Raw genomic sequence first — 57,671 nt, 5'->3', positions numbered from 1 at the left:
TGTACATAGTCGATAAAGTCTTGGCTACTTTTAAATTCTTTGCCATTGACAGCGGTGACGGTATCTCCAACGGATATTTTCCCCGCAAAACTGGAATTTGGATCGATCCCCATGACATAGACCCCTTTATAGGTCATTTCATAAGGCAAGTCTGCCAGCTTTAATGCTTGCTCAATCGCACTATTTTGCGAGGATTCCATATAATAGCGCTGGATGCGATTGTACTCCTCATCTGTCGCACCGCCTAAAAGTTCTTCCTCACTGATCAAGTCTTGAAATTCATTGAATTTCGTTCCAATCGCCGTAAACACGGTAGCCTGTCGAATCCCGACACTGGTTAAAGAAAAGGAGCCGGCTGAGGTGTCTTCTTTTTGATTGACGGTAATCAATTCTTTTAAATCGATCGTTGCACCAGGTTGCTCGATATAATAAGGAATCGGCAAAAAGGCACAGGCTGCGATGATCAGTGCTAAAACAAACAAGAGAACATATTTGATCGTTGATTTAAGATTCATTGGTATCACGCTTCTTTACTATAGCATCGTAGATATTTTGTGGTAAATATTCCGCAACATCGCCGTTAAAGGTTAAGATTTCTTTCAACAAACTGGAGCTGATGAAACTATGCTTTGCATCTGCTAAAAGAAAGACGGTCTCTAGGGAAGGTTCTAAGTGATGATTCATTTCCATGATGTCCCGCTCATACTCATAATCTTTCACACTGCGAATGCCTCTAAGCAGAAACTGTGCGCCTAGTTTTTTCGCGATCGTGACCGTCAGCTCCGTTTCTTGCGCCAGAATCTTGACGTTTGGAATATGAGCGAGGGCTTCTTCAATTAGATGAACTTTTTCTTCACTTGTAAAAAAACTTTTTTTATTGGTATTTGTAAAAACACCCACGATCAGTTCATCAAAAAGCGTTGCGCCTCGCTCAATCAGATCCACATGACCTGACGTCAGCGGATCAAAACTTCCTGGAAATAAAGCAATCTTTTTCATGTTATCCCTCATTTCTATAGATCGTCACCGCAGATATGCCATAGGTTTGGGCGCGCATCAAATGCAAAGAACCAATCTTTTCTGGCAAGACGATGGACTTATCTGTTTCGCAAACTACATAAGCAAACGGACGAATCAATTCATCCTTCAGCATAGCTTCTAGCTGTTGCAGGATCTCTTGCTTTGCGTAAGGTGGATCTAAAAATAGATAGTCAAAGCTTTGTCCCTCAGCTGCAAACTGGCGTAAAGCTTGATTGGCATCCATTTTTAGTACCGTGAACTTTTCTGGTTCTTTGGTTATTGCAATATTTTCACGGATCACTTTGATAGCTGGAAAACTACGGTCGACACAAACGGCATGCTCCGCACCACGAGAGACCGCTTCGATCGCTAAGCCCCCGCTCCCACTAAACAGATCCAGTACAACTCCTCCATCTAAATATTGCCCTAACATGTTAAAGATCGCCCCTTTTACTTTGTCTGTCGTGGGGCGAGTGTTATCTCCAGCAAGACTTTTTAATCTGCGGCCACCATATTCTCCGGCTACTACACGCATGCGTTTTTCCCTCCAAGATCTTCGTAAATACAAATATAGCACTGTTTCTATAAATAGCAATAAAAAAATGGCGGTGACTCAAGGCACCCCCACTTTTCTATTACACGTTTTCTGCCAATCGAATCATCGTATTTTTTTCTTCGATATCAAACCCTTCATCTTTCACTGGATAGGCTGCTGATGTACCAATTTTTTCAGCAAAATCCATTTCGACATCTGGTCGATAGGAAGCTTCAACTTGTCGAACAAAGTGAAACTGCTCGATTTTTGTTTTTTTGCTTTCGTATTCTTCTTCGTTCAAATACATGACCACGTATTTCATTTTGCGTGACACATAATGAACGAAGCCAAAACGACGCAAATTTTTTAGTTGACGTAGGCTGTAGACCCATACGATCAATCCTCGACGCTTCTGCATCGTAAAAGGCGTTTTATCCTCGTGCATGACAATTTCCTCCACAACTTGATTTTGATTGAAAAAAAGGACTTCCAGCATCCACTTTGACAGTTGGTGAAAAACACGTAGAAATCGCTACGGTCAGTTCATCCAGCAAACGCTGCAGCTGCGTTTCACTCCAGCGGTACTCGCTCACTTGCTCATTGAGATCCAGCTGTCGCTTAGCTGTGCGCATCGCACGCTTTTTCTCTTTGAAATCAGGGGCATATGCGCCGTACGCTTCAATTCTTTCAAAATCCAGCTTTTTTTCTAAAAACGTTCGCATCAATTCCTGAGCAACAGGATCTTGATGCATGGTTTGTTTCGCTATTTGATAGTTTCTACACGTTTCACTCGCTTTGATTGCCGTTACAAGTGAATCGATTTGATCTTCAATCTCAAAAAAGGCTTCATCGTAAATCATCTGATGTACTATCCTCGGTCCCTTCTACATCTTCTTGCACTAAGACTACCATATTTGCTTCAGAAAAAGCAATTCCTATCTTTTCTGATTGTTCATGGGTCAAACGTTCAGTAAATCTTGGGTTACTGAACCAAGATAAAATAGTAAAGGTTGGATCATAGACAGGCGCTTCAAAAATCGAAGCAGAAGCCTCTAACTCCTTCGCTGCTAATAACTCCTGCCACTCATCGTTCGTCAAAACAAAATTACTCGTTTTTTCCGAAGAAAGAGCACGTTGATAGGAATGGATGCGTTGAGAGGTCAAATGATCCGATAGATTATTCGTCAAATCCGCTAAAAGTCCGACAGCATCTTGATGCGTCTGGGTATCTTGTACAAAGCTTTCCAAACCGATTTGATTACGAAGCTTATCAATAATGACAAAGGCTAACGTCTCTTTTTCAAGATCAGCTTGTGCTTGGTCAATCGTTTGCGAAACTTGAAACAGCGGTCGTTCTCCTTCTGTCAAGGGATAGGGCGCTAACTTAAGCAGGGTCGTCTGATCCAAATAAGTGATCGCCTGCAGTTGAGCCGTCTCTTGATCAAAGAATAAAACAGCAAATGTCCCATTATCAAACGCTACTAAGGGTCGGTAGTTCATATCTTCTTCCATCAATTCAAAACTGATGGTGCGATCATTTTGTGTCAAGGTAAAATTTGGATAAATCATGGTCAGCTCAGTCAAGTCAGTCAAGGTCATGCCCATTGCAAAGGGCGCTAGGGAAGATCCCCCGGCGCCGATCACTTTGATTGCCTGCACACTCTCACCATCAGTATTGATCTCAACATATTGCTGATCGTCTAATTGATTGTAGACCCGAATTTCAAACTCGTAGCCCGAGCGATACGTTTGAACTGGAAGCCCGTAGATTTCTTCAAAATCAGAAACAGGCTCCCCAATCAATTCAGCTAATCCTTGGGCTGCGATTGGTTCATAATTCATGGTCGTTGGTGCTTTGATTGGGTTCTCGATCGTCATTCTTGAATCTGAAGCGTTTTGCATGAATACTGGCTGCAAATACACGATTATCAGGGCTAGGACAAATAAGCCGCAAAATAATAATCCCCTTCGCTTCATCTGCTGATCGACTCCTTATTTTTCTTTGACTTCAATCAGAAGGTCTCCTGACTGGATTGGTTCCCCATCGGTTACGTAAACATGCTCAACTACACCAGAAAAGCGAGCTTCGACGGAAGTTTCCATCTTCATCGCTTCAGTGACCATCAGCGTCTGTCCACGTGCTACTCGGTCACCTTTTTTGACTAATACTTCTAAAACTGAACCACTCATGGAGGCACCGATTTGTTCTTTGTTCGTTGGCTCTGCTTTGCGTTTTGTTTGAACAGAACTGATGATCGAACTATCTTTCACAACGATTTCTCGTCGTTGACCGTTCAAGTTAAAGAAGAGGGTCCGATTGCCTTCGATATCTGGTTCACCGATTTCATCGAGACGAATGATCAAAATTTTGCCTTTTTCTAATTCGACATTGATCGTTTCGCCTAAACGCATACCATTAAAGAAGGTTGGTGTATCAAGGACTTTTACATCGGCAAACTGCTCATACGCTTTTCGATAATCAAGGAAGACTTGCGGATACATCAAGTAGCTCAAGACTTCTTCGTGTTTTGGTTCATAGCCGATTTTTTCAGCTAGTTCTTGTTTCACTTCAGCAAAATCAACTGGTTTGGCAAAGGCTCCTGGACGTTCCGTAAAGGCTGGGCGTCCTTTTAAGATAATGCGTTGCAATTCTTTCGGGAAACCACCGACTGGCTGACCTAACTCGCCTTGGAAGAAGGTGATCACTGATTCTGGGAAACTCAATGTATCGCCTTTTTCAAAAATATCTTTTTCTGACAAGCCATTTTGTACCATGAAGAGCGCCATATCGCCCACGACTTTCGAAGAAGGTGTCACTTTCACGATGTCTCCAAACATCATATTGACTTCATGATACATTTCTTTGATTTCATCCCATTTTTCGCCTAAACCAACGGCTTTGGCTTGTTGCTGGAGATTGGTATATTGTCCTCCTGGCATCTCATGCTTGTACACTTCCGTTTGAGGGGCGTTCAAGCCATTTTCAAAGGAATGATAGTACATGCGGACATCTTCCCAATAGTGATTCAATTGTTGGATATTATCCACATTGATCTCTGGGCAACGCTCGCCGTTTAAAAGAGCATAATACAAACTACTCATACTTGGCTGACTCGTTGCGCCACTGATAGCTGACATAGCGACATCCACGATATCAACGCCAGCTTTGGTAGCTGCTGAGTAAGTGATAATCCCATTCCCGCTGGTATCATGCGTGTGCAGATGGATCGGTACATCGATCGTATCTTTTAACTCACTGATCAAACGATAAGCCGCTTGCGGTTTTAATAATCCAGCCATATCCTTGATCGCAATAATATGGGCACCAAGATTTTGCAATTCTTTTGCCATATCTTTGTAATATTGTACCGAATATTTTTGGCGGGATGGATCATTGATATCCCCTGTATAACAAATCGTCGCTTCTGCAATTTTCCCCGTATCACGAACAGCTTGGATACTTTTCTCCATTTGTGGGACCCAGTTCAAACTATCAAAGATTCGGAATACATCGATTCCTTGTGCCGCAGATTCTTTGATGAATTCTTCCAAAACATTGTCTGGATAATTGGAATACCCGACAGCGTTGGAGCCTCTAAACAACATTTGTAAGAGTGTATTCGGCATTTTTTTCCTGAACATCCGCAATCTTTCCCATGGATCTTCTGTTAAGAAACGGTACGCAACGTCAAAGGTTGCCCCACCCCACATTTCACTTGAGAACAATTGTGGTAGGCCAGCTTCCGTCATCGCGGCAATTTTCTTAAAGTCATGGGTTCTTACACGAGTTGCCAACAAACTTTGATGGGCATCTCGGAAGGTTGTATCCGTCAGTAAGACATTCTTTTGTTGACCGATCCATTCAACGACACCCTCGGCACCTTTCGTATCTAAAATATTTTTGGCGCTGACAAAATCAGGCGTTGCTTGGATGTGTTGTGGCATCCGTGGTTCATTGTAGAAAGGTTTCTTTTGTTTTTCGATTCCCGGGAATCCATTGATCGTGATTTCACCGATATACTTCATGGTTTTGTTTCCACGGTCACGAATCCGAGGGAAATTGAATAATTCCGGCGTATTGTCGATAAAGGTGGTTTTGGCTTCCCCTGAACGAAAGGCTGGATGAGAAACAACATTACGCATAAAGAGAATGTTTGTTTTTACACCACGTACTCGGAATTCTTTCAGACAGCGCATCATTTTTTGAATTGCTTGGTCGAACGAAGCAGCATGCGTACAGACTTTTACTAGTAGCGAGTCGAAATAAGGGGTTACCACTGCACCAGCATAAGCATTTCCGACATCTAAACGAACCCCAAACCCACCCGGAGAGCGGTAGGTATCGATCTTACCAGTATCTGGCATAAAATTATTCGCTGGATCTTCTGTCGTCACGCGACATTGGATCGCAACACCCTCAAAGCAAATGTCTTTTTGTTCAGGAATTCCGATTTCTTTATGCAAGTCTTTGCCTTGTGCAATCAAAATTTGTGTCGTCACGATGTCTAAATTAGTGATCATTTCAGTGATCGTATGTTCCACTTGGACCCGTGGGTTTACTTCGATAAAGTAGAATTTGTCGCCCTCTACTAAAAATTCCACGGTTCCAGCATTGATATACCCGACATGCTTCATTAGTTGAACGGCTGCTTGGCATATTTTTTCCCGTTGTTCATCAGTCATTGACACACAAGGTGCCACCTCGACTACTTTTTGGTGGCGGCGCTGAACCGAGCAATCACGTTCAAATAAGTGAACGACGTTTCCGTGCGTATCTCCTAAAATTTGGACTTCAATATGTTTTGGATTACTAATGTATTTTTCAACGTAGACTTCATCGCTACCAAATGCCGCTTTGGCTTCACTTTTGGCACGTTCGTAGCCGTCTCTTGCTTCTTTTTCATCATGAGCGACACGCATGCCTCGCCCACCGCCCCCAAGGGCTGCTTTGATCATGATTGGATAATCATGTTCGTTTGCAAAAGCTAAAACGTCATCGATCGATGCAACTGGACCGTCAGAGCCAGGAATTGATTGAATCCCGGCCTCGATCGCTGCTGCTTTTGCTTTGATCTTGTCGCCAAAAATATCTAAATGATGGGTGGATGGTCCGATGAAAATCAAACCTTCTTCTTCACAGCGTTGAGCAAATCCCAGATTTTCTGATAAAAAGCCGTATCCAGGATGGATTCCTTCGGCACCGGCCTTTTTCGCCGTGCGAATGATATCTTCAATGTCTAAATACGCATCGATCGGACGTTTGCCTTTCCCCACTAAATACGCTTCGTCTGCTTTAAAGCGATGGACGGAGTATTCATCCTCCGCAGCATAAATTCCGACAGTTTTGATCCCAAGTTCCGCACATGCGCGGAAGACACGGATCGCGATTTCTCCACGATTGGCAACAAGAATTTTCTTCATCTAATCCACTCCATTCAATTGATCAATAATTCAAATAAACCTGTTTCCTCTTTTCTTCGGCACTGATATTTAACACAAAACCGATACAAATCGATAGCATCAGCAAGCTTGATCCACCTTGACTTAGAAATGGGAAAGTGATTCCCGTCAATGGGATCAAACCAGTGATTCCACCTAAGTTGATAAAAATCTGAGACATAAATAATGTCCCTATACCTATGCACATCATGGAATTAAAGGGATCTCTTGAACGGATACCGACAAGAAAGATCCGTCCCACCATATAGAACAAAACACCTAAAATGATGATCGATGGGATCAGCCCTAATTCTTCCATAACGATCGAAAATATATAATCGGTGTGCGCTTCGTTTAAGAAGCCACGTTTTTGGATACTATTTCCAAGCCCGCGCCCGAACAGCCCACCGTTGAACATTGCGTAATACCCATTAACCATTTGATGACCTGTATTGTATTCATCAGCAAACGGGTTCAAAAAAGATGAAAAACGACTATAGACATAGTCGGGTAAAAGCTTACCACCGGTTAGATTCACAAACAAGACGATCAACATACTACCGATAATACCTGCCACACCTAATATTAAGGTATACAGGTAATTCAATCCGCTAGACAATAACACGACAAATGCCAGCAACATAACGATTACAGCATTCCCTAAGTCGGGATAAAGTGCCATGATCCCGGTGTAGACAAAAACGATTCCGATTGGACGCCAAACCGTTTTCCAAAATTCTTGTTGGATACCTTTTTGACGATAAGATAGCGTCACCGATAAAAACCAAATCACAATAAACTTTAAATACTCTGCTGGTTGAATGGAAAAGCCAGCAATCGATAACCAACCGAGTGCCCCATTTCTTCTTGGGAAAAAGAAGGCAGCGATCAATAAGAACAAGATGACGATCATGGCGATCTGGACAAATTTTTTGTTCCGAAAAACATCCGTTTTCATTTTATACATGACAGTGATCGCTATTAGGCTCACCAACCAAAATAATGTTTGATTGATGACGTAAGAAGCAGCTGTGGTCGGTTGTGTGGCGGTCATCGCAACGTAAGATGTGGAACTATAAACCATCATCAAGCCCGTGACACACATAACAATATATGGTAATAAAATACTATAATCTAATAAATGTCTTTTCTTTACTTTCTCTGGCAAGTTTATGCCTCCTTGCCGATGTCAGGTGTCCGCTGGTCCTCGTAGACCTCGCTATACAATTGGTTCAAATCTTTTTCAAGATCCGCCATCAATTGCTGCCCTGTTTGATTATCAACGATCCCCAAGCGGATCGCAAATGCCACTTGTCGTGATAGACCATACATCTGGGTATCAACCACTTCTTCAAATGCTTTGCATTGTGCGATACATAAACTATTTTCTTGGTTTCGGATCAGCTTTTTGATTCGTTCTGCGTCATCTCTCAGCAGATCAAGCGCTTTTGTAGAATCGATTTGCTCCATTCCGGTCCCCCCATTTCTTCGTTTCACCATTATAGCATATTCTTATTCGCTTTTGCATCCATAGATTGGATAGAAATACGGAAATAACGAACTTTAATGAGCATATATTCGAAAAGTTCGCTTTTTGATGATTATCATTCGTGTTTTGGAAATTTTATTCGTTTTATTTATATGATCCGCGCCCGATCTCGTGAAACAAAGGTAGATCGTGAAACACTTTATAAAAAACGTCCTTTACTAAAATTTAAGAAAAGCTATTCTATCAAGTATTCGAAAAAAAATCGGTACCTGCTTTTCCACAATTACGTTTTAAAAAAAGAACAGGTCCAAAAGTCCCTGTTCTTTCAACTCGCATGAAAAGAAAAATCGTTTACTTTGTTTCGTCGCCGATCTTGCCATCCCCATTGATGTCCTCATCGGAAAGACGTTCGACTTCTTTAATAAAACCTTCGCTCATCTCTTGATAATTTTGCTCACCAACGACCGCATCGTCAGGGATTTGATCGACATTTGCAAAAAACTCAATATGATTGTGTAGGTTTTCAAAGCGCATAGGAGCATCTCCGCCGTATTCGCCATCAAGGTTGATCATTAAACGATTGACCTGTTCTGGTGCGTCTACTTCAAGAAAAGATGTTTTCGTATAAATCAGACGACGATCGTTGATGTGTTTTCCACCATTCATCATTAAAGCAACTAAGTGGACGATCTCAAAAATATTGGCCGTTTTGACAATGATCAACGAAAATTTCCCATCGTCAAGCTTTGCATCAGGCGCAATCTGTTCAAAGCCCCCCACTGAATTCGTCAGCCCTAAAAAGAACATCGACGCTCCGCCAATGTATTCTCCGTCTTCATACTTTAGATGCATTTTGATTGGTTTGACACGAGGGAGTAATTCCGCTCCTTTTGCTAGATAAGCTAAGTAGCCAAAAACACTTTTCAGTTCAGAAGGAACATCGTAGGTCAATTCCGTTAAGTGCCCACCAGCAGCAATGTTGATAAAATACGTGTTGGGTGTTTTTCCGACATCCATTTTCACTGTCTGCTGCTTCAAAATCACTTCCGCAGCTGCTTTGATATCCGTACGGGGAATCTTTAGCGCTCGTGCGTAGTCATTGGTCGTGCCTCCAGGAATGATCGCCATTTTTGGTCGCTTTTCTAAAGGAGCGATCCCATTGACGACTTCATTGATCGTGCCATCCCCACCGGCAGCTACCACCAAATCAAAACCAGCTTCGCCGGCTCTTCTTGCTTCATCACGAGCGGAAAATGGCGCAGCGGTCGTGGCAAATGCACTCGCCTCATAACCGCCAGTTTCCAAAACATCTAAAATATCTGCTAAGTTTTTTCGAATCAATTCTTTCCCAGATGTCGGGTTGTAGATTACTCTTGCTCTTTTCATCGCTTGCCTCTTATCGCTTTGCTAGTTCTTCTTGCAACAGCTTGTTCACAACGCCTGGATTCGCTTGTCCTTTGGTTGCTTTCATGATTTGACCAACTAAGAAACCGACTGCGCGGTCTTTTCCGTTTTTGAAGTCATCGACGGATTGTTGGTTATTATCTAATACTTCATTGATCATTGGTAGTAATTGCGCAGGATCTGATAATTGGATCAATCCTTTGGCTTTTACGACTTCTTCAGCGTCGCCGCCGTTTGTGATCAATTCTTTGAAGACTTTTTTCGCAATCTTCGAACTGATCGTGCCATCGGCAATCAAACGAATCATTCCCGCTAAATTGTCTGGGGTTAATTTCGTTTCTGGCAGTTCCAATTTCTCGCTGTTCAGATACGCTGAAACTTCACCCATCAACCAGTTAGAAGCTTGTTTAGGATCAGCACCAGCATCGATGGTTTTTTCAAAGAAATCGGACATTTCTTTTGATAAAGTCAAGACCATTGCATCATATTCTGGTAAGCCCAATTCAGAGATGTAACGGGCACGACGTTTTTGCGGCATTTCTGGCAAGCTTTGACGTACACGTTCGATCCATTCATCATCGATCACAAACCGTGGGATATCTGGTTCTGGGAAGTAACGATAATCAGAAGAACCTTCTTTGACACGCATCAATAAGGTTTTGCTGGTTGCTTCATCAAAACGTCGAGTTTCTTGTTGGATCTCGCCTCCAGAAAGCAATACTTTGGCTTGGCGTTTTTCTTCAAATGCCAACCCTTTTTTCACGAAGGACATAGAGTTTAAGTTTTTCAGTTCTGTTTTTGTTCCGAATTGTTCTTGGCCGTAAGGTCGCAACGAAATATTCGCATCACAACGCATGGAACCTTCTTCCATCTTCACATCGGATACTTCTGTAAACAAGATGATTGAACGCAACGCTTCTAGATACGCATATGCTTCTTCTGGTGAACGCATATCCGCTTCGGAAACGATCTCGATCAAAGGGGTTCCTTGACGATTTAGATCAACATAAGAATAACCGCCTTTGCCGTGCATGTTTTTCCCAGCATCTTCTTCCAAATGAACTCGCTCGATGCGAATCTTTTTCTTTTTGCCTTCCACTTCGATCTCGATCCACCCATCATGACCGATCGGTTGATCGAATTGCGAAATTTGATACGCTTTTGGATTGTCGGGATAGAAATAGTTTTTGCGGTCGAAATGCGTTTCTTTTGAGATTTCACAATTCAGCGCAAGCGCAGCTTTCATCCCAAATTCGATAGCCGCTTTGTTCATTACTGGTAAAACACCTGGATAGCCCCAGTCGATCACATTCGTGTTGCTATTTGGTTCAGCGCCAAAGTGAGCAGGTGCTGGAGAAAAAATCTTTGATTCTGTTTTTAATTCTACGTGGACTTCAAGCCCAATGACTGTTTCGAAGTTCATGCCTTATCCCCTCCTAAAATCACTGGTTTTTTCGTGTGGAAATCAGTTGCTTGTTCAAAGGCATAAGCCGCTTTATACATGGTTGCTTCATCAAAATGTTTCCCAATGATCTGCAAGCCGACTGGCAGTCCTTCAGAAAAACCTGCTGGGATCGACATCCCTGGCAGTCCTGCTAAGTTCACAGGAATGGTTAAAATATCATTCAAGTACATGGTGATCGGATCATTGATGTTTTCTCCAATACCAAATGCTACCGTTGGGGAAGCTGGGCCAATGATCAAGTCGTATTGGCTGAAGACCTTATCGAAATCTTGTTTGATCAACGTCCGTACTTGACCGGCTTTTTTGAAGTAGGCATCGTAGTAGCCAGCACTTAGTGAAAACGTACCTAACATGATCCGGCGTTTTACTTCTTCCCCGAATCCTTCACTGCGAGAATTGACATAGACATCTTCTAGATTGCTGACATTTTCTGAACGGAAACCATAACGAATACCGTCAAAACGTTGCAAATTAGAACTTGCTTCAGAAGAAGCGATGATATAGTAAACGGCTACCCCGTATTTTGAGTGTGGCAAGCTGACTTCTTCCACAGTCGCTCCTAACTCACGGAAAGTGTCCGCTGCTTTTAAGATTGCTTCTCGAACGCCTGCTTGGATCCCTTCACCTAAGTATTCTTTTGGCAAAGCGACTTTCATACCTTTGATATCACCCGTCAAACCTGCTGTAAAATCAGGAACAGCAGCGCCTGCTGACGTACTATCTTTCGCATCAAACCCACTGATGGCATTTAATGCAAAGGCATTGTCTTTCACACCACGCGTCATCGGACCAATTTGATCTAAAGATGATGCAAACGCGATCAGACCAAAACGAGAAACCCGTCCGTAGGTTGGCTTCATCCCGACGATTCCATTGAAAGCTGCTGGTTGACGAATCGAACCACCCGTATCGCTACCTAATGATAGGGGGACTTGTCCAGCTGCAACGGCAGCCGCCGAGCCACCTGATGAACCACCAGGTACTTTTGTTTCGTCCCAAGCGTTTTTCGTTTTCTTAAAGAACGATGTTTCGGTACTTGCGCCCATGGCAAATTCATCCATATTTAACTTACCAACTGGAATCATGTCTGCTTGATAAACTTTGTCCATAACGGTCGCATCGTAAATTGGATCAAAATTACCTAAGATTTTAGAAGCAGCTGTTGTCCGCAAATCTTTGGTAACGATGTTGTCTTTGATTCCGATTGGAATTCCCGCCAACACATTGCTTTCAGTGATGCCTTTTTGATCGATGGCTTGTGCCAATTCCTGCGCTTTTTCTTCATTCAACGCTAGAAACGCATCGACTTTCGGCTCTGTTTCTTTAATGCGAGCAAAGGTTTCGCTCGTTAAGTCTGTTGCAGTAATTTCCTTTGACACTAATAAGCTGTGTAATTCTTCTAAGCTTTTTTTATATAATTCAGTCATTAGGCACCCGCCTCCCCATTATCAATGATTGCAGGCACTTTGATAAAGCCTTCTTCGGATTCTGGAACATTTTTCATTAATTCATCACGGTCCCAGCCGCCGGTCGTTACATCTTCACGCATCACGTTAATCGTTTCTGCGACATTCGATGTGAATGGTACTCCTGTGGTGTCCACTTCTTCAAGTGTTTCAACCATATCAATAATTTTCCCTAGCTGAGAGGTAAACTCATGTAATTCATCGTCTGAGAATGAAAGTTTTGCTAGTTTGGCAACGTGTTTGACTTGTTCTTCGCTGATCGCCATAAAATCCTCCTCTTTCTCGTATCCGTAATCTACGTTTACGTTTTTCCAATGTATTGTATCATTTTTTTAACAAATCATGAAATAGAATTTGAAAATTATCAAATATAATTGTAAATAAAAGCAGAAATCATTTCTTTCCTCGTAGTGCAGGGAAGAAATGATTTCAATTAGACAAGAAAAAACAACTGCTTCTCGTCTGTGACAATGCTTAAAGGTTATTGATCTGCCGAATGACTGCCTTCGATCGCAGCCACCATTTGAGCTTCATCCCAAACGGTGACACCTAGGGATTGTGCTTTGGTCAGTTTGCTGCCTGCCTCTTCCCCAGCAACAACGATATCGGTCTTTTTCGATACACTCCCTGTTACCTTCCCACCGAGATTTTCAATTCGTTCCTTGGCTTCTTCACGAGTGAAGTGACTTAATTTTCCTGTTAAAACGACGGTTTTCTCTTTAAATGGTGATTCGACGTCTTCCAACTGTTCATTTCTAAGCCCCAAATAAGCAAAGTTGACACCCGCTCTTTCAAGTTCATCTAACAGGTCGTGAACTTCTTGATTGTCAAAATACGTGACGACACTTTCAGCAATCGTTGCGCCGATAGCTTCTAGCGAAATGATTTCTTCTTCCTTGGCTTTGCTGAGCGCCCGCAGATCACCGAAATGTTCTGCTAAAATCCGAGCCGCTTTCGCACCGACATGACGGATGCCTAGCCCAAAAATCAAACGTTCAACCGAATTTCCTTTACTTTGTTGAATCGCCCGCAACAGGTTATTGGCTGATTTCTCTTTGATTTTATCAAGGGTCAACAATTGTTCTTCTGTTAAAAAGTACAAGTCGGCCACATCTTTAACTAAGGATTTATCGAACATTTGCTCTAAAACACGGGGCCCTAAACCGTCAATGTTCATAGCATTCCGTGAAACGAAATGGCTGAGTCCTTCTTTGATCTGTGCTGGACACTTTGGATTGATACAACGCAAGGCAACTTCTTCATCTAAATGGATCAGCTCACTCCCACATTCGGGACAATGTGTAGGCGATTCAAAGGGTTGACTTGCTTCTGTGCGTTTTTCTTCCAAGACTTTCGCAACCTCTGGAATAATGTCCCCCGCCTTATAGATGATGACCGAATCGCCAATGCGGATGTCTTTCATTTTAATGAAATCTACATTATGGAGACTGGCACGGCTGACCGTCGTTCCAGCAACACGAACAGGGGTCATAACAGCGGTCGGTGTCACAACACCCGTCCGTCCCACGGTCCATTCGATCGTTTCGATCACTGTTTCCGCTTCTTCCGGTGGAAACTTATATGCCGCCGCCCATCGGGGTGCTTTTACGGTAAAGCCTAGCGCATCTTGATCTTTGAAATTATTGACTTTGATGACTACGCCGTCAATCTCATAGGGAAGCTCACTGCGCTTGTCATGAAACTCTTCGATATATGCCCAAACCTCATCGATGGTGTGACACACTCTGCGTTCGTGATTTGTACGAAAGCCTAATTGATCCAGTTCATTCAATGCTGAAAATTGATCATTGGCTTCAATTGGTCCAAAGTCAGCTAGTGTGTACAAGAAGGTGCTTAAGTTTCTTTGGGCTGCGATCCGTGTGTCTAATTGTCGCAAGCTTCCAGCCGCTGCGTTTCTAGGATTGGCAAAAACTTCCGCCCCTTCTTCTTCTCGCTGTTGATTCAATTTCAAAAACGAAGCCTTTGGCATATAGCATTCGCCACGAACTTCCAACGAGATCGGTTCTTTTAATTTCAGTGGAATCGATTTGACGGTCTTTAGGTTTTCTGTAATGTTTTCACCTACCGTACCATCTCCTCGAGTTGCTCCACGAACAAAGCGCCCTTCTTCATATTTCAAGGAAATTGACAATCCATCGATCTTTAACTCGCAGACATAATCTACCGCTTTCCCCAGTGCTTTTTGAACACGGGCATCAAAAGCCACGATTCCTTCTTTGTCAAAGACATCGTTCAGGCTATACAGCGGAATATCATGCGTGACCTTTTCAAAGCCAGGTAAAATGATACCGCCTACTCGTTGGGTGGGTGAGTCTTCGGTTACTAGCTGCGGATAATTGGTTTCAATTTCAACCAGTTCTGCATATAGCTGATCATAGAGATAATCTTCCACGGAAGGCTGATCTTTTACATAGTATTCGTAAGCATACTGATTTAATTGTGTGCGCAGCTCTTCTGCTCGTGATTGGATTTCTTTTGAAGGGACATCCATCCTAATATCCTCCTTATTTTTCAACTTTTTCAATCGGCGCAAAGGCCGCCAACAATCGTTTGACGCCTTGTTGTGGGAACGCCACATCTAGTTCAACATCTTGCGCGCTGCCAGTCGTCCGAACGACGGTACCGATTCCCCATTTTTTATGTTGAACTTTCTCGCCTACTTGCCAAGTATTACCAGCTGCAGAAGTCTGTTGTTTAGAAGCGACGGTCGTTTGACGCGGTTGTGTATAGCTCGGTTTGAACACTTTTGGTTGAAACGGTGCAGCAGCTTTCGGCTGTGAACGCTCGCCTAATGATTGCAGCAGATCTTGTTCGATCTCTTCGATAAACCGAGACGGACGATTGTATTGGGTCCGACCGTATAATGTTCTGGAAAAAGCGTTGGTCATAAAGAGCTCTTCCTCGGCACGAGTGATTCCCACGTAAGCAAGGCGCCGTTCTTCTTCGAGCTCGCTTTCTTCCATTAAGGCACGAGAAAGCGGGAAGATATTTTCTTCCAACCCAATCAAAAATACCACTGGAAACTCTAGTCCTTTTGCAGCATGCAAGGTCATCAAAGTCACTTGACTACTTTCTTCTTCATAACTATCGACGTCTGACAATAAAGCTAAGTCATTTAAGAAAACACTCAACTTCTCATCTGGTGCATCTGCATCGTCTTCGTTTTGCGCCTCAAATCGTTTGTCGAATTCTTGGGTAACCGATAAAAATTCTTCCAAGTTTTCAAGTCTAGCTTGTGCTTCTAAATTATTCTGGTTGACTAACTCTTGACGATAACCCGTTTTTTCTAATATTTCTTTCGTCAGTTCGGTTACTGATAGGTAAGGAACCATCTGGGCGAAGCCATCCATCATCATCCCAAAGCTCCCTAATTCTTTGCCAGCCTTTCCAGAAATATTCGCTAACTCGACGTTCATGGCTGCTTCTAACAATGACCATTCATGAAGATTCGCAAACGCTCGTAGTTTCTCGACGGATGTCGCACCGATCCCACGTTTTGGTACATTGATGATACGCTCTAAGCTGATGGAATCTCGCGGATTGGCGATCGCCGATAAATAGGCCAAAATATCACGGATTTCTTTGCGGTCATAGAATTTTCTGCCGCCGACCATCGTATAAGGAACGTTGGCTTTTAAAAGCATTTCTTCAATGATCCGTGACTGGGAATTGGTCCGATACAATATCGCAAAATCACCGAATTTACGGTTCTTTTCTGCAATTTGTTTTTGCATTTCACTGACGATAAATCGCGCTTCATCTCGTTCACTATCCCCGCGATAATAAGTGATCTTTTCCCCATCATGATTTTCTGTCCACAGATTTTTATCTGGACGGTTGCGGTTATTTTTGATTACTTGGTTTGCCGCATTTAAAATCGTTTGCGTTGAACGATAGTTTTGCTCTAACAAAATCGTTGCGGCATCTGGATAGTCCTTTTCAAAGTCTAAAATATTTTGCATGTTGGCACCACGCCAACCGTAAATACTTTGGTCCGCATCCCCGACAACACAAAGATTTCGAAAACGAGCGGCCAATAAATTGACCAGCGTGTATTGGGCGTGATTGGTATCTTGGTATTCGTCGACATGGATATAGTGGAATTTCCGTTGATAAAATTGCAGCGCATCTTCATTGTCTTGGAAGAGGCGGATCGTATTCATGATTAAATCATCGAAGTCCATGCATTGATTGTTTCGCAGCTCTTTTTGATATTTTTCATAGCAACGACCTACGATCTGCTCAAATAGACTACCTTCCATGGCTTGGTAAGCTTCAGGTGTCAACAGCTCGTTCTTTGCATGAGAGATCGTTCCCAAAATAGAACGAGGATCATATTTTTTGGGATCGATATTCAATTCTTTTAATACCCGTTTCATCAGTGTATTTTGCTCAGAAGAGTCAATGATGGTAAAATTCTTCGAATAGCCAATACGATCAACGTCCCTGCGCAAGATTCTGACACACATCGAGTGGAAGGTTGAAACCCAAACGTCTTCTCCACCCGATCCTAATAGTTGACTGACCCGTTCCTTCATTTCACGTGCCGCTTTATTGGTAAATGTGATGGCTAAAATATTCCATGGATTCACATTTTTTTCTTCTATTAAATAGGCGATTCGGTGGGTTAGGACACGGGTCTTCCCGCTTCCTGCACCTGCCATCAGCAGCAACGGTCCTTCCGTATGCATAACGGCTTCTTTTTGCCGTGGGTTCATGCGTTCAAGTAATTCACTTTTGGATGACATGATTTTAAACATCCTTTCTTTCTCAATCTTCTCAATTATAGCATTATCCGGGAAAGGGGAAAACCGAACGCTTTGAAAACTTTTAATTAAAAGCGCTTTGATTTTTTTCCTTACGATTCATGCGATTTTTCAAGAGAAAGCAGGCTTGGTTTGTTTACATAATAAAAAGGCTGTAAACCTACCAGCCTTTTTATTCGTTTGAAGATTTTGGTTAACTAAAGTACTTCTCTACTAGTTTTTCATTTACATAAATCGAGACTTGCCCATCATTGACCGGGAAAACACCTTTTCCGGTATCATCTAAAACAACTTTCGCTTCATTATTTCTCAATATATCCACGAATGTCTCTCCACCATGGATCGCACTGATAGTCATTTCTTTTTCCGCTCCTTGGGCATTGGTCATCACGACCGCTAATCCAGAAAGCTCATGTTCATAATCGCCAGTTAATACCCAGCCAATGCAATTAGGATCATCGAAATAATCGACTTGATTCCCGAATGCAAGCTTCTCCCGAAGTTTCAGCATATGGACCAGCGCATCCCCGACAGGGGCGATTTCTTGCGCGGGAATCCCAAATAAATCCCCCCAGAAAACTACTGGTACGCCAGCTTTACGTAAAAGGATCAATGAATAGGCATGGACTTTGAACCATCCGTCTATCCAAGATTGTAAACTTTGCCCAACCTGCGTGTCATGATTATCCACAAAAGTCACTGCGTAATCTTCGCGAGCGGCGGTCAACGTACCTGCAAAAATTTGGCTCATATCGTATTCGCCATTTGAGTGAGATGCTTCATATAAATTGTAGTGCAATGGCACATCAAATAAATAAATCAAATTTCCTGAAGAATCTAAATACTCTTCTAATTTTGGCAGATCCCCTGACCAATATTCTCCGACAACAAATAGTGGTTTGCCTTTTTCCTCGCGTCGGTTTAAGATCCAATCCGCGTAATAGTTGAACTCAATGTGTTTGACCGCATCTAGTCGATACCCGTCAACGCCGGTCAGTTCTTGGTACCATTGGCCCCATTTATTGAGTTGTTCCACTGTTTCGGGATTTTCCATGTCCAAATCACAACCCATTAAGTAGTCGTAATTGCCCATCTCATCATCCACTTGGTTTTCCCAGCCCTTATCAGCGAAGTTAAAAATCCCGTGGTCTTTGTTGCGGTCATCATAATCGACACCAGAAAAATTATGCCACGTCCAAACGTAATCATTGTACGTCCCCTGACGTCCTGGGAATGTGAACTTGGTCCAAGCTTCGATTTCTTCCTCATCACTGATCGGTTCATTACGGTTTTCGGTATTGTATTTAACCGCTGGAACGACTTCTTTTTCATCGGCACCAATCAAGTGATTGAAAACGATGTCGGCATAAACCTCTATTCCTTGTTCTTGCAGTGCTTTGATGGCTTCTAGGTATTCATCCTTTGTCCCATATTTTGTTGGCACAGACCCTTTTTGATCGAATTCGCCTAGATCATAATAATCATAGACACCATACCCAACGTCTTCGGACCCAGCTGTCCCTTTATAGGCAGGCGGCAGCCAAATTGCGGTAAATCCATACTCTTTGATTTCTTTACTCATTTCTTTCAATTTGTTCCAGTGCTGGCTATCTGCCGGCAGGTCCCATTCGAACCCTTGTAAAATGACTTTGTTATTCATTTATTTATCCCCCCTTACTTCAATTAAGCCAAATAATAGTAAAAATTGTCAAATATAAGGATAGCTATTAAATCAAAATGAAGGTTATCATGACCGTTTATGACCGATTCTATTTATTCACGCTTTCATTTTGAATGTTTTTTACTGTTTATGATTGATTTTGAACGAATCATATGGTATCATGGCAGGTGAAGAGGTGATGAAAATGCTTACAGAAGAGCGTCATCAAGCGATTTTGGCACGATTGGAACAAGAAGAGATCGTTAAGGTCAGTGAACTGATTCAACTGTTGGATGCTTCAGAATCAACGATCCGTCGAGACCTGCAAGAGTTGGAAGACAAAGGATTTTTAGTCAGAATTCACGGTGGAGCCAAGAAAAGTCAGCAATTAGGCTTCGAACCAAACATGTCAGAAAAAACGGCGAAGTTTCAAACGGAAAAGCAAAAGATAGCAAGAACAGCTGCCCAGACGATCAAAAATGGTGAAGTCATTTACTTAGATGCTGGAACAACGACCCTCGAAATGATTCCTTTCCTATCGGCTATCACAGGCCTTAAGGTGGTCACGAACTCCGTCAAACACGCTTCCCTATTGATCGATCACGGGATCGACACCATGATTTTAGGGGGAACCATTAAGATATCGACGAACGCTGTGTTAGGGATCAATGCTGGTGAACAACTGCGAAAACTACGCTTTAATCGTTGCTTTATGGGCATGAACGGGGCTCATTCTGAGGCTGGATTCACAACACCTGATCCTGAAGAAGCCCTGATCAAGCAGATCGCTTTAGAGCACAGTCAACAAGCCTATGTCTTGCTAGACCATTCCAAATTTCAGCAAACGACTTTTGCTCAAGTTGCCTTTATCGAAGGTGCGACGATCATCACCAATTATTGCCCAAAAAACTATTTAGCGAAATTCAGAGCAAAAACAACCATTATGGAGGTAATACAATGATTTACACAGTAACACTCAATCCATCGATCGACTTTATCGTCCATGTCGATCATTTGGAAATCGGCGCCCTTAATCGAATGAAACAAGACTTTAAACTACCTGGCGGCAAAGGAATCAATGTCTCACGGATTTTGAAACGCATCGGCATCGCCTCGACTGCCCTTGGTTTCGTTGGCGGATTTACTGGTCGTTTTATTGAAGAGTGGCTGACCAAAGAGGAAATCAACAGCAACTTTACCCAAGTCGCTGCGGACACACGAATCAATATCAAACTAAAATCCGGCGAAGAAACAGAAATCAACGGTCTTGGTCCAGTCATTCGCCAGCAAGAAATTGCTGAATTGAAACACCAATTAGCCACTCTTTCTGCCGAAGACATCGTCATCCTATCAGGAAGTAAACCAGCTGGTCTTCCAACCGACTTTTATAAAGAATTGATCAAAATCGTTAAAGAAGCGGGTGCGGAATTTGTCATTGATACGACCGGCGCGGAACTTTTTGACGCTTTATCCGATCAGCCTTTGCTAATCAAACCAAATAATCATGAATTAGCCGAACTTTATGAAACTTCTTTTTCAACAATCGAAGATATTTTGCCTTATGGTCAAAGAATGCTAAAGGATGGCGCTAAAAATGTCATTGTCTCTCTAGGCGGCGATGGCGCCCTGCTCTTTACTGGCAATGAGATCTATCGATCCAATGTGTTGAAACGACCTTTGAAAAATTCAGTTGGCGCTGGAGATTCCATGATTGCTGGATTCATTGGGCGTTATGCAAAGACCAAAGATGTGGTTGAAGCATTCAAATGGGGAGTCGCTTGTGGCAGTGCCACTGCGTTTTCAGATGATTTAGCTGAGGCGTCATTTATCGAAGAATTACTACCGGAAGTCATAATTGAACAAGTGAATCTATAGGAGGATGGAAAAAATGAAAATCAATGAGTTGATGCTAAAAGATGCCATGATCATGGACTTACAAGCAACAGACAAAAAAGGTGCCATTGATGAAATGGTAGCAAAATTATATGCTGTCGGACGAATTTCAGATATCGAAGTCTACAAAGAAGGAATTCTTGCCCGAGAAGCTCAAACATCAACAGGGCTAGGTGACGGCATCGCAATGCCTCATGCCAAAAACAGTGCGGTCAAAGAAGCGACGGTCTTATTCGCTAAAAGTAATGCGGGTGTTGACTATGAGGCGTTAGATGGACAACCAACGTACCTCTTCTTTATGATCGCAGCACCAGAAGGAGCAAATGATACTCATTTACAAGCATTAGCAGCGCTATCTCGCTTGTTGATCGATCCAGACTTCGTTGCTAAATTAAAAACAGCGACGACTGCTGATCAAGTACAGCAACTTTTCTCAGAAGCTGAGGCACAGCAAGAAGCCGATGCTTTAGCAGAAGAAGCGGCAAACCAAGAAGCAGCACCCGCTAGCGAACGTCCCTATATCGTCGCAGTTACAGCTTGCCCGACAGGAATCGCCCATACCTACATGGCAGAAGATGCTTTGAAAAAGAAAGCCAAAGAGCTGGGTGTTGACATCAAAGTCGAAACAAATGGTTCAGAAGGAATCAAAAATCGTCTAACAGAAGCTGATATCGCCCGAGCTACTGGTGTAATCGTAGCTGCTGATAAAAAAGTAGAAATGGATCGCTTTGACGGCAAACATTTAGTAAACCGTCCTGTCAGTGATGGTATCCGTAAAACCGAGCAATTAATCAATGAAGCAATGAGCGGTACTGCTCCTGTTTTTCATGGTAGCGGCCAAGCTTCTGATAAAGAGGACGCTTCTGCTGATGGTTCAGTCGGTCAACGAATCTATAAAGATTTGATGAATGGTGTTTCTCATATGCTGCCATTTGTTATTGCCGGTGGAATCATGATCGCTATTTCCTTCATGGTGGACCAGTTCATGGGTGTCCCTCAAGATGCCTTGAGTCAATTAGGAAACTACAACCAAGCAGCTTCTTGGTTCAATCAAATCGGTAGCGCGGCATTTGGTTTTATGCTACCTGTCTTAGCTGGATTTATCGCTTCAAGTATAAGTGACCGACCTGGATTGATCGTCGGTTTTGCAGCAGGTGCGTTAGCAAATACAGGTGGTGCTGGTTTCTTAGGTGCCTTGATCGGCGGTTTCTTAGCTGGTTACGTCATCAAGTTCTTACGTTCATTATTCAAAGGCTTACCAAAATCATTAGAAGGAATCAAAACGATCCTCTTCTACCCTGTTTTCGGCCTATTGATCACTGGCTTCTTGATGTTACTGATCAACGTGCCAATGAAAGCTATCAACGACGGTTTGAACAGCTTCTTGACTGGCTTAAGTGGTACCAACGCAGCTTTACTTGGCGCTTTGTTAGCAGCGATGATGGCAGCCGATCTAGGCGGCCCAATCAACAAAGCCGCTTATGTTTTTGGTACTGCAACATTGGCAACGACCGTTGCTGAAGGTGGTAGCGTCGTGATGGCATCTGTAATGGCGGGCGGAATGGTTCCTCCATTAGCAATCTTTGTCGCAACGTTATTGTTCAAAAATAAATTTACAAAAGACCAAAAAGAAGCAGGTTTGACAAATATCGTCATGGGGCTGTCCTTCGTCACAGAAGGTGCGATTCCATTTGCAGCAGCAGATCCACTGCGAGCGATCCCAAGCTTTATCGTCGGTTCTGCCCTGACTGGTGCACTTGTCGGTGCCTTTGATATCCAATTGATGGCGCCACATGGTGGGATCTTCGTTGTCCTATTATTATCTAAACCAATTTTGTTCTTGCTATTCATCTTGATCGGTGCGATCGTTTCTGGCGTCGTATTCGGTTTGTTGAAAAAAGCGCCTGAGCAAACAGCTTAATTGAAAAGACCCACAAGATCCTCGTGATCTTGCGGGTCTTTTTCATTCTTGATTGGTAAAAAGCTGCTGCTCGACTAGCTTTTGGGTGTTCATAAAATACACTCGTAGTTTTTTCCCATCCTTCTTTAGATTGACCCATGTATATTTGCGCGTGCGGTGCAGATAGCCAAAATGAACATCAGGCATGGCCGCTTTCAAAGCATCTAGCGGTAAGTGCTTCAAAGCAGTCTCCGGCAAATAAAATTGCAGGCAAGCAGTATAGTCTTTAAAACGATCCTCTGAATATTCAATCTCAAGATGGCTACGAATATAGAATGAATAAGCCTCTACTCCATCGTCTATCGTTAGTTCTGGCTTTAATACGATATAATCCATCATGCGCAACCGCTCTTGATCCACCCAAGGAAAATACGCTTGGGCATTCAAATACCCTTTCACTCGCCGCTCTTGATACTCTTCGTTCACGAGGTCGAAGCTTCTGGTGACAAAATGTGTCGCGCTGCGTTTTGTTGTTGGCTGCAGTCGATCATTTTGGTATTGAATGGTTTGGATCAAGTGATCGCCAAAGGCATATTCAATATATGGTTCTCTCAAAATACCCACCCCGTTATCCCAAGTCAATTGATCGATTCCAGTTTGATCGCGAAACAATCGCTGGTAGGATAGGTTCAATTCGTGATCCCACTGGAAAGGATCTCGATACAATTCCACCATCACAACCCCTTGGTCTCTTACCTGCACTTGCTCCACCTGCTGCGCATCAGTAATGATCACCTGAGGAATGATATGTGCGTAGAATGCCGAAAAGTACATGCGCCAGCAAGAAGTCAGTGTATAGCCATTGTAAAAGACGTCGTAACCAGAAAACTGATTGCAGTCGATGACGATTTCTTGTTCAAAATTTTTCCGCTTCGGTAACGCGTTGATTTCAGCAATCGATTGAAAATTTTGCCTTTTCTCGATTCCCTCGACGTTATGCATCAAGTACTCATCATATGAACGCAAATAGCCGAACAAGCCATCTCTTTGCATCGTTTCATCGAAGTAACTTAAAATCACGGGTTTTTGCGTGGAAAATACGTCTTTCGTAAACAGGTGCCGTTGTAAAACAGCCTCTTGAATGATATGGATACTGGACTCATTTTGGCCGTCCGTCACAATCAATTCCGTATTGATTTTTTCAGGGGCGCTATGCAGTAGTTGACTGACCTCATCCAAATCATAAGGTTTCTTTGCTTGCTGATTGTAGTAGTATTCCGTCGGCTGATAGCTAAGACGAACCAAAGCGAACCAATTTTCAATCAACAAACGCAACTGTGCTGCTTCCATTTGGGTTGATTGTAGAAAGCCATAGATTTTTTCAGTTTTGATCATCGCTATCCCTCTTTTCTATCCCCTTTCTTTAATTATAGTAAAGGGGGAAACGATTGAACACTATTTCGCTTTTTTTTGATGAAATCTACCACCGTTCGTGGTAAACTTAAGGCGCTTGGAGGTGAACCTATGGGCTTAAAATTCCAACGAGAAGACTCGCTAGATAAAATGTTTGATGATTTTGCCTTTCTTCCCGATAACGACAAAGACAAGAAAAAGCAGGAAAACGATATTGAGCGTTTCTTGAAAAACGAACCTGATGAAGAGAAAAAAACACAACCTAAAGATAGTAAGAAAGCAGACTAATAAAAAAAGGCAAAGGACTCCTTAGTCCCTTGCCTTTTTTACTTGTGGTAACAGAAAATGAGCCTCCTTAAGCTAAATATGTTCAACGATCAGAAACGGCATCTAGTGGTTTTCTTATAGCTCTTCATACAACATGCTTTGACGTAATCGCACCAAGCCAATGATCAACAAGCAGAGAATAAAAAAGATGGTTGCTAAGATCGTCACCACGAAGATCATCACAAAAATCGGTGAGCTTGTAAAACGAATCATTGGTTCAAAGATAGTGGTCTTGATCAAGTCAGGGATCTCTGAGACTAAGAGCTGTTGAATCGCTTGGTTAAAATCTTCCGTGGTTGAATTTGCGGGTAAAACAGCCATAAAGCTCCCTACACCATAATTAGCAACCCCAATCCAAGCAATTGCGACATTTGCTAGAGCGAGCCAGCCAATGCCAAGATTACCAACAACGATCGAGCCGACAGCAAGATTGCCAATCCCAACTAAAAAGCCAAAACAGAGGTTCCCTATTGCAATGATACCGATACTGACTGTCCCAATCCCCAGCATTCCGAAGGACAATAAGCCAATCGATAAAAAGCCTAAACTCACAATCCCCAAAGCAATAACCCCTTTGGCTTTGACACCAAGGCTAAACCAGCCGCTGGCAGTTGGTAACTCTTTCATTAGATCAAAAAACTCTCGAACGCTCGTCACTTGATTCAGTAATAAGAATAAATTAGGAATCAAAATGTGCATCAACGGAAGCCGCAGAACCGTCCGTTCACTTTTGTATTCATAATAGTAGGTTTCTTTCTTTTCTTTTAATAGCTCTTCCACGGGTGTGCCTAGTAAATCGGCTAGACGGACCAATGTCTCGATGTCTGGCAACCCATTTCCTCGTTCCCATTTTGAAATGGCCTTATCAGAAACAAATAACCTCGCAGCTAATTCCTTCTGTGTTAAGTTATATTTTGATCGATACTCCTTTAATTTTTTGCTTAATGATTCATGCATTCGACCACACCTCCTTGTTACAAGTTTAACAAATAACAAGGAGATTTTCGCTAAAATGGAGCAAATTTAGCACTCTACGCTACGTAGAATAGCGTAAATCAGCTAATTTCCACTATAAAATGAGAAAAACCGAAGCAAGGGACTTCCTTGCTTCGGTTTCCTACTTAATAATTATTTTATTGCTGCTTCAATCGCTTTCCACGCTTCTTCTTTTCCTTGTTTGGTAATGGAAGAAAAGAGGATAAACGTATCTGCTGGATCAAAGGATAATGCTTTTTTGATCATGCTTTCATGCTTGTTCCATTTCCCACGAGGGATTTTGTCTGCTTTGGTGGCGACCACGATCACTGGAATCTCGTAGTATTTCAAAAACTCATACATTTGAATATCTTCTTGTGAGGGGGCATGACGCAAATCAACAAGAGATACGACTGCACGCAGCTGCTCTCTTTGTTCAAGATATGTCTCAATCATTTTCCCCCATTTCGCTCGCTCTGTTTTCGATACTTTTGCATAGCCGTAGCCGGGGACATCGACAAAATGCAGCGTATTTTCAATCAAATAAAAGTTCAGTGTTTGCGTCTTCCCCGGTTTTGATGAGGTACGGGCTAAATTTTTACGATTGATCAATGTATTGATGAAGGATGACTTTCCGACATTTGAGCGGCCTGCTAAGGCAATCTCCGGTAAAGGTGTAGCTGGATATTGTGCTGGAGAAACGGCACTGATGACGATTTCAGCATCATGTACTTTCATCGAATCGCTCCTTTCTATTTTTTTCAAAAAGAAAGCCGGATAGCAATGAAACTATCCGACTTGGTCTCGATTAGACTGCTTTTTTGGTCTCTTCATTGTAAATGATTTTTGGTTCACCAAGTCCTTTTGCCGCTTCTTCCGTGATGGTGACTTTTTGGATCGACTCATCTGAAGGGACATTGAACATGACATCCATCATGATATTCTCGATGATCGAACGCAACCCACGAGCACCGGTATTTCGCTCAATGGCTTGCGCAGCAATGGCACGCAAAGCCTCTGGCTCAAATTCCAGCTCGGTGTCATCTAACGCCATTAACTTCTGGTATTGTTTAACCAGCGCATTTTTTGGTTCAGTCAAAATATGCACTAAATCATCTACCGTTAATTTCTCTAGGGCAGCCATCACTGGCAAGCGGCCAATAAATTCAGGAATCAAACCGAATTTAAGCAAGTCTTCAGGAATGATTTGCTGCATCACACTTTCGCCTTCTTCAAGACGCTTATTGTTCGTGCCAAAACCAATTGTTTTTTCACCTAAACGGTTTTTAACGATGGTTTCGATTCCGTCAAACGCCCCGCCAACGATAAAGAGAATATTGGTGGTATCAATTTGGATCATCTCTTGATGTGGATGTTTCCGTCCACCTTGTGGCGGTACACTAGCAGTCGTTCCTTCTAGGATCTTCAGCAATGCTTGCTGCACGCCTTCACCGGATACGTCACGAGTAATCGATACATTTTCACTCTTACGGGCGATTTTATCGATCTCATCAATATAGATGATTCCTTTTTCTGCCATTTCTACGTTATAATCAGCAGCTTGTAACAGTTTCAAAAGAATGTTTTCCACATCTTCACCGACATAGCCGGCTTCTGTCAAACTGGTTGCATCAGCGATTGCAAAAGGCACGTTTAGTGAACGTGCTAACGTTTGTGCTAAAAATGTTTTCCCAGAACCTGTTGGTCCGATCAAGCAAATATTGCTTTTTTGTAATTCTACATCTTCTGCTGTCGTTTCTACATTGACCCGTTTATAGTGATTGTAAACCGCTACAGCCAATGTCCGTTTCGCACGATCTTGTCCAATCACATATTCATTGAGAACATTCAGTAGTTCTTGCGGTTTCGGCACTTCGGTAAATTCACGAATTGCTTCTTCGTAAAACTCTTCATCAATGATTTCTTTACACAAATCGATGCATTCATTACAGATATAGACCCCAGGACCTGCAACGATCTTTTTCACCTCTTCTTGCGTTTTGCCACAAAAAGAACAACGAACAGCTTCATTACCGTTTGTATTATCGTACATACTGTTCACCCCTTGAAAATTTTCCAACCTATTTAAAGGAGTGGAATTTTGTTTACTAACTTTGCAGTCTTAAACAATCATATCATAACTTTTTTGAAAGAAAAAGTTCTTTTTACGTTGCCTAACGTTTTCTTATCATTTGTTAGTAATTGTTAAACTAGCCCCTCTTACTCCCAAGAAAAAACGGCAAACACCGCTAGATGTTCGCCGTTTTTAAGCATTTTGCTTACGCTTCTTTTGCAGTACCTGTGACAAGTTCAACTGCTTTCTTCATCGTGATATCATGTTTCAACATGTCTTCTGTTAAGACGCGTTTGATTTGATCCACTGGCATGTTGTAAGCTTCAGAAAGTTCTTTGATTTCGTTTTCGATATCTTCTTCTGTTGCTTCCAAACCTTCTGCTTTAGCGATTGCTTCAATAACAAGGTTTGTTTTCACGCGGGTTTCTGCTTCACCTTCAAATTGTGTGTGCAGATCTGCTTCAGTTGAACCAGTTAATTGATAATACATTTCTGGTGAGATTCCTTGACGTTGCATGTTGTTCAAGAATTCATCCATTGAACGGTGTACTTCATCATGAACCATTGAATGTGGTAATTCAACGATTTCTGCGTTTTCAACTGCTTGACGGATCGCTGCTTCATCTTTTGCATCTTCAGCTGCTTTTTCTTTTGTTTCAGTCAATTCAGCACGGTATTTTTCTTTTAATTCAGCTAATGATTCAACGCTGTCATCAACGTCTTTTGCGAATTCATCATCTAATTCAGGAAGTTCTTTTGCTTTTACTTCGTGAACAGTTACTTTGAAGACTGCTTCTTTACCAGCTAAATCTTCTGCTTGATAATCTTCTGGGAAAGTAACGGTAACGTCTTTGCTATCACCAGCTTTTGTTCCTACTAATTGTTCTTCAAAACCAGGGATGAATGAGTTTGAGCCAAGTTCAAGTGAGTAGTTTTCACCTTTGCCGCCTTCAAATGTTTCTTCCCCTAAGAAGCCTTCAAAGTCGATAACGACTGTGTCGCCATTTTCAGCTGCTTCGTCTTCTTTGATAACTAATTCAGCTTGTGCTTCTTGTTCACGTTTGATGCGTGCATCCACGTCTTCTTCTGTGACTTCACGGTCTTGTTTTTCAACTGTTAATTCTTTGTAATCACCAAGTTTTACTTCAGGTTTTACAGTAACTTCTGCTTTGATAACCCAATCTTGGCCTTTTTCCATGCTGTCAACGTCGATTTTTGGTTGCGCAACAGGATCGATCCCTGCTTCTTTTACAGCAGCTTCATAAGCTTCTGGAAGAACAGCGTTCAATGCATCTTCATACAACGCTTCTTCGCCGTACATACGGTTAAATACTTGGCGTGAAACTTTCCCTTTACGGAAGCCAGGTACGTTAAGATTGCCTTTCACTTTATTGAATGCAGTCGTCAAGCCTTTTTGGATTTCTGCTTGAGCGATCGTAAATGTCAAAACACCATCATTGGTGCCTGTTTTTTCCCATTTTGCAGTCATTTATTTCCCTCCGAATATTAATTGATTTACATATGAAATAGCTTCATGCATACCTTTAAATAGTACACTAACGTTGTTTAATTGTAAACATTTTACCATGAAAGTTGCGAATTTTTCTTTCAGCGAATGCTCAATCGTAGGATATTGCGTAGGTGTCGTTTGCGTTCTTCAATTTCATTCACTGCTTTTGGCTGTTCTTTTTCTTCAAATAACCCACGATAATCTTCAATGTAGCTTGCCACCCATGCTTTTGCCTCCTCTTTTGCAGGTAAAAATGGGTAGCTGATGGCTAAATGATCATTGATCTCTGCTGAGACGCTTTCTGCTAAAATCGGATCTTCTTGGGCGATCGTTTCGTCAATCTCTTTCTGGATCGCTTTAACAGCGGCATCTTCTTGCAAAAGTTTTAACTCTTTCGGAACGATTTGCTGCATATTCCCAAGGTAATCGATCAGTTCAAAAGGTTCGTCCACTTCAAGACGCACGAGCTCATCCACTAATTTGGGCAGTAAATATGGATTTTTGATGGAAGCTAACGTTTCATGCATCAGCGTGACAAATTGTGGTTTGGTAATGGCTTGGGTAAAAACGTGCCATTCTGTTGCACTCACCGGTTGATTGGCTTCATCTAATGCACGTAAATGCTTGCGTTTCCCATGAAAATCTTCCAGCCCTAAAATTTGCTGCACTTCTTCTACCTTTGCTAATTCACTTGCTAACTGTTCCTGATAGCGGCTTGCAATTTTTGTTTTTTTACCTAATGTAAGCCAGCGCCGAGCTTTTAAATACTGACCATCCAAGATCAGCAGATGACCAATTTGTAAATACCCGTCGGTTTCTTTTAAATAGTCATCCAAATAGTCTTCCGCCAGATCTAACGCTTTGGCAAAATCATTCAACTGCTGCAGACATTCAACCAGCCATTGATTGATCTCAAAACTGGCATTTTTTTGATAGAGTTCATTGTACAGGCGAAAAGCTTGCAAAAACTCCTTTGACTGGTAGGCTTTTTCTGCCGCCAGCCGAAGCCGTTCATTTGGTCCTGGGAAATCAATCGTCTCACCCATTCTCGATCCCTCCTTTACTACTTGCTTGATCTGCTACTTAGTTTTGTGCGCCAATCATTACGTGATTGGCATCCACTTGTTTATTGAAAGCTTTGATCAGATTAATGGTCACCACACTGGTTTCTGCAAAATAATCCGCAGCCTGCTGCTTATTTTTATTAAAGGCGATCGGTAAATAACCAAGATAAAAGAAAAGATTGAATTGTAATACGTAGCGTCCGCAAAGCTCGCGAATCAACACAGTTTGCCAGCTGAGTTCTTCCTCTACAAAAGAAACCACTCGAATGCCAAAAAGCATTTTTCCAATCGTTTGACCATGATTTAGCTTTGTCATTAGAACAAAATAGCCTAGATAGATTGCTAAGGCACAGATGTTGTAAAGGCCGAACCGCTGATTGGTTGCCGTTAAATTCGCTAGATTGTAGATACTACCGATCGTTATTTGGGTAATCGCTCGGATCACCAACACATCAACGAGATAAGCAAAGAAACGAATCCAAAACCCAGCAAAAAAGTAGCTAGGAAAATCATTGAAGAACCGTTTGTCTTCTGCCTGTTTTTCAGGTTCTTCATACCGTTGCCAGGCTTGTTGTTTTTCCTCGATCTCGCTTTGGGTATACTCTTCTTCTTTAAAAGACGTTAAGACTTGTTGGTAAAAATCATCGGGATGATTTACTTGTGCGTTCCTCATCGCTTTGTTGGCACTTACTGGTTCGGTTGTTTCTGAAACCTGTGCCTCAGTTGGCACATCCGTATGACCGGTTGACGGTGTCGAGGTTTCCCGCTGTTCCCTTTGATCGATTGACGTACTTGTGTGATTGTCATCCCTTGACGATGTGCCAGCGGAATACTTGTTTTTCTCTGTCATAGTCATTCACCTCCATAGTAATAAAGAGGTTTCGGAGCATCGCTGGTTCCAAGGCTTTCCATCAATTGGATCACTCGCTCTGTGTTTGATTCTTTTAATCCTTGTAGTTCGGCTAAACTTGAACCTAACCAAGTAGAAGCAAATCCAGTAGAGGAAACATCATAGCTGAAAATCTCGGCATCTTCCAAGCCTAGATCTGCTTGCATTGCTGCTAATGTATCTTCAGGAAAACCGATTTCATCCACTAAACCAACAGACACTGCTTGCTGACCATCATAGATACGGCCATCAGCGATCTTTCTAACGGCTTCTTCTGTCATGCCACGTCCTTCTGCTACGATTTTTACGAACCGACCATAGGCATTGTCGACATAGGTCTGCAAGACTTCCTTGTCGGCTTCTGTGGGTTCTCTCGTTGATGAACCTACATCTTTTAGTGCGCCACTTTTATACGTATTGTCTTCGATCCCTAGCTTTTCGAATAAGCCAGCATAGTTTAGCCCTGACATGATCACCCCGATTGAACCAGTAATGGTTTCATCCGTTGCAAAAATTTTATCAGCACCTGCCGAGATATAATAACCGCCACTGGCTGCCATGTTTTTCATACTGACATACATTGGAATCCCTAACTCTTTGATTTTTGCTAACTCACGAGCGATCTCCGCACTTTCATAGACGCCGCCTCCTGGCGTATTGACTTCCATCAAGATGCCTCCAATAGTTGGATCTTCTTGGATCATCCGTAGTTCTTCTAAAAACCGCTGATGATCATAAGATTCTGTTGTGAATAAGCCACCACTGGAGCTGCTGGCGATGGTTCCTTCTAAAGATAAGCGAACAATACGATTGTCTTGATCTCCGGCAACTAACGTTGTCTCTTCGATCGCATTACTTCCATAGAACAAAGCATTTAACCCTTGTAACGTCTGAGTTTCCTCTTGCTCTGGACGATTTGTGATTACTGAAAAAACCCCCGAGCAGACAAATAACCCTGCTGCGATCGCCGCTGCGATCCATCTTCTTTTATTCATTTTCCCACCTAACTTTTCACCTTTCCCATTTTTAGTATAGATTTTTGATGACGATCACTGCTTCTTCGTCTCCAACCGCATCAAATTTCTCGCTTTTTTCAGCTAAGACGTAGCCACCAAAAAATTCCTTTGTCAGTTCATCCTGGACTTCGAATGTTTGCGCGGTTTCCACGGTGACTGATCCAGGCAAAATTTCTTGCAAGCTGTCCCAGCCCGTATCCAACATGACCTTTGTTTCATCTGTGACATTAGGATCTTTTTCTATCGCAGCTACCATTTTCTTTAGCTCTGAAAAAGTCATACAATTTACAAATTCTGGCATTTCATTCCCTCACTTTCTTACTTTTTTATTGTAGCGAACTTAAAAAAAAAAGCATAGCTTTATGAGGAAATTTCTTGGGAATCTTATTCGACAAAGCTATGTCAGCTGTTTTGATTTCCTTTAAATAGGTTCAAATCAACCTTACCAATAACTATACCAATTATTTTTATATAACTTTGAGTTGACAGTAACAGGAATAAATATTATGATATTGCTTGTATTTCTATAAAATATCTCACAAGGAGGATAGATAGACCAATAAGGATAGCGCCTGATCTGGAAACAGATGACGAGGAAAGAGTTTATCGAAATATTCGGCGGATGACTCTAGGGACTGCACTCTACAGGCAAGAACAAATCTCATCGTAAGGTGATGACAAAGACTTGCTACGCAGATAGAAATACATAATGCCAAACTAAATTTTTTGAAAGTAGGATTATCATTATGTGTGGAATTGTAGGAATCGTAGGAAAATCAAATGCAGAACGAATTATTTTGAACGGATTGGAACGCTTAGAGTATCGCGGCTATGACTCAGCAGGTCTTTATGTCGCTGATCGGACTTCGGATCACTTAATTAAAGCCCAAGGAAGAATCAAAAACTTGGAAGAAAAAGTGACTTCTGAAGTAACAGGAACGATCGGTATCGGACATACCCGTTGGGCGACCCACGGCAAGCCATCAGAAATGAACGCTCATCCTCACACTTCAGCAAACCAAGCACTCGTGTTGGTTCATAACGGTGTGATCGAAAACTTTGAAGAGCTTCATCAAGAATATTTAAGCAACCACCAATTTGAAGGTCAAACAGATACGGAAATCGTTGTTCATTTGATTGAAGCATTGAAGGAGCAAGACAACAGCACGACCAAAGCAGCCTTTAAAAAAGCTTTGTCCTTGATTCGCGGCTCTTATGCCTTTGCCTTAGTAGAAAAAAATGATCCAGAAACCATTTATGTTGCCAAAAACAAAAGTCCTTTATTGATCGGTTTGGGAGATGGGTTCAATGTCATCTGCAGCGATGCCTTAGCAATGCTCGATCAAACGACTCACTTTGTTGAGATCGAAGATGGCGAAATGGTGACCGTAACAGCCGATGCGATCGAAATCGAAGATCCAAAAGGAAACCTTGTGTACCGTGAGTCTTATGAAGCACAACTAGATCTGACTGACATCGAAAAAGGAACATACCCTTACTACATGTTAAAAGAAATCGATGATCAACCAACTGTGATGCGCCGCTTGATCCAAGAATATCAAGGAGAATCTGGTGAAGTAGTGATCGATCCAGCGTTAAAAAGCGAACTTTTAGCTAGCGATCGGATCTACATAATTGCTTGTGGTACTAGCAATCATGCGGGCTGGGCAGCAAAAGCCATTTTAGAAAAACTAACACAGATCCCTGTTGAGGTTCATTTATCTAGTGAGTTTGGCTACAACATGCCATTGTTGTCAGCAAACCCCTTCTTCTTGTTCTTATCACAAAGTGGTGAAACGGCAGATAGCCGTCAAGTATTAGTGACGATCAACCAGTTAGGTCTTCCTAGTCTGACGATTACCAACGTTGCTGGTTCTACTCTTTCTCGAGAAGCGAACCATACCTTATTGCTTCATGCTGGTCCAGAAATCGCTGTTGCCTCTACAAAGGCGTATACTGCACAGATCGCAGTGATGACGTTATTAGCAAAAGCCATTGGTGATGAAAAAGCTGTTCCTGAAGCATTGGACTTTGATGTTTTCCATGAACTAAGCATCGTTGCTTCTGCAATGGAGGCTTTAGTGGATGAAAAAGCTGTTATCAGTCAATTTGCTGAGGATTTCCTTTCCGAAACCCGTAATGCGTTTTACATTGGACGTGGAAATGATTACTATGTATCGATGGAAGCGGCATTGAAATTAAAAGAAATTTCTTATATCCAAGCGGAAGGCTTTGCGGCTGGTGAATTAAAACACGGCACCATCGCGTTGATCGAAGAAGGTACACCAGTGATCGGTGTGATCACGGAAGAAGTGACCGGCTCTCATACGCGAGGCAATTTGAAAGAAGTCGAATCTCGTGGGGCTCATACCCTTGTGATCGTTAGCCAAGAATTAGCAAAAGCGACTGATCAAATCATTTTACCAAACGTTCACCCATTGGTAACCAGCTTAGTGGCAGTCGTTCCAACACAGCTGCTGGCTTACTTTGCCACTTTACAGCGCGGATTCGACGTTGATAAACCAAGAAACTTAGCAAAATCCGTTACCGTTGAATAAGTTTTTTAAAAGATTGAAACCGAATTGGTTATCTTCTGTATAATAAAAAGAACTCCTCGTTCGATGACTCGATCGTTCATAGGGGTTCTTTTTTTCTTGTCTACTGCACAACAAATCCGAAAAGACTTTTAAAAGCAACTATCCTTCGCAAGGCTTGCCCACTGCGTCTCCTCTGTTACGCGTTGCCGACAAAATCGTTGACAAGTTTCTCTAATTCGCAAGTTGGCTTCTTGCTGGTAAGTAGACAAAAAAGACGACCAAAGACATCCTTTGGTCGTCTTACTTCTTTATTTATTCCGCACCGATTTCTTCTCGAACGACCGCTGCGATTTTTTCTACATAGTAATCGACTTTTTCAATGGTTGGCGCTTCTGCCATCACCCGAAGCAATGGTTCTGTTCCTGAAGGACGAACCAAGATACGGCCTTCGCCGTTCATTTCTGCTTCTGTCTCTTCCACGATTTTACGGATAGCTGGAACATCCATCGCGCCATTTTTATCTGTCACTCGAATGTTGACAAGTTTTTGTGGATAGATTGTTACCTCTCCTGCTAATTCCGACAGTTTCTTGCCCGTTTGTTTCATGATATTCAATAGTTGAATTCCTGATAGCAAACCGTCACCTGTCGTATTGAAATCCAAGAAAATCATGTGACCTGATTGCTCGCCACCAAAATTATAATCGTTTTTACGCATTTCTTCGACGACATAACGGTCACCGACTTGTGTGATGACATCTTTCAGTCCAATTGCTTCCACTGCTTTATGGAACCCTAAATTGCTCATGACTGTTGTCACGATCGTTTCTTGGTTCAAGCGCTTTTGCTCCGCTAAATATTTCGCACAGATATACATGATTTTATCGCCATCAACGATGTTTCCTAGTTCATCTACTGCGATGACCCGATCACCATCTCCATCAAACGCAAGACCAGCATCCGCCCCTTTTTCAACGACAAATTCAGCTAACGCTTCAGGGTGAGTCGATCCCACACCATCATTAATGTTCAACCCGTCTGGAGACGTCCCCATTGTGAAGAATTCTGTTTCTAGATCGGCAAACAAACGATTGACACTTGTTGCTGTTGCGCCATTTGCTGCATCAACACACACCGTGATTCCTTCCAAATCATCAGGAATCGTTTGACGTAGAAATTGAGAGTATTTCAACAACCCTTCTGGAAACTCATCCACCGTTCCTAAGCCATCGGCAGAAGGACGTGGAAGTGTGTCTTCCGGTGCATCAAGTAATGCTTCAATTTCAGCTTCTTGTTCATCGACTAATTTAAAGCCATCATTCCCGAAAAACTTGATGCCATTGTCTTGTGCAGGATTGTGAGAGGCAGAGATCATTACACCTGCACTCGCTTTTTGCACTTTCGTCAAGTACGCAACACCCGGTGTAGAAATAACACCCAATTGGAATACCTCGATCCCGACAGATAATAGTCCAGCGATCAATGCATTTTCTAGCATCTGTCCAGAAATCCGTGTGTCCCGTCCCACCAAAACACGGGGACGGCGGTCCCCAGTTTCATGCTGACTTAATACATAGCCGCCGTAACGACCTAATTTAAATGCTAATTCAGGTGTCAACTCCTTGTTTGCTTCTCCTCTAACACCATCAGTACCAAAATATTTTCCCATTTTAATAACCTCTCTTATTCATTCTCTACAGTCAAACGACTAAGAACTGCTTGTCGTCGTGCTGCTTGCGGAATTCTCTGTTTGTTCTTGCGTCGTGTCGACTGTCGAAGAATTGGCTTGAGAATTCGCACTGTTCGTTGCTTCATCGCCATCATTGTTTGATTGATTCTCAGTAGTTGTTTCTGCAACCGGAGTGATTTGGATCGTCACTACTGTTGGATTGATCGTTGTTCCCTCTGGTACTGGAATCGTTACTGTCCGTTCGGTCGTGGTTGTGATCTCACTAACATCCACTGGGACACCGATCTGCTGGGTCTCATCCAAAATACTTTGTGGTCCTGTTAGCACCGCACTGATACTACTCATCCGGTAGATGTAATGAGAGATCCCATCTGGTGTTGTCCCCTGTTGAGTGACAAACAATTCAATTTCTTTGCTTGGCGCTTCCATCATCAATGCCACATCGACCGAATCTGGCTCAGGAATGATCGCTAAAGGATTGTTTTCACTATCCCAAGCCTCGATCGTTCCATCCACCGTGATCGAATCGCCAGTAATATCATCTGGATTCACGATCGCTACCACTCGGTCGATTTCTGCCAGTGTCTTGTCGCCAGTAGTGATCTCTACTTCTTGCGGTTCAACACTCATTGAATCAACGCCGTAACCACTCGTTGCTCCATCTGTCGAGATGACTGGCTCAACGGTAAACGTTTGGGTGACTTTTTTCTCGATCGTCACAGTGACGGTTTTGGGTTCGATTTCGGCTGTCACACTTGAGCTAAGATTTTTCACTTCTAAAGGGACCTCATGGGTTCCTTCATCAAGTCCAGTCAAATCAGCAACTACTCGAAAGCTCCGCGTTTCCTCGCTACGTTCAGCATTCAATTGCACCCGATTTCGACTAGACAAAGTCACGTCTACTGTTGTTTCAAATCCTTGGATAAAGTATTCATCTGTGTCATAGGTGGTCTGAATCGGTACATTATCGATCTCTTCCTCATAAGGATTTGAAGTTCCTGCAAGGTTGACTTGCAGGCTTGATCCGCTGGCGATGAAAAACAGAACCAGACTAAAGAACAGCGCTAGTATACCATAAAATACGTTTTGACGACGTTCTTTCTTGATCATTTTCTTCCTCCTTTGTTGACCCCTTCAAAGAAAGATTGCAGCAAGTTGCGTTTACCAGGCTTTTCTTCTGGCACTAATTCGCGATTCAACACGTCGAGATACTCTTGTCGCGAAAGCTCAGTAAGCATCCGATTATTCAGGGTAATACTGACGTCTCCCGTCTCCTCTGAGACGATAATGGTCAACGCATCACTAACTTCTGAAATCCCGACAGCCGCTCGATGGCGCGTCCCAAATTCTTTGGGAATCAACGGACTTTCTGACAGTGGTAAGTAGGCACTAGCAACAGCGATCTTATCATCTCTTAAGATGACTGCACCATCGTGTAGCGGTGTATTGGGAATAAAAATATTGATCAGTAATTCGCCCGTCACGTCCGCATCTAAAGGAATCCCCGTTTCAATATATTCTTCTAACCCCGTCGTCCGTTCGATCGTGATCAATGCACCAATTTTTCGTTTTGCCATATATTGAACAGCTTTGTCCAACGCTTGGACCAACACTTCATCCCGTCGTTTTTCATTCTTAGAAGTCTTGAAGAAAGAGCTACGGCCAAGATGCTCCAGCCCTCGTCGAATTTCTGGTTGGAAAATAACAATCGCGGCGATCACCCCATATGTGATGACTTGATCCATCAACCAAGATAGCGTCTTTAATCCTACGATACCTGCCAAAAACCTTAGAACAATGAATAGGCCGACGCCTTTAAACAACTGGATCGCTTTTGTTCCTCGCACAAGCTGGATCAGCTTATAAACCAAGTACCAAACAACGATCACATCTAAAACATTTACTAAAAATGACCAAGAAAATATATCAAATGAGAGCAATTCTCTCCAATAATCTAAATTAAAAAAATCCCTGAAATTTATCAACATAAACAGCCTTCCTTTATTCTTAAGACTTCAGATAATAGTATAACATAGGACCTCTTCAAAGATTTGAAAAAAAACAAATTTATGAAAAAGTTTTGAAAAAATAAACAGCTCTTTTACTTAGTTTACCATTATCCTGAAATCATTGTTTGTCAAAGGTCTTAGAAGATTTCATCTAAACGAGCTTCTTGCACTCATTTCTTAGGAAAAACAACAAATGACCCTGAAAAACGGGTCAAACCGTTTTTCAGGGTCATTCCTCAGCGAGCGATTACTCTTGCTGACGGCGCTTTGCGCGCGCTGCACGCCGTGCTGCTCTTTCAGCGAGCTGTTCTTCGCTTAACGGCCGTTTTTCTCTTCGTACACGCTCCGTTTTTACTGCCGTCGGTTGTTCTTCATCAGTACTTACCTTTTTTTCAAGCTTTGCTCGTATTTTTTCTTCTTGACCTGCTAAGCGGGCATAGTTGTAGAAACGAGTTTTCGCATCTGAAACGGTTTTTTCAAACAATGCTTGCGCCGCATTCGGATTGGCAGACTGCAAGGATGCAAATCGAACTTGTGTCTGCATAAAGGCAGGCATTTGATCAAATGCTGGCTTTTTGAAGTCGAGTGTCATTGGCTGTTTCCCTTTTTCTGTCAACAGCGGGTTATAGCGGTAGAGACTCCAATACCCCGATGCAACTGCTTCTTGTGCTTCTTTCAAGGATTGACGCATTCCGCCTGCAAGACCGTGGGTGATGCATGGCGTATAGGCAATGATGATTGACGGTCCTGGGAACCGCTCGGCTTCTTCAAAGGCTTTGATCGTTTGCATTTGATTGGCACCAGATGCGATTTGTGCGACATAGACATGTCCGTAGGTCATCGCCATCATTCCTAAATCTTTTTTGGAAACAAACTTGCCACTTGCAGCGAATTTAGCAATGGCCGAAGTCGGTGTCGCTTTAGAGACTTGCCCCCCTGTATTAGAATAGACTTCATTATCTAACACGAGAATATTGACGTCTGCACCAGAAGCGAGAACATGATCGATACCGCCAAACCCAATATCATATGCCCAGCCGTCACCGCCTATCATCCATTGGCTTGGCTTAACAAACAAATCTTTCTCCTGCAAGATTTTGTTCAGCTGAGGTGTTGTGGCAGCTTCAGCTTCTAAGGCGGCGATCAATTTTGCTGCTCGCTGTTGCGTCCCAGCACTTTCTTCTCGATGAAGGTCCCAATCATCAATCAAAGCCTGCAATTCTTCTGATACATTGGCTTTCAACGACTGCAGCTGGGCCGCTAATTTCTCCCGTCGGGTTTGGTTGGCTAAGAACATGCCATAGCCATATTCGGCATTGTCTTCAAACAACGAGTTTGACCAAGCTGGCCCTTGTCCTAAGTGATTGGTTGTATAAGGGGATACTGGTGAGGTTCCACCCCAAATCGAAGAGCAGCCGGTCGCATTGGCGATCATCATGCGATCACCAAACATTTGGGTCAATAGTTTCACATAGGGGGTTTCCCCACAGCCCGCACAAGCACCAGAGAACTCCAACAAAGGTTTATTGAATTGAGAGCCCAAAACAGTTCCTGGTTTTGCTGGATTTTCTTTTTGACGTAAAGTCATCGCAAAAGCCCAATTTAAAGCTTGTTCTTTTTGTTCTTCGTAAGGACGCATCGTCAAAGCTTTCCCTTTGGCGGGACATGCTTCCACACAAAGGCCGCAACCTGTACAATCTTCAACGGAAACTTGAATTCGATATTTTTGCCCATTCGCGCCTCGCATCTCTCTGACGATAAAGCCTTCAGGTGCTTCGGTTAGTTCATCTTCATCTGCCAAAAACGGACGGATCGCCGCATGAGGACAGACAAAAGCACACTCATTGCACATGGTACAGCGATCTGATAGCCACTCGGGCACTTCAACAGCGATGCCCCGCTTCTCAACCGCTGTTGTCCCGACAGGGATCACCCCTTCAGTCATTTGATTTCGTACGAGGGTACCCACGCTTAGTTGGTTGCCTTCTTGACGGTTGATGGGTTCCACGATTTCCCGCACAAATTGTGTTGTAGCAGTGGATGTCCTCTTCGGTACTTCGATCGTTGCCCACTTGCTTGGAACAGGGATTTCTTGTAATAATTCGATGGTGCGATCGATGGCTGCTTGGTTCTTTTCAACGATCGCCATCGATTTGTGCCGATAACTTTTCAGCGCCTCTTCTTTTAAAATCGGCAAGATTTCCTCGGTCGGAATGATGTTTGCCAAGTAAAAGAAGGCTGTTTCCATCGCGGTATTGATCCGCCCACCTAAGCCGACTTCCATTGCCAACTGCATGGCGTTAATGGTATAAAAACGGATCTCGTTTTCAGCAAGATAACGTTTCATTTTCTTCGGTAAATTTTTTAAGATTTGCTCTTGTGACCAGGTCGTATTTAATAAAAAGGTTCCGCCTTTTTTGAGTCCTTTCAGCAAATCATACGTATGCAAATACGCAGGCGTATGACACGCAACGAAATCCGCGTGTTCGATCAAATAGGTAGAACGAATGGGGGTATCCCCAAATCGCAGATGAGAAACCGTTAGACCACCAGATTTTTTCGAATCATAATGGAAATAGCCTTGTACATATTTTTCGGTATGGTCACCGATGATTTTGATTGCTGACTTATTTGCCCCGACGGTCCCGTCAGAGCCGAATCCCCAGAATTTCGCTTGGAAGGTGGATGGATCAGTTAGATCTAGCGTGCCCTTTGATGGCAACGACATTTGCGTCACATCATCCGTGATCCCAATGGTGAAGCGTTTCTTTTGGCTCGCTTTTGGCTTGAGCAATTCGTCATAAACGGCAACGATTTGATCAGGCGTCACATCTTTTGACCCAAGACCATAGCGTCCACCAATGATCGTCGGCCGAATCGCTGCATCATACATGGCACTTTGCACATCCAAAAGCAAAGACTCGCCATTGGCACCAGGTTCTTTGCTGCGATCCAATACAGCGATACTTTTAACGGTAGCAGGCAGTTTTTCTAAGAAGACTTCTAGTGGGAATGGTCGATACAAATGGATCGACAAGACCCCCACCTTGCGGCCTGAAGCGCATAAATGATCCACCGTTTGCTGGATCGTTTGCGTCGAGGACCCCATCGAAACGATGACTTCTTCGGCGTCCGAAGCACCATAATAATCCACTAAATCATAGTTGGTTCCTCTTAAAGCATTGATTTTCTTCATGTAAAAACGAACGATCTCAGGCAATGTTTGATAATGCTGATTGATCGTTTCCCGCTGTTGAAAATGGATATCAGGATTTTGATTCGTTCCACTCGTCGTCGGGTGATTCGGGTTCATGGCTTTTTGTCGAAAGGTAGCCAATTTTCCATGATTGACCAACTGCGCCAATTCCTCATAATCTAAGACCTCTATTTTTTGAATCTCATGACTGGTTCGAAACCCATCAAAAAAGTTTAAAAATGGGATATTGGCTTCGATAGCTGCTAAATGAGCGACTGGCGCTAAATCCATTACTTCTTGGACACTGCTTTCCGCTAACATAGCAAAGCCTGTTTGTCGGGTGGCCATTACATCGGTATGATCTCCAAAAATATTCAAAGCATTGGTGGTCACTGCTCGGCTGGCGACATGAAAGACGCCTGGCAGCATTTCCCCAGCAATCTTATACATATTTGGTACCATTAATAAAAGTCCCTGGGATGCCGTATAGGTCGTCGTTAAGGCGCCCGTTTTTAATGAGCCGTGAACCACACCGGCCGCCCCTGCTTCAGATTGCATTTCAACCACTTTCACCGGCTGGCCAAAAAGATTATGCTTTCCTTGAGCAGACCACTGATCCACTAATTCAGCCATGGTTGAACTAGGGGTTATCGGATAGATCGCCGCAAGTTCCGTAAAGGCATAGGAAATATAGGCTGCTGCCGTATTGCCATCCATTGTTTTTCTTTTTCTCATCTATATAACTTCCTTTAATCATCATTTTGCACAATAAAACACAATTCATTATAGCTGAAAATCAAGGAATATAAAAGCACAGTCAGGGGATTTTTCTTAATTTCGTGAAACGAAATACATAGTATTTATCTCATTCTCCTCCTCTTTTCACAGACTTAAATCAAAAGACCTGAGGCTTTTCTTTCAGTAGAAACTTCGGTAAACTAAAAGAAAAAGGAGGAATCTTAATGGATATTTCAATCATCAAAGCACAGGAAACAAATGCGGTAACAGGGATACATATCGGAGACCCTTCCGCTAAACCGATCGTCGAATTTATGAATTTGCGCTGTCCTTATTGTCGGCAATGGTTTGAGGAATCGTTACCGATCTTAAGTGAAGCTGTCGCAGCTGGGAAACTACGCCGTGTCATCAAATTATTCGACAAAGAAAAAGAATCATTGCAACGAGGCAATGTGATGCACCGCTTTGTTTCCAGTACAGATCCTCAGGCAACGATCGCTGAGATCACAAAAATTTATCAAACACAAGACGAATGGGGGCATTTATCTTTACCTGAAGTGGCAGAATATGCGAAAAATACCTTAGGGCTATCTGAACAAAACCATCCTGCGATCGCAGGAGAAATTGTGGAAGAAGCGAAAAACGCCAACATTCAATTTGTGCCAACGATTATCTTAGATGGGCACATTTTTGATGAATCGATCTCTGCTGAGGAATTAACTGCATTGATCAATGAATAACCACTAACAAAAAACAGGAGCTGATTTGACACTAAAATCCATGTCAAATGCAAGCTCCTGCTTTTTTGATTTCATTCACTACTTAGATTAACTGACTTGTTCACGCAAATGATCCGCAAATTCATTGATTTTGCGAATGCGATGATTGATTCCTGATTTCGAGATCGCTCCTGATGGAATCATTTCTCCTAGCTCTTTCAAGCTGACCTCGGGATGTTCCAAACGTAATTCGGCGATTTCTTGCAGCTTTTCAGGTAAAGCTTGCAAGCCAACTCGATCTTGAATAAATTCGATATTGTCGATCTGCTTCGAAGCAGCGTCGATCGTTTTGTTCATATTGGCGGTTTCGCAATTCACCAAACGGTTGACTGAGTTACGCATATCACGCACGATCCGCACGTCCTCGAATTTCAGCATGGAATTGGTGGCACCGATCAGTGTCAAAAAATCAGCGATTTTCTCAGCGCCTTTCAAGTAAGAGATATACCCATTTCTGCGTTCTAATGCACGGGCATTCAATCCATATGCGTTTAGCATATCGCAAATATCTTGGTTATGCTCCTCGTAGATGGAATAGATCTCTAAATGATAGCGGCTGGTTTCTGGATTGTTGATGGACCCAGATGCCATGAAAGCGCCTCGTAAATAGGAACGCATTTTTTGAGTATTGCCCATGATCTCATCAGAAACATGGCTTTGAAACATCAGCCCGTCCATGATATCTAAGTCCAAAAGCACGCGCTGTGTATCTTGCTTCAAACGAACGATGTAAACGTTGTTCTTTTTTAATTTCATTTTACGACGGACCAGCAATTCGCTGCGCACGTCGTAATGATCTTTTAGTAACGAATAGATGCGTCTGGCGATCGCCGCGTTTTCTGTTTGAACGTTTAAAACAAATTGTTGGTTGTTGATACTTAATGACCCATTCATCCGAATCAAAGCGGCCAATTCTGCCTTGGCATGTTCGCGATGAACTTCTAATGCGGTCAATTCTTTTTTTACTTCTGCTGCAAAGGACATAAAAAAATCCCTCCTTTCTTAGATTTTGGCCCCGTAAACGATACGTAGAAGTTCTTCAATCACTTTATCTCCGTCATGAAAAACTCCGCCATCTCTAAGCTCCAGAAAGTCAGCTGAAATGACACGGCTGGCTTCTTCTCGCAGTCCTTGGAAATCGTGTTTCACTTGTACAAGATATTCATCATAAATCTCTGGGTCCATATACCCTTCTGGAACTTTCTCGGTGTTGACTAACACCGTATCAATAAAGGGTTTGCCTAAATGCTTATGCAGGACCCGCACATGGTCGGCATCACTAAAGTGTTCAGTTTCACCTTTTTGGGTCATGATATTACAAATATAAACCGTTTCAGCTTGTGTTTCCAACATTGCTTGGCCGATCTCGCTAATCATGAGATTGGGCAAAATACTAGTAAAGAGACTACCAGGACCCAAGACGATCATATCTGCCTCCATAATTGAAGAAACAACTTTACGAGCTGCTTTCGGCTCATCATTATTTTCTTGATTACGAACAAAGACCCGATCGATCGTTTTGCGATCAACCGCGATCTTGGACTCTCCTACCGCTTCGGTGCCGTCTTTAAAAACAGCGTGCAACACCAATGGCAGATCTGACGAAGGATAAACTCGTCCATCGATATGCATGATTTTTGACAAAATTTGAATGGCTTCATAGGTACTGCTGCGCATTTCAGCAATCGCCGCAATAATCAAGTTCCCCAGGGCATGATTGGCTAAAAATTTGTCTTCGGCTTTAAAACGGTATTGAAAAATATCATTATACAGTTGCGGCATATCAGATAGAGCCGCCAAAACATTGCGCAGATCCCCTGGTGGCGAGATAGAGGAAACCAAATTGCGAATTTCGCCGCTGCTACCGCCATCATCAGCGACCGTAACGATCGCTGTGATGTCGACACCCTGATTCCGCAAGCTCTTCAGGATGACTGGTAACCCAGTTCCGCCACCTACCACAACGATCTTCGGCTTTCTGATCCGGTACGTTTTCATTTTCATGAACGATTCACCGTCTCTTTACGCTTATCTTTGTCGCGATGAGTAATATTGACGCGATAGTCTTCTGCCAAAACCGCACCGATGCGCTCAGATAATGCAACTGAACGGTGTTGGCCCCCAGTACAGCCGATAGCCACCGTCAAGCTGCTTTTGCCTTCCTTGACATAGCCTGGCATGATCGTTTGCAACAGTGTACTAAATTGCTGATAGAATTCTTCCGTTTCTGGAAAAGACATGACGTACTCATACACAGGTTCATCTTTACCCGTTAAAGGACGCAACTCTGGAATGTAATGGGGATTCGGTAAGAAACGAACATCCATCACAATATCAGCATCGATCGGCAAGCCATACTTGAAGCCAAACGAAAGTATTTCAATACGAAACCCTGTCTCATGAGAAGCACGAAATTCTTGATTGATTTTTTCTCTCAATTGCCGTGGGGTCAGCGTCGTTGTGTCGATAACAATACTGGCACGCGTCTTCAAATCGTTTAAGATCGCTCGCTCTTTGCGAATGCCTTCCGTAACTAAGCCATCCATCGCTAATGGATGTGCTCTTCTCGTTTCTTTGTATCTTGACACCAATTCATTGTCCGATGCATCTAAAAAGAGCATCCGTGTGTCGATAAAATTCGTGTTTTCAATATCGATCAGCATACTTTGGATTTCTTCAAAAAACGATCTTGAACGCAGATCGACAACTAAGGCAATTTTTGTCACTTTTCCTGATTCTTTGATCAGTTCCCAAAATTTAGGGATCAAGCTTGGGGGCATATTATCGATACAAAAGTACCCCATATCTTCAAAACTCTGGATCGCGACCGTTTTGCCGGCTCCGCTCATCCCAGTAATAATGACCAATTCTAAATGATCCACTTCAGTCATAGGTAAAACTCCTTTCTGAAACAACTCTATTATATCATGCCGGGCGTATCATTGGAACACTGGCATAAAAAAAGACGTTAGCTCAAAAAATGCCGCTAACGTCGCTATCAGCTTTAGATTGCTTGGCGATTTGCCAATGCTTTTTCGATCGTCCGATCAACTAAAATCGATTGGGCATCGACGACTGGATACGGATTATCAGTCACAAATTCATCCATCAAGGACAACTCGGTACATCCAAGCACTACGCTTTCACAGCCGATACGTTCGGTGACTTCTTCCAGTATCTCAAAGTAAAGTTCTTGATCCAAATGATCATTTTCTTTGATTCGATCATAGATCAATGTATTGACCTTTTTTTGGATCGTCGGCTCTGGAAGATAGACGTCAAGTCCGAATTTCCGCAATTCTTTTTCATAGATGCCAGCTTTGACACTGCCTTCTGTTCCAAGAAAGGCCACTTTTCCAGTGACGCCTTTTTCAAAAACGACTTTCGCAGCCTCACGAGGCATATGCAAAATCTCGATCTCAGTGGCAGCTTGCAGCTCATCAAAAAAATAATGGGCAGTGTTACAAGTCAACACAATAAAATTTGGCTTTAACAAATTTTGTTTTTCGATGTCGTCCATTAAATATGGAACAGGGTTTTCTAACGTGTTGTCTAAAATATATGCCGTCCGATCTGGGACTGTCGCATGATTGAATAAAACATAGTTCAAGTAATCTTGGTCTTTATGGGTCTGTGTCCGTCGGTTTAAAATGCGGACAAAACTTTCCGTCGCTAACGTTCCCATGCCGCCTAAAATACTAAAAAAATTCTCCATCTTCTAGCCTTCTTTCGTATGGAAATACGTTTTGAATCGTTTGTTGTACAGATGGAACATTCTCTTTAATAGAATCCAACGCTTTAGAGATAAGTCTTCTTTGTAAAAGACAGTCGTTCCCCAACGATTCTCTGCTAATAATTTTTTTGCGCGTTCTTTCGCAGGATTTTCTTTTGCATAAGTCAAGAAAATGTTTTTTGGTACCCCTAGCCATAATTTCGCTTCAGGCGCGTCAGCTTTGCCATAAACCGTTTCTGTGTAAGGTTTTTCGAAGACTAAATCCTCTGTGATGAACTTCGCCAGATTCAATCCGCTTAAGGTAATAAAGAAACTGCTTCTTCCTTGACGCAAGTTGATTTCAAATAATTTATATTGACCGTCTCGCGCATCATATTTCAAATCAAAATTGGCAAATCCAACATATTCGATCTCTTTTAAAAACTTACGGATCATTTGATAGATTTGATCATTTTCATCTGGAATGATCACGACATAATTCCCAACAGCTCCAGGCGTTGGATCCTCTAATAAAGGATGACCTAAGCCCATCACGCGAACTTCGTGATTCTCATCAACATAGGCATTTAAGACCCGCATGTTGCTGTCATCGCCAGGAATAAAATCTTGGACGATCATTTCATATTGATAACCCGCTTGATAAATGCGAGAAACGATTTCTTCAAATTCTGTTCGATTGTCGATAATGAAGGCTTTTTTGCGCCCTTCAAAATCAACTGACAGCCACGCGACACTATTTGCTGGTTTCAAAGCCACAGGAAAATCAAAAGGCAGCTCTCCTTTGAACGTTCCTTCCGTCAACAGTTCAGGTGTTAAAATGAAGGTCTTAGGATAAGGCAAGCCATATTCCTCGCAAACTTCGTAAAAACTGACTTTATTGATCAACCGTTTTAATAAGGAATAGTCATTGGCAATAAAGGTATAATAAGGCTTCAATTCTTCTTTATGCTTCGCTAACAGTTCTGCATAGCCATCGCCGCAGGGAATCAATAAATATTTCATGGCAGGATCGTTGTAAGTATTTTTTCCTAACTTGATCAACGTCTCAGTGAATCCTGGATCATGGTCAAAACCTTCCACTTGATTGATTGTAACAATTTTACTAAAGCGGGTTGGCGCAAGTTCCGCACCAGCATAAGCAACTGATTGAATGCCATATGCTTCGTGGAATGCTCTGGCCATACCATAAACATTCATATCGCTTCCTAATAATATGGGAAGAAAATTTTCCTGACTCATCAAAAATCACTCTCTCTTTTGAATACGAAAAACGACCTCTCTCGTTTCGTTTAATTACAATAGAATTATAATACCACAAAGAAAAAAGCAATCAAAGTATCTATCTTTGATTGCTTTCTCCCACTTTGAACGGATAGAACTTATAGGCAGTTTATTCAATGCGAATATACGTATACCTATTGCTATTCTATCAAATAAAATTTTGATTTCAAGCCCTTATCATGAAATTTGCAGATATTTCACGCTTCCTTAAACTTTAGCGAAACCTATTGACAGACAAGTAAAAAAGTGAGTGCTCTTTTCCTTGCTTAAAGGACTTTTTTCAAATAATGACCGGTGTAGCTTTCAGAAACCGCAGCAATTTCTTCTGGTGTACCAGTTGCAATGATCGTTCCACCGCCTTCGCCACCTTCTGGACCTAGATCAATCACATGGTCCGCTGATTTGATGACATCCAAGTTGTGTTCGATCACTAAAACGGTATTGCCAGCGTCGACAAATCGTTCCAGAACTTTCAACAAACGGGCAATATCATCCGTATGCAGACCAGTCGTTGGTTCATCTAAGATATAAAAACTCTTGCCATTGGAATTTTTGTGCAGTTCACTGGCAAGCTTCATCCGTTGCGCTTCCCCACCAGACAAAGTAGTCGCTGGTTGTCCCATCGTGACATAACCTAGACCGACATCGACGATCGTTTGCAATTTTCGATGGATTTTAGGAATATGTTGGAAAAATTCCACTGCATCTTCCACGGTCATATCTAAGATTTCCGAAATATTTTTTCCTTTGTAATGAACTTCTAACGTTTCTGAGTTATAACGTTTGCCATGACAAACCTCACAAGGTACGTAGACATCAGGTAAGAAGTGCATCTCGATCTTGATGATTCCGTCCCCTTTACATGCTTCACAACGTCCACCTTTTACATTAAAACTAAAGCGGCCTTTTTTATAACCACGGACTTTCGCCTCATTGGTTTTAGCAAATAAATCGCGAATGTCATCAAAGACACTGGTATACGTTGCTGGATTGCTTCGAGGCGTCCGACCGATAGGGCTTTGATCGATATCGATCAATTTCTCAATCGCTTCATAACCAGTAATGGTTTTAAAGCGACCAGGCTTGTTCGAATTCCGATTGATTTTTTGCGCCAAGGCTTTTTTCAAAATTTCGTTGACTAATGTCGATTTACCAGAGCCAGAGACCCCAGTAACGGCGACGAACTTTCCTAATGGAAAATCGACCGAAATGTTTTTCAAGTTATTCTCAGAAGCACCGGTCACACGAATCTTTTCACCATTGCCTTTGCGGCGTTCCGTTGGTGTCGGGATTTGTCGTTTTCCTGATAAGTACTGACCTGTTAAGGAAGACGCATTGGCTGCGACTTCATCAGGAGTGCCTGCAGCGACGATCTCGCCACCTGCGTGTCCTGCACCTGGACCGACATCGATCAAGTAGTCCGCTGCCCGCATCGTGTCTTCGTCATGCTCAACGACGATCAGGGTATTCCCAAGATCACGCATTTTCCGCAATGAATCTAGTAAGCGATCGTTATCCCGTTGGTGAAGACCGATCGATGGCTCATCAAGAATGTAAAGCACCCCAGACAAATTGGAGCCGATTTGTGTTGCCAAACGAATCCGTTGCGCTTCCCCACCAGAGAGTGTGCCTGATGCACGACTCAAGGTCAAATAGTCCAATCCGACATTTTTCAAGAAGCTTAAACGATCATCGACTTCTTTCACGATCGGACGTGCGATCATTTGCTCTTGTTCCGATAGTTTCAATTCTTCGACAAAGTTCAACGCATTGTTGATTGCCATCTCGCTCATTTCACCAATGTGTTTTCCGTTGACTTGCACGCACAGCGCTTGAGGGTTCAAACGATAGCCATGACAAGTTTTACAAGTCAATTCCGTCATATACAAACGCATTTGATCACGGGTGAAATCAGAGTTGGTTTCATGATAACGGCGTTTAATATTTGGTAAGATTCCTTCAAAAGCTACCTCAACATCACGCACGCCACCGAAATCATTCTCATAATGGAAATGGAAAATTTCGCCATTCGAACCATTCAAAATAATGTCTTTGTGTTCTTCTGGCAGCTCTTCAAAGGGTGTGTCCATATCGATATTGAACTCTTGACAGGCTTGTTCCAGCATTTGCGGATAATACTGTGAACTGATTGGGTTCCAAGGTAATAGTGCGCCTTCACGCAACGTTTTGCTTTGATCGGGAATCACTAGGTCGACATCGACTTCTAGCTTCACACCAAGACCATCACAGTCTGGACAAGCACCAAAAGGCGCATTGAATGAAAAGAGCCGTGGCTCTAATTCACCAACTGTAAAGCCACAATACGGGCAAGAATAATGTTCACTGAAAAGCATCTCTTCTTGACCAATCACATCGACTACCGCATAGCCATCAGCTAAACGTAATGCCGCTTCAAAGGAATCAAACAGACGAGAACGGATTCCTTCCTTTACAACGATTCGGTCAATGATGATGGCAATATCATGCTTTTTATTTTTTTCTAATTCAGGCGCTTCGGAGACATCATAGACTTCGCCATCCACCCGCATCCGAACATAACCTTCTCTTTGGATACGTTCGAAGACTTTTTTGTGCTGCCCTTTCTTTTGATAAACGATAGGTGCCAACAATTGGATCTTGGTGCGTTCTGGTAATGCCAAAACTTCATCCACCATCTGCTCAACCGACTGACTAGTAATCTCAATATGATCATTGGGACAGATTGGGTGACCGATTCTGGCGTAAAGAAGCCGCAGATAATCATTGATTTCAGTAACCGTCCCCACTGTTGATCGCGGGTTCTTGCTGGTGGTTTTTTGATCGATAGAAATCGCTGGACTAAGTCCATCAATGCTATCTACGTCGGGTTTATCCATTTGCCCTAAAAACTGACGGGCATACGCCGATAGACTTTCGACATATCGGCGCTGTCCTTCAGCATACAACGTATCAAATGCTAAGGAGCTTTTCCCTGAACCCGAAAGACCAGTTACAACAACGAGCTGGTCTCTGGGAATCGTCACATCGATATTTTTTAAATTATGGGCCCGTGCCCCATGGATCACGATTTTATCATTTGCCATATTGTTTCTCCTTCTAATCAGCAGCTTTTAGCTCAAGAATAGTATCTCTCAAGGTAGCAGCCGTTTCAAAATCCAGTGCTTTCGCAGCATCTTTCATTTCTTTTTCTAATTTCAACAACAAGGTTGCTTTTTCTTCACGACTCAGCTCTTCATAAGAAGTCGTGGTGTATTCGCCAGTTTCTTCCGCCACTTTCGTGATTGCGATCAGATCGCGAATCTCTTTGATGATGGTTTTCGGTACGATTCCATGTTCTTCGTTATAGGCTTCTTGAATACTTCGGCGTCGCGCTGTTTCGTCGATCGCTCGCTGCATCGAATCGGTCATTTTATCGGCGTACATGATTACTTTTCCTTCTGAGTTACGAGCTGCTCGTCCGATGGTTTGGACTAATGAACGCTCGCTGCGCAAGAAGCCTTCCTTATCGGCATCAAGGATCGCAACCAGGGAAACTTCTGGGACGTCTAACCCTTCTCGCAATAAGTTGATTCCGACCAGTACATCAAATTCACCGAGACGCAGGTCGCGAATGATCTCTGTTCGTTCCAATGTTTTGATGTCACTGTGCAGGTATTTGACTTTGATCCCTAATTCTTTAAAGTAATCCGTCAAATCTTCAGACATTTTTTTCGTTAAGGTCGTGACAAAGACCCGTTCATTTCGCTCGACTCGCTCATTGATTTCTCCTACGAGGTCGTCAATTTGACCCATAATCGGTCGTACTTCGATCACCGGATCTAACAGACCAGTCGGACGAATGATTTGTTGAATGACGGTATCGGTTTGATCGTATTCATATGGTCCAGGTGTTGCTGAAACATAGACGATTTGATTGACATGCTTCTCAAATTCTTCCAAGCGTAACGGACGGTTATCCAGTGCAGAAGGCAAACGGAAGCCATAATCCACTAACATTTGTTTTCTAGCACGGTCACCATTATACATCCCACGAACTTGCGGCATGGTCACGTGGGATTCATCAATAACGATCAGAAAGTCATCAGGAAAGAAATCTAATAACGTATAAGGCGGTTCGCCTTCTTTTCGTCCATCCATGTGGCGAGAGTAGTTTTCGATTCCTGAGGTATACCCCATTTCTCGCATCATTTCAATATCATAGTTGGTTCGCTGCTCTAAACGCTGTGCTTCCAGCAGCTTATTTTCTGCTCGCAATACTTTCAGTCGTTCATCGAGTTCACTTTGGATCGAAGCGATCGCATGTTCCATATGGTCTTCATTGGTCACAAAGTGAGTTGCCGGAAAGATCGACACATGTTCGGTGTCACTCATGATCTCGCCCGTCAAGGCATCGACTTCACGAATCCGATCGATTTCATCGCCAAAAAACTCAATGCGTAACGCTCGCTCATCACGAGAAGCTGGGAAAATCTCCACAACATCGCCACGTACGCGAAAACGTCCCCGTTGAAAATCGATGTCGTTTCGTTCAAATTGGATCTCGATCAATTCTTTTAATAGTTGATCGCGAGACTTTTCCATCCCTACTCGTAAAGAAACAACCTGTCTGGCATACTCGATCGGCGAACCTAAACCGAAAATACAAGAGACAGAAGCTACAACGATCACATCGTTTCTCTCTAATAAAGAACTTGTGGCCGAGTGACGCAGCTTATCGATTTCATCGTTGACACTGGAGTCTTTCTCGATGTATGTATCACTGGAAGGAACATACGCTTCTGGTTGATAGTAATCATAGTAACTGACAAAGTACTCGACCGCATTATTTGGGAAAAAGTCCTTGAACTCGCCATATAATTGTCCAGCCAGTGTTTTATTATGGGCAATGATCAATGTCGGTTTATTGACTTCCTTGATTAGATTAGAAATCGTATAAGTCTTACCGGTCCCAGTGGCTCCCAACAAAATCTGTGCTTTTTTTCCACCGACCACCCCGTCAACCAATTGATGGATCGCTTCTGGTTGATCCCCAGCTGGTTGATATTTTGATACTAAGTCAAATTCATGGGAAGTTGTTCTTTCGATCATCTTCATTCCCCCTCGATTATTCTAAACGACAACAAAAAAAGAAAAACTCGCTGCCGCTTTTCCATAAATAAGTATATCATAGCGAACATACTTTCGCCATCATTTGCTATGAAAGTTTCATGCGATTAAGCATAACTTAACATGTTTGATTTTCTAACATCTGATGTGAGGTTTAAGCAATTTTGTCATATTTTTAAAGAGAAAGACTTGTGTGTTGAAGAAAAAATCCATATAATCTATAAATACGTTATATCTAAAGGGGGAATTTTCTTGAAAAGAAAACACATGTCCTTCGCTTTAATCGCGCTGATTATCAGCATTTTTACGCTATCAGTAAAGTCAGCAAGTGCGGAGGAAACTACGTATAAGATAGGAACAGATTTAACATTTGCTCCTTTCGAATTCCAAAATGAAAATAATGAATACGTTGGGATCGATATAGATTTATTAAACGCGATCGCTGAAGATCAAGGTTTTGCAGTTGATTTACGTCCTTTAGGTTTTGACGCCTCCATTCAAGGCGTGCAATCAAATCAGTTAGATGGCATGATTGCTGGGATGAGCATCACTGATGAACGTAAAGAAACGTTTGATTTCTCAGATCCTTATTTTGATAGTGGGATTCAAATGGCGGTAGCTGCTGACAATGACAGCATTACTAGCTACGAAGATCTTGAGGGCGAAACGGTCGGTGCAAAGGTTGGTACCGAAAGTGCCCGCTTTTTAGAAGAAAATAAAGACCAATATGGCTACGACATCAAACTTTATGATGACGCTACTGGGTTGTATGGCGCTGTACGCAATGGTACTGTGGCAGCCGCTTTTGATGATTATCCAGTGCTTGGCTATGCCATCAACAACGGCGAACCGATGAAACTTGTCGGCGAACCCGAAAAAGGTGCTTCTTACGGATTCGCTGTCAGAAAAGGCCAAAATCAAGAACTACTTGAAAAATTCAATGCTGGTTTAGCCAACATGAAAGCTTCTGGCAAATACGACGAAATCGTCAATACTTACATCACAACGTCTGATTCAGATGCAGACACCAGTGAAATGGTGAAAGTCGAACCAAGGAAAGATGTTTACCGAATTGCCAGTGACTCCGCCTTCGCTCCATTTGAATTCCAAAATGAAGACAATGAGTATGTAGGGATCGATGTTGATTTAATGAATCGGGCGGCAGAATTGCAAGGGTTCAACATTGAATTCAATTTCATCGGTTTTTCAGGAGCTTTGCAAGCCTTGGATGGTAACCAAGCAGATGGGATGATCGCTGGGATGACGATCACTGATGAGCGTCGCCAATCCTACGACTTCTCAGACTCTTACTTTGAAAGCGGCATTCAGATCGCTGTAAAAGAAGGCAATGATTCCATCAATTCCTATGAAGATCTAGATGGAAAAACCGTTGGTGCGAAAGTGGGGACAGAAAGTGCAGACTTCTTGATCGCCAACGAAGAAAAATATGGCTATTCGATCAAATATTATGATGCAGCCGATCAATTATATGCAGCTGTTAACGGCGGACAAATCGATGCCATGATGGATGATTATCCAGTGATCGGTTATGCCATCAGCCAAGGTCAAAAACTAGTGACACCGATTGAAAAAGAATCTGGCGGTCAGTACGGTTTTGCGGTGAAAAAAGGCCAAAATCCTGAACTGATCCAAATGTTCAATGAAGCATTGAAAGAAATGAAACGGACTGGCGAGTACGATCAAATCATCAATAAATACATTGAAGATGGCTCTGCCACAGAAAAACGAGTGGATGAATCAACGATCACTGGTTTGATCAGCAACAACTATAACGTCTTATTAAAAGGTTTATGGAATACCCTTTTACTAGCGTTGATTTCTTTTGCCTTAGCATTAGTGATCGGCATCATTTTTGGACTATTTAGTGTTGCTCCAATCAAAGCATTGCGGGTTTTTGCAGGGATCTATGTTGATATCATTCGTGGTATTCCTATGATGGTATTGGCTTTCTTCATCTTCTTCGGCCTTTCCGATGCCATTGGTATCACGATTCCCGACTTTGCAGCCGGGGTCATTACATTGACTTTAAATGCCAGTGCCTATATCGCTGAGATCGTCCGTGGCGGGATCAATGCGGTGCCAAAAGGTCAGATGGAAGCCTCTCGTAGTTTGGGGATGACCTACACTCGGACAATGCAGAAAATCATTTTACCGCAAGCGATCAAAATCATGATTCCATCTTTCGTTAACCAATTCGTTATCTCGTTGAAAGATACAACGATCATATCGGTTATCGGAGTCGTAGAATTATTGCAAACTGGGAAAATCATCGTTGCTCGGACTACGCAAAGTACCTATGTTTACTTGATCATCGCGATTATTTACTTAGTCGTGATCACAGCTTTAACGAAACTTGCAAAAGTTTTAGAAAAGAAGGTGAAATAGCATGAAAGAAAAAATCTTAGTTGAAAATCTTGTAAAAAAATACGGCGATAATACCGTATTGAACAATATCAATGTTTCAATCGCTGAAGGAGAAGTCGTTTGTGTGATCGGTCCTTCAGGATCCGGGAAATCGACGTTCTTACGCTGTTTGAACCGCTTAGAAGAACCAACCAGCGGCGATATTATCGTTGACGGCGCACATCTGATGGATAAAAACACCAATATCAATGCTGTTCGTCAACATATCGGCATGGTGTTTCAGCATTTCAATCTCTTCCCTCACTTGTCGGTTTTAGAAAATATCATTTTAGCACCGATGGATCTAAAAAATGCTTCTCGGCAAGAAGCGGAAAAGAACGCAATTCGTTTATTAGAAACGGTCGGTTTGGCAGATAAAAAAGACATGTACCCTGACAATCTGTCTGGAGGACAAAAACAACGGGTGGCGATCGCTAGAGCTTTAGCAATGAATCCCGATGTGATGTTGTTCGATGAACCAACCTCCGCACTCGATCCAGAAATGGTTGGCGATGTACTCAATGTTATGAAGGATTTGGCAAAACAAGGAATGACCATGGTGATCGTAACTCACGAGATGGGTTTTGCCAAAGAAGTAGCAAACCGTGTGATGTTTATTGACGGCGGGAACTTCTTGGAAGACGGTACACCTGAGCAAATCTTTACCAATCCTAAGCATGAGCGTACCAAAGACTTCTTAGACAAAGTATTGAATATTTAAAAAAGCCTCTGCAACAGTCCGACGAAGGAACTGTTGCAGAGGTTTTCTTTATTGCTTGTTCCGTTTCGTTTCATCTGCGATCCGCTTTTGATTTTCCCCCAAAAACACTTTTGTATCGATGGGGTTTGCTTTGTTCGCCCCGCCGATGCCAGTATCAACCATTTTCCCCCAGCCCTTCAACGGCTCTTTCCCCGCTGCACGAAGCTTGGCATTTTTTAACCGTAATGCCTGTTTTTTTGCTTCTTTTTTCGCTTGATGTTTTGTTTGCCAATCCCTTAAGATCTTCATTCCCTCTTCCTCTCTTTCCTATTAAAACAATGCCACATTCAAATGCTCGAAAACATTCCCAACGATCTGTTTGCGTCAAATGCCCTTTGCCACTGAAGCCGTATTTTTTTATCTTGTAGTTGACTATAGTATATCACGTGAATTTCATAATCATCAGGAATAGAGACTAAATTTTATTAAAACTATGAAATGTAGTTTGAAATCGAGTAGTCAGATCAGGAGTGGCATGTTACACTTATTAAAGAACACTCCCTCCATAACTGCATAAGCTGTATAAATGCATTGATTCTTTTGTTTAACCATCGGTTAGAACCCTTCTTATAAAAAAACAACCTTAAAATAACAACAAAAGAAAAATGCAGAAAATTACTTTGGAGGCATACATCGTATGAAAACCATCTATTTCTTTCCCTTATTGATTTTCCTTTCCTTCTCACTCACAGGCTGTACCCTGATTGACGAACTCCTGAATGAAACGCGACAAAGCAGTTCTTCATTAGAAACAGCGGTGACTTCTGAATCATTGTCAATGGATTCGGAAGCTAGCAGCTCTTCTGACAGCCTTGATCAACAGTCAGTAAGTACCGAAGAATCCACCTCTCACTTCTCCTATTGCGAGCAACTGCAGATTGGATTGCCACGACGTTGGAATAGAACCGTCACCAAAGATTTGCTCCACCAATTGCAAGAAGGAATGTCCTGCGATCAAGTATTAGAGATCATGGGTGGACTGCCTTCTTGGCGACTAGCGATTTTAGGCGTGGAATCCAATGCCTGGATCAATCAAGAGGGCGAAGCGATCATCGTTACCCTTTCCAATCGAACCGTTACTGGCGTTACCTGG

The 57,671-nt window shown here is 42.5% G+C and carries 46 protein-coding genes (2 of these 46 running past the window's edge); 9 read left to right on the top strand and 37 right to left on the bottom strand.

Features of this window, described 5'->3' with window-relative positions; genetic code table 11:
- The 16 genes from IGI77_RS08160 to IGI77_RS08085 form a co-directional block, all read right to left on the bottom strand.
- Nucleotides 1-515: the 5' portion of a SepM family pheromone-processing serine protease gene (locus IGI77_RS08160; RefSeq protein ID WP_005235759.1), read on the bottom strand. 538 nt of this gene lie to the left of the window's left edge; 515 of the gene's 1,053 nt are visible here — the first part of the coding sequence; its start codon is at nt 513-515; its stop codon lies beyond the left edge, outside the window.
- Complete coding sequence (gene coaD, locus IGI77_RS08155) at nt 505-999, bottom strand: pantetheine-phosphate adenylyltransferase (RefSeq protein WP_005231326.1); 495 nt, start codon at nt 997-999, stop codon at nt 505-507. The genes IGI77_RS08160 and coaD overlap by 11 nt, the downstream gene beginning before the upstream one ends.
- 1 nt (nt 1,000) lies before the next feature.
- The gene (gene rsmD, locus IGI77_RS08150; RefSeq protein ID WP_005225987.1) at nt 1,001-1,555 is read right to left on the bottom strand and encodes a 16S rRNA (guanine(966)-N(2))-methyltransferase RsmD; all 555 of its coding nucleotides are present in this window, start codon (nt 1,553-1,555) and stop codon (nt 1,001-1,003) included.
- 100 nt (nt 1,556-1,655) lie between these two features.
- Entirely contained in the window at nt 1,656-2,000 is a 345-nt protein-coding gene (locus tag IGI77_RS08145) for a YlbG family protein (RefSeq protein ID WP_005225986.1), read from the bottom strand.
- On the bottom strand, nt 1,987-2,415 hold the full coding sequence (locus IGI77_RS08140) for a YlbF family regulator (RefSeq protein ID WP_005225985.1): 429 nt from the start codon (nt 2,413-2,415) through the stop codon (nt 1,987-1,989). Before IGI77_RS08140 ends, IGI77_RS08145 begins: the two co-directional genes overlap by 14 nt.
- Nucleotides 2,402-3,532, bottom strand: a complete 1,131-nt coding sequence (locus tag IGI77_RS08135; protein ID WP_015509623.1) for a CAP-associated domain-containing protein — start codon at nt 3,530-3,532, stop codon at nt 2,402-2,404. The genes IGI77_RS08140 and IGI77_RS08135 overlap by 14 nt, the downstream gene beginning before the upstream one ends.
- Nucleotides 3,533-3,547: 15 nt before the next feature.
- Nucleotides 3,548-6,976, bottom strand: coding sequence for a pyruvate carboxylase (locus IGI77_RS08130; protein ID WP_438769831.1), 3,429 nt, complete (start codon nt 6,974-6,976; stop codon nt 3,548-3,550).
- 22 nt (nt 6,977-6,998) lie between these two features.
- Complete coding sequence (locus IGI77_RS08125) at nt 6,999-8,162, bottom strand: FtsW/RodA/SpoVE family cell cycle protein (protein ID WP_005225982.1); 1,164 nt, start codon at nt 8,160-8,162, stop codon at nt 6,999-7,001.
- A gap of 2 nt (nt 8,163-8,164) precedes the next feature.
- On the bottom strand, nt 8,165-8,464 hold the full coding sequence (locus tag IGI77_RS08120) for a YlaN family protein (protein WP_010748186.1): 300 nt from the start codon (nt 8,462-8,464) through the stop codon (nt 8,165-8,167).
- Nucleotides 8,465-8,834: 370 nt separating this feature from the next.
- Nucleotides 8,835-9,869, bottom strand: coding sequence for a diacylglycerol kinase (locus IGI77_RS08115; RefSeq protein WP_010748185.1), 1,035 nt, complete (start codon nt 9,867-9,869; stop codon nt 8,835-8,837).
- Nucleotides 9,870-9,879: 10 nt separating this feature from the next.
- Entirely contained in the window at nt 9,880-11,310 is a 1,431-nt protein-coding gene (gene gatB / locus IGI77_RS08110; protein ID WP_005225979.1) for an Asp-tRNA(Asn)/Glu-tRNA(Gln) amidotransferase subunit GatB, read from the bottom strand.
- Complete coding sequence (gene gatA / locus IGI77_RS08105) at nt 11,307-12,779, bottom strand: Asp-tRNA(Asn)/Glu-tRNA(Gln) amidotransferase subunit GatA (protein ID WP_087627420.1); 1,473 nt, start codon at nt 12,777-12,779, stop codon at nt 11,307-11,309. The genes gatB and gatA overlap by 4 nt, the downstream gene beginning before the upstream one ends.
- Entirely contained in the window at nt 12,779-13,084 is a 306-nt protein-coding gene (gene gatC / locus IGI77_RS08100; RefSeq protein WP_005225977.1) for an Asp-tRNA(Asn)/Glu-tRNA(Gln) amidotransferase subunit GatC, read from the bottom strand. Before gatC ends, gatA begins: the two co-directional genes overlap by 1 nt.
- A 215-nt stretch (nt 13,085-13,299) precedes the next feature.
- On the bottom strand, nt 13,300-15,330 hold the full coding sequence (gene ligA / locus IGI77_RS08095) for an NAD-dependent DNA ligase LigA (protein WP_438769830.1): 2,031 nt from the start codon (nt 15,328-15,330) through the stop codon (nt 13,300-13,302).
- A gap of 13 nt (nt 15,331-15,343) precedes the next feature.
- Entirely contained in the window at nt 15,344-17,587 is a 2,244-nt protein-coding gene (pcrA, locus tag IGI77_RS08090) for a DNA helicase PcrA (RefSeq protein WP_438769829.1), read from the bottom strand.
- 211 nt (nt 17,588-17,798) lie between these two features.
- On the bottom strand, nt 17,799-19,265 hold the full coding sequence (locus tag IGI77_RS08085) for an alpha-amylase (RefSeq protein WP_015509620.1): 1,467 nt from the start codon (nt 19,263-19,265) through the stop codon (nt 17,799-17,801).
- A gap of 205 nt (nt 19,266-19,470) precedes the next feature.
- Here IGI77_RS08085 and IGI77_RS08080 point away from each other — a divergent pair, with 205 nt between their 5' ends.
- From IGI77_RS08080 to IGI77_RS08070, 3 genes are read left to right on the top strand one after another with little or no spacing between them, the layout of a single operon-like run.
- Nucleotides 19,471-20,226: a DeoR/GlpR family DNA-binding transcription regulator gene (locus tag IGI77_RS08080; RefSeq protein WP_438770522.1), complete on the top strand. Its 756-nt coding sequence runs from the start codon at nt 19,471-19,473 to the stop codon at nt 20,224-20,226.
- Nucleotides 20,223-21,140, top strand: a complete 918-nt coding sequence (gene pfkB, locus IGI77_RS08075) for a 1-phosphofructokinase (RefSeq protein WP_015509619.1) — start codon at nt 20,223-20,225, stop codon at nt 21,138-21,140. The genes IGI77_RS08080 and pfkB overlap by 4 nt, the downstream gene beginning before the upstream one ends.
- Nucleotides 21,141-21,153: 13 nt before the next feature.
- The gene (locus IGI77_RS08070) at nt 21,154-23,079 is read left to right on the top strand and encodes a PTS fructose transporter subunit IIABC (protein ID WP_010748178.1); all 1,926 of its coding nucleotides are present in this window, start codon (nt 21,154-21,156) and stop codon (nt 23,077-23,079) included.
- Between the two features lie 42 nt (nt 23,080-23,121).
- Here IGI77_RS08070 and IGI77_RS08065 read toward each other — a convergent pair whose 3' ends face one another.
- Entirely contained in the window at nt 23,122-24,453 is a 1,332-nt protein-coding gene (locus IGI77_RS08065) for a hypothetical protein (RefSeq protein WP_015509617.1), read from the bottom strand.
- A gap of 129 nt (nt 24,454-24,582) precedes the next feature.
- Here IGI77_RS08065 and IGI77_RS08060 point away from each other — a divergent pair, with 129 nt between their 5' ends.
- The gene (locus IGI77_RS08060) at nt 24,583-24,759 is read left to right on the top strand and encodes an SPJ_0845 family protein (protein WP_438769828.1); all 177 of its coding nucleotides are present in this window, start codon (nt 24,583-24,585) and stop codon (nt 24,757-24,759) included.
- A gap of 114 nt (nt 24,760-24,873) precedes the next feature.
- Here IGI77_RS08060 and IGI77_RS08055 read toward each other — a convergent pair whose 3' ends face one another.
- The 8 genes from IGI77_RS08055 to IGI77_RS08020 all read right to left on the bottom strand — a co-directional run bounded on the left by IGI77_RS08055 (nt 24,874) and on the right by IGI77_RS08020 (nt 32,627).
- Nucleotides 24,874-25,755, bottom strand: a complete 882-nt coding sequence (locus IGI77_RS08055; protein WP_438769827.1) for a helix-turn-helix transcriptional regulator — start codon at nt 25,753-25,755, stop codon at nt 24,874-24,876.
- A gap of 171 nt (nt 25,756-25,926) precedes the next feature.
- Complete coding sequence (gene yihA, locus IGI77_RS08050) at nt 25,927-26,511, bottom strand: ribosome biogenesis GTP-binding protein YihA/YsxC (RefSeq protein ID WP_005225967.1); 585 nt, start codon at nt 26,509-26,511, stop codon at nt 25,927-25,929.
- 70 nt (nt 26,512-26,581) lie between these two features.
- A complete protein-coding gene (gene clpX / locus IGI77_RS08045; RefSeq protein ID WP_010748174.1) occupies nt 26,582-27,826 on the bottom strand; it encodes an ATP-dependent Clp protease ATP-binding subunit ClpX in 1,245 nt (414 codons plus the stop codon).
- Between the two features lie 226 nt (nt 27,827-28,052).
- Nucleotides 28,053-29,336 (bottom strand): trigger factor, encoded by a 1,284-nt coding sequence (gene tig / locus IGI77_RS08040; RefSeq protein ID WP_005225965.1) that lies wholly within the window; start codon nt 29,334-29,336, stop codon nt 28,053-28,055.
- A gap of 119 nt (nt 29,337-29,455) precedes the next feature.
- A complete protein-coding gene (locus IGI77_RS08035; protein WP_015509612.1) occupies nt 29,456-30,403 on the bottom strand; it encodes a hypothetical protein in 948 nt (315 codons plus the stop codon).
- A gap of 37 nt (nt 30,404-30,440) precedes the next feature.
- Entirely contained in the window at nt 30,441-31,271 is an 831-nt protein-coding gene (locus IGI77_RS08030) for an RDD family protein (RefSeq protein ID WP_123833889.1), read from the bottom strand.
- A gap of 2 nt (nt 31,272-31,273) precedes the next feature.
- Entirely contained in the window at nt 31,274-32,305 is a 1,032-nt protein-coding gene (sppA, locus tag IGI77_RS08025) for a signal peptide peptidase SppA (protein ID WP_438769826.1), read from the bottom strand.
- 31 nt (nt 32,306-32,336) lie between these two features.
- Nucleotides 32,337-32,627, bottom strand: a complete 291-nt coding sequence (locus IGI77_RS08020; protein ID WP_005225961.1) for a hypothetical protein — start codon at nt 32,625-32,627, stop codon at nt 32,337-32,339.
- A 445-nt stretch (nt 32,628-33,072) separates the two neighbouring features.
- On the opposite strand from IGI77_RS08020, the gene glmS reads away from it, so the two are divergent.
- Entirely contained in the window at nt 33,073-34,884 is a 1,812-nt protein-coding gene (gene glmS, locus IGI77_RS08015) for a glutamine--fructose-6-phosphate transaminase (isomerizing) (RefSeq protein ID WP_159160578.1), read from the top strand.
- Between the two features lie 291 nt (nt 34,885-35,175).
- On the opposite strand, the gene glmM is transcribed toward glmS, so the two are convergent.
- The 4 genes from glmM to nifJ form a co-directional block, all read right to left on the bottom strand.
- Nucleotides 35,176-36,531 (bottom strand): phosphoglucosamine mutase, encoded by a 1,356-nt coding sequence (glmM, locus tag IGI77_RS08010; protein ID WP_438769825.1) that lies wholly within the window; start codon nt 36,529-36,531, stop codon nt 35,176-35,178.
- A 39-nt stretch (nt 36,532-36,570) separates the two neighbouring features.
- Nucleotides 36,571-37,662: a CdaR family protein gene (locus tag IGI77_RS08005; RefSeq protein ID WP_005225958.1), complete on the bottom strand. Its 1,092-nt coding sequence runs from the start codon at nt 37,660-37,662 to the stop codon at nt 36,571-36,573.
- Nucleotides 37,659-38,540, bottom strand: coding sequence for a diadenylate cyclase CdaA (cdaA, locus tag IGI77_RS08000; protein ID WP_005235688.1), 882 nt, complete (start codon nt 38,538-38,540; stop codon nt 37,659-37,661). The genes IGI77_RS08005 and cdaA overlap by 4 nt, the downstream gene beginning before the upstream one ends.
- Nucleotides 38,541-38,808: 268 nt before the next feature.
- Complete coding sequence (nifJ, locus tag IGI77_RS07995; RefSeq protein ID WP_438769824.1) at nt 38,809-42,492, bottom strand: pyruvate:ferredoxin (flavodoxin) oxidoreductase; 3,684 nt, start codon at nt 42,490-42,492, stop codon at nt 38,809-38,811.
- 227 nt (nt 42,493-42,719) lie between these two features.
- On the opposite strand from nifJ, the gene IGI77_RS07990 reads away from it, so the two are divergent.
- The gene (locus IGI77_RS07990) at nt 42,720-43,235 is read left to right on the top strand and encodes a DsbA family protein (protein WP_005225955.1); all 516 of its coding nucleotides are present in this window, start codon (nt 42,720-42,722) and stop codon (nt 43,233-43,235) included.
- An 87-nt stretch (nt 43,236-43,322) separates the two neighbouring features.
- Here IGI77_RS07990 and whiA read toward each other — a convergent pair whose 3' ends face one another.
- The 7 genes from whiA to uvrB all read right to left on the bottom strand — a co-directional run bounded on the left by whiA (nt 43,323) and on the right by uvrB (nt 53,376).
- Nucleotides 43,323-44,258: a DNA-binding protein WhiA gene (gene whiA, locus IGI77_RS07985; protein ID WP_005225954.1), complete on the bottom strand. Its 936-nt coding sequence runs from the start codon at nt 44,256-44,258 to the stop codon at nt 43,323-43,325.
- An 18-nt stretch (nt 44,259-44,276) separates the two neighbouring features.
- Nucleotides 44,277-45,278 carry a gluconeogenesis factor YvcK family protein gene (locus IGI77_RS07980; protein ID WP_010748165.1) on the bottom strand — a complete coding sequence of 334 codons (1,002 nt, stop codon included), beginning with the start codon at nt 45,276-45,278 and terminating at the stop codon, nt 44,277-44,279.
- A complete protein-coding gene (gene rapZ, locus IGI77_RS07975; protein WP_005225952.1) occupies nt 45,275-46,165 on the bottom strand; it encodes an RNase adapter RapZ in 891 nt (296 codons plus the stop codon). The genes IGI77_RS07980 and rapZ overlap by 4 nt, the downstream gene beginning before the upstream one ends.
- A gap of 113 nt (nt 46,166-46,278) precedes the next feature.
- Nucleotides 46,279-46,989 (bottom strand): amino acid racemase, encoded by a 711-nt coding sequence (locus tag IGI77_RS07970; RefSeq protein ID WP_005225951.1) that lies wholly within the window; start codon nt 46,987-46,989, stop codon nt 46,279-46,281.
- A 3-nt stretch (nt 46,990-46,992) separates the two neighbouring features.
- Complete coding sequence (locus IGI77_RS07965) at nt 46,993-48,246, bottom strand: carboxylate--amine ligase (protein ID WP_016610145.1); 1,254 nt, start codon at nt 48,244-48,246, stop codon at nt 46,993-46,995.
- A gap of 308 nt (nt 48,247-48,554) precedes the next feature.
- Nucleotides 48,555-51,371, bottom strand: coding sequence for an excinuclease ABC subunit UvrA (gene uvrA, locus IGI77_RS07960; protein WP_005225949.1), 2,817 nt, complete (start codon nt 51,369-51,371; stop codon nt 48,555-48,557).
- Nucleotides 51,372-51,384: 13 nt separating this feature from the next.
- The gene (uvrB, locus tag IGI77_RS07955) at nt 51,385-53,376 is read right to left on the bottom strand and encodes an excinuclease ABC subunit UvrB (RefSeq protein WP_010748162.1); all 1,992 of its coding nucleotides are present in this window, start codon (nt 53,374-53,376) and stop codon (nt 51,385-51,387) included.
- A gap of 270 nt (nt 53,377-53,646) precedes the next feature.
- On the opposite strand from uvrB, the gene IGI77_RS07950 reads away from it, so the two are divergent.
- Entirely contained in the window at nt 53,647-55,800 is a 2,154-nt protein-coding gene (locus IGI77_RS07950; protein WP_438769822.1) for an amino acid ABC transporter substrate-binding protein/permease, read from the top strand.
- A 1-nt stretch (nt 55,801) separates the two neighbouring features.
- Complete coding sequence (locus tag IGI77_RS07945; protein WP_005225946.1) at nt 55,802-56,539, top strand: amino acid ABC transporter ATP-binding protein; 738 nt, start codon at nt 55,802-55,804, stop codon at nt 56,537-56,539.
- Nucleotides 56,540-56,587: 48 nt separating this feature from the next.
- Here IGI77_RS07945 and IGI77_RS07940 read toward each other — a convergent pair whose 3' ends face one another.
- Nucleotides 56,588-56,827 carry a hypothetical protein gene (locus IGI77_RS07940; protein ID WP_413159583.1) on the bottom strand — a complete coding sequence of 80 codons (240 nt, stop codon included), beginning with the start codon at nt 56,825-56,827 and terminating at the stop codon, nt 56,588-56,590.
- 388 nt (nt 56,828-57,215) lie between these two features.
- Between IGI77_RS07940 and IGI77_RS07935 the strand changes: the two genes are divergently transcribed.
- A protein-coding gene (locus IGI77_RS07935; RefSeq protein ID WP_438769821.1) for a hypothetical protein crosses the window boundary here: on the top strand, nt 57,216-57,671 show its 5' portion. 33 nt of this gene lie beyond the right edge of the window; 456 of the gene's 489 nt are visible here — the first part of the coding sequence; it begins with the start codon at nt 57,216-57,218; its stop codon lies beyond the right edge, outside the window.

Origin of the sequence: Enterococcus sp. DIV0213h (genome assembly GCF_051711285.1) — a bacterium.
Taxonomy (GTDB): Bacteria; Bacillota; Bacilli; order Lactobacillales; family Enterococcaceae; genus Enterococcus_D; species Enterococcus_D casseliflavus.
The sequence above is the reverse complement of the archived record's forward strand: the minus strand, read 5'-3'. Positions and strand labels throughout refer to the sequence as shown.

Coding starts and splice junctions, on each gene's coding strand:
- IGI77_RS08030 (WP_123833889.1), bottom strand. CDS start 31,271: ATGACAGAGAAAAACAAGTATTCCGCTGGCACATCGTCAAGGGATGAC.
- gatB (WP_005225979.1), bottom strand. CDS start 11,310: ATGAACTTCGAAACAGTCATTGGGCTTGAAGTCCACGTAGAATTAAAA.
- glmM (WP_438769825.1), bottom strand. CDS start 36,531: ATGGGAAAATATTTTGGTACTGATGGTGTTAGAGGAGAAGCAAACAAG.
- gatA (WP_087627420.1), bottom strand. CDS start 12,779: ATGACTGAATTATATAAAAAAAGCTTAGAAGAATTACACAGCTTATTA.
- glmS (WP_159160578.1), top strand. CDS start 33,073: ATGTGTGGAATTGTAGGAATCGTAGGAAAATCAAATGCAGAACGAATT.
- IGI77_RS07990 (WP_005225955.1), top strand. CDS start 42,720: ATGGATATTTCAATCATCAAAGCACAGGAAACAAATGCGGTAACAGGG.
- IGI77_RS08065 (WP_015509617.1), bottom strand. CDS start 24,453: ATGATCAAAACTGAAAAAATCTATGGCTTTCTACAATCAACCCAAATG.
- sppA (WP_438769826.1), bottom strand. CDS start 32,305: ATGAATAAAAGAAGATGGATCGCAGCGGCGATCGCAGCAGGGTTATTT.
- IGI77_RS08085 (WP_015509620.1), bottom strand. CDS start 19,265: ATGAATAACAAAGTCATTTTACAAGGGTTCGAATGGGACCTGCCGGCA.
- IGI77_RS08005 (WP_005225958.1), bottom strand. CDS start 37,662: ATGATCAAGAAAGAACGTCGTCAAAACGTATTTTATGGTATACTAGCG.
- IGI77_RS08070 (WP_010748178.1), top strand. CDS start 21,154: ATGAAAATCAATGAGTTGATGCTAAAAGATGCCATGATCATGGACTTA.
- IGI77_RS08140 (WP_005225985.1), bottom strand. CDS start 2,415: ATGATTTACGATGAAGCCTTTTTTGAGATTGAAGATCAAATCGATTCA.
- IGI77_RS08130 (WP_438769831.1), bottom strand. CDS start 6,976: ATGAAGAAAATTCTTGTTGCCAATCGTGGAGAAATCGCGATCCGTGTC.
- gatC (WP_005225977.1), bottom strand. CDS start 13,084: ATGGCGATCAGCGAAGAACAAGTCAAACACGTTGCCAAACTAGCAAAA.
- IGI77_RS07965 (WP_016610145.1), bottom strand. CDS start 48,246: ATGAGTCAGGAAAATTTTCTTCCCATATTATTAGGAAGCGATATGAAT.
- ligA (WP_438769830.1), bottom strand. CDS start 15,330: ATGGATGTCCCTTCAAAAGAAATCCAATCACGAGCAGAAGAGCTGCGC.
- coaD (WP_005231326.1), bottom strand. CDS start 999: ATGAAAAAGATTGCTTTATTTCCAGGAAGTTTTGATCCGCTGACGTCA.
- nifJ (WP_438769824.1), bottom strand. CDS start 42,492: ATGAGAAAAAGAAAAACAATGGATGGCAATACGGCAGCAGCCTATATT.
- yihA (WP_005225967.1), bottom strand. CDS start 26,511: ATGAAAGTACATGATGCTGAAATCGTCATCAGTGCCGTTTCTCCAGCA.
- IGI77_RS08060 (WP_438769828.1), top strand. CDS start 24,583: ATGGGCTTAAAATTCCAACGAGAAGACTCGCTAGATAAAATGTTTGAT.
- IGI77_RS08135 (WP_015509623.1), bottom strand. CDS start 3,532: ATGAAGCGAAGGGGATTATTATTTTGCGGCTTATTTGTCCTAGCCCTG.
- whiA (WP_005225954.1), bottom strand. CDS start 44,258: ATGTCCTTTGCAGCAGAAGTAAAAAAAGAATTGACCGCATTAGAAGTT.
- IGI77_RS07980 (WP_010748165.1), bottom strand. CDS start 45,278: ATGAAAATGAAAACGTACCGGATCAGAAAGCCGAAGATCGTTGTGGTA.
- rsmD (WP_005225987.1), bottom strand. CDS start 1,555: ATGCGTGTAGTAGCCGGAGAATATGGTGGCCGCAGATTAAAAAGTCTT.
- tig (WP_005225965.1), bottom strand. CDS start 29,336: ATGACTGCAAAATGGGAAAAAACAGGCACCAATGATGGTGTTTTGACA.
- IGI77_RS08120 (WP_010748186.1), bottom strand. CDS start 8,464: ATGGAGCAAATCGATTCTACAAAAGCGCTTGATCTGCTGAGAGATGAC.
- IGI77_RS07940 (WP_413159583.1), bottom strand. CDS start 56,827: ATGAAGATCTTAAGGGATTGGCAAACAAAACATCAAGCGAAAAAAGAA.
- IGI77_RS08080 (WP_438770522.1), top strand. CDS start 19,471: ATGCTTACAGAAGAGCGTCATCAAGCGATTTTGGCACGATTGGAACAA.
- IGI77_RS08055 (WP_438769827.1), bottom strand. CDS start 25,755: ATGCATGAATCATTAAGCAAAAAATTAAAGGAGTATCGATCAAAATAT.
- uvrA (WP_005225949.1), bottom strand. CDS start 51,371: ATGGCAAATGATAAAATCGTGATCCATGGGGCACGGGCCCATAATTTA.
- uvrB (WP_010748162.1), bottom strand. CDS start 53,376: ATGATCGAAAGAACAACTTCCCATGAATTTGACTTAGTATCAAAATAT.
- IGI77_RS07945 (WP_005225946.1), top strand. CDS start 55,802: ATGAAAGAAAAAATCTTAGTTGAAAATCTTGTAAAAAAATACGGCGAT.
- rapZ (WP_005225952.1), bottom strand. CDS start 46,165: ATGACTGAAGTGGATCATTTAGAATTGGTCATTATTACTGGGATGAGC.
- IGI77_RS08145 (WP_005225986.1), bottom strand. CDS start 2,000: ATGCACGAGGATAAAACGCCTTTTACGATGCAGAAGCGTCGAGGATTG.
- pfkB (WP_015509619.1), top strand. CDS start 20,223: ATGATTTACACAGTAACACTCAATCCATCGATCGACTTTATCGTCCAT.
- IGI77_RS08035 (WP_015509612.1), bottom strand. CDS start 30,403: ATGGGTGAGACGATTGATTTCCCAGGACCAAATGAACGGCTTCGGCTG.
- cdaA (WP_005235688.1), bottom strand. CDS start 38,540: ATGTTGATAAATTTCAGGGATTTTTTTAATTTAGATTATTGGAGAGAA.
- IGI77_RS08020 (WP_005225961.1), bottom strand. CDS start 32,627: ATGCCAGAATTTGTAAATTGTATGACTTTTTCAGAGCTAAAGAAAATG.
- IGI77_RS07970 (WP_005225951.1), bottom strand. CDS start 46,989: ATGGAGAATTTTTTTAGTATTTTAGGCGGCATGGGAACGTTAGCGACG.
- IGI77_RS08115 (WP_010748185.1), bottom strand. CDS start 9,869: ATGAAAAGAGCAAGAGTAATCTACAACCCGACATCTGGGAAAGAATTG.
- clpX (WP_010748174.1), bottom strand. CDS start 27,826: ATGTACGATAATACAAACGGTAATGAAGCTGTTCGTTGTTCTTTTTGT.
- pcrA (WP_438769829.1), bottom strand. CDS start 17,587: ATGTCATCCAAAAGTGAATTACTTGAACGCATGAACCCACGGCAAAAA.